The sequence below is a fragment of the Paenibacillus sp. 01T443 genome (assembly GCF_056398325.1).
This window is the reverse complement of the sequence record NZ_JBFTPE010000004.1, coordinates 230,442-288,112: the sequence shown is the minus strand read 5'-3', so window position 1 is coordinate 288,112 and position 57,671 is coordinate 230,442. Positions and strand designations below refer to the sequence as shown.

Sequence of the window (57,671 nt, the reverse complement as noted above, 5' to 3'; positions counted from 1 at the left end):
CGCTTGCTATTGGCTGTTTGCCGATGCTCATCCAAATGCCGATACTGATGGGCTTATACTCGGCCATCAAGCTGACACCGGAGCTGGCGGACCATTCCTTCCTTTGGTTTAAGCTTGGCTCGCCGGATATCGTGCTTCCGATTGTCGCTGCGATCGTTTATTTTGTACAGTTCAAGGTATCGCAAACCACACAGCCGAACGCAAATGCGGCACAACAAAAGCAGCTTGCTTTCATGGGTTATTTGTCCCCGATTCTAATGGGCGTTTTCGCTCTTTCGGCACCTGCCGCTATCTCGTTGTACTGGGTAACAGGCGGTGTATTCATGATTGCGCAATCCTATCTAGCCAAAAAAATGTACGCGCCTAAGGTGGAGGTCGCACTGGAGGGCAGTGTCTAATATGAAGGAGACGATCAGATGTCAGTCGGTGTTCTTGCCCATTTATTCGGAAGCCTGCCTTACCGAGAACTTGCGCCAAAAGTAGCGGGGAGCGGCTTTAGCCATGTGCAGCTCGCTTTGTGGAAGGCCATCAGCGATGTCAATTTCAGCAAGCCGGGCAACCTAAGCCCGGGACTGGCGAATGCGATCGGCGAACAATTCGATAAGCATGGCGTTTCGATTTCAGTGCTCGGCTGCTACGTTCATTTGTTTGAACGGGACGAGGAGCTGCGTCGGGCTAACGTGAACCGCTTTAAAGAGCTTCTGCGCTATGCGAGGTTTTTCGGGGCGCCTATGGTGGCAGCGGAAACCGGCCGTAATGAAGGCGGAGACTACACCGACCGAGACTGGTCCATAATGAAAGCGACGCTTGAGGAACTCACTGAGGAAGCAGAGAAATGGGGCGTCTTTGTCGGGCTGGAGGCAGCAAACGGGCATTTGGTCGGTACGGCTCCCGAGCTTGCGCGAATGCTGGAGGAGGTTCCTTCCTCCAATATCGGGGTTGTCATCGATCCCGGCAACCTGCTGACGGCTGCTAATTTTGCTAAGCAGGATCAGGTGATCGCAGAGGCATTCGAGCTGCTCGGCGACCGGATCATTGCGGCTCACGCGAAGGACCGTTATTTGCTTGAGAATGGCGAGCTGGGGACGACGACAGCAGGCCTCGGCGACATGAATTATGAGCTTTATATGAAGCTGCTCAATCAATACAAGCCGCATGTGCACATTATCATGGAGGAAGCGAAGGAGCATCAAATGGCGCAGTCGAAAGCGTATATTGATGCCATTCGTGGACGTGTGTAAAGCTTGAATTAAAAAAGCGGTTAAATAAGCACGTAAGAGATGATTCCTGTACTGAACAGGAGTCATCTTTTTTTGTACCCTTACGCTATACACTTTTTTCAAAGTGTCCAGTGTAAGGGGACCAGTTTATGTTAACCAATATACTTCGGCTTTTTAATCCTGTATATTTAATAAAAATAAATTTGCCCGGAGAGTGGAAGTCCCATGCGACGCTTCAGACTAGGAAGGCTCTATATCCCGTTTACCTACAAAATGATGATTCCTTACCTTCTGCTTGTTCTGCTGACTGACTTGCTCATTGGCTATATTTCGTACACGATGCTCATTCAGTCCCGAACAGAGATGGCGGAAACGAATATTCGGACAGCTATGAAGCAGACAAGCAATAATATCGAATATCAAATGGATGAAATCAACCGAATGTCGAGCACCTTGTTCACCAGCCTTACCTTTCAGAACGCGCTTCAGAATACGGGAGACCCTCTTGAGGTCATGCTCAAAATGAGAGATGACATCATTCCTCAAATGAAAGCGCCTCTTCAGCTGTACGGCAACAACATCCGTCTCGTCCTCTACACCGTGAATGAAAAAATGTACGAGGTTCAAGGCGACAATATGGAAAAGGAGATTACCAGAAGGGACTATTACGTCCTTCCTGCCAGCAGCATCCAAAACGCGGATTGGTTCAAATCGATTCAAGCCATGAATCAGGATAATCTGTGGCTTCAACTGGATACAGACAAGAAGCTGGATCATATTTCTCATTTCCGCAAGCTGGTTTCCTCCAGCGGCCTAGCGTCTGTGATTGGCTATATCCGCGTTACAGCAAGGTTCGACGAGCTTTTTGGCAACTTCGATACGTTTCCGATTGATCAAGGCATCAGCTTGCGGTTAGTCGATACGACGACAGGCGCAACCCTATACACAAGGGGCCGGGCAGACACGCATTCGAAACAAAGCAGCGAGCTCAGCATAACAGAACAAATTAGCGGCACACCTTTCATTATCGAATCACTGGTACCCCATGCTTATTTGAACAAAGATGCCAGCAGAATGCAAAAGGTGATCGGCACCGTTTGTACGATTAGCTTTTTGGTCATGGCTTTTATCGGCTTTATCGTTGCAAGGCTCTCCGGCAAAAAAATGAAGCGAATCGTCACGCTGGTCCGTTCCTTTCAGGAAGGAAACTTTCATAAACGGATCGTGTTCACAGGCAATGACGAATTTGTCCATATTGCCGATTCGTTTAACCAGATGKCCACCAGCATTCAGGAATTGATCAAAAATGAGTATGTGCAGGGCATTCAGAAGAAACAGGCCGAGCTTGATGTGCTTCAGGCACAGATCAGCCCTCATTTTTTATATAATACCTTGTCTACAATCGGCAGTCTTGCCAATCTCGGTGAGGTTCAGAAGGTCACGCAAATGGTTCAAGGCTTGTCCAAGTTCTACCGGCTCACCTTAAATGGCGGCAATGTCTATATCTCATTAGAGAAGGAGCTTGAACAGATTGAAGCCTACCTCGATATTCAGCGGGTCAAGTATGCAGACACGTTCAAGGTCTATTTCGATATCGAGCCCGACATTCTGCAAACGCCGATCATTAAGCTGATTTTGCAGCCATTTGTCGAGAATATATTCAAGCATTCGTGGTTCGGCAAATCCATTGCCATTCGAATTACCGGGAAACGGCTGGGCGACCATATTGAGCTAAAAGTCATCGATAACGGTATCGGTATGAGACCGGATACCCTTAAGAAAATGCAATCGAATACGCTGCAGCCGGACAACCAATCGGATAAATACGGACTCAAAAACGTAGAGGAGAGGATTAAGCTCCGGTACGGCAACGACTTCGGCATTCGCATCGGAAGCCACTACGGAGCAGGGACGACCGTGCAAATTATTCTTCCAATGGCTAATTCAGAAATAAAAGAAGATGGCGATATTAACGCCTGATCTCAGACAGCGATGAGAGGAGCAGAAGATTATGGAAGTGAGCATCTTACTGGTGGATGATGAATCCATTGATTTGGAATGGCTTCGGCGGCGTGTTGTGAGCAACAAGGCTGTGCAGCATCAGAATGTGAGAACTGCGGTAAGCGGCTTCGAAGCGCTTCAGCTTATGGAGCAGCACCGGGTTGATCTTATTCTCTCCGATATAAGAATGCCGATTATGTCCGGAATGGAATTCGCGCGTAAAGCGAAGGAGATCAACCCGCAGGTTCATATCGTTTTTATAAGCGGTCATCAGGACTTCAGCTATGCGAAAGAAGCGATTCAACTGAACGCTTCCGGCTATCTTCTTAAACCTGTGGAGGATCGTGAACTGCATGATATGCTGGATCTTATGTGCAACAAAATCGAGGAGGATTGGAAGCAGCGCTCTTCCCTTTCTGATACACTGAGCCTCGTGCATCAGGAGCTGCTGCTGCGGTGGTTTAAGGAGCCTACACCAGGACAGGTAGAGGCGCATCTTCACCGTTTTCTCGCTCCCATCCTCCAAAGTGGAGCTGCAGTCGCTATTATCGAAGTAGATGATTTGGCCTGGAAAATCAATCAAGTGGCGGAAGAGGAACGGCGTTTGTTAATCGCAAGCATCACCCACTTCATCCGAGAATTTGTGGCAGCGAAAAGCCTAGGAACATTGATGGCGAGCTATGACGACCATTTTGTGCTGCTGACAACGATTCAGGAAGAACATATAAAGGCAATACTAGAACAATTGATCGAAGCATTCTACAAAGAATTCTCCTACTCCATTACGATTGGCACGGGCATATATACGTCAGAGATCAATAAACTGCATGACTCCTATCGGCAAGCCCAAGCCGCGCTAAGCATCAAATGGGTGTTTGGCAAAAACAGGCTCATACAGGATGCTTCGGCTTGGTCTCCCAAGCAGGCAATGGCTTTGAATTTGGAGGAGACGGTTGACCGGATGCTGCAAGCGATGCTCGAATACGACCTAACTACGATCGACGATTGCTTGCTCAAGCTGTTTAATGGAGATCAGCCCCTAACTCAGAAAAGCGACATCTATGATCTCATCATTCGTATTACTTCCAAGCTTCATGCTGATCTTCAGCAAATGAACGAGCATTTGTATGAAATTTTGAAATGGGAATCGCATCAGCCCTTTATTCTGTTTCAATTTGAAACGGTGCATGATATTTTATCCTGGCTGCGAAGACGATTCTTCGAATTGTCTGAATTGCTGTATTTGAAGAAGCAGCGGCAGAAACGTAAGCTTATTGATGAAATTACAAGATTCGTGGAGCAAAGGCTCGACCAGAAGATCACGCTGAATGAGGTGGCTTCGCATTTCGACTTCACTCCCAACTACTTAGGGCAGCTCTTCAAGGCAGAAACGAATACGTTATTTACCGATTTTCTCATCGATTTGCGCATGAAGCGTGTATGTGAATTGTTGAAGGATCCGACTAGAAAGGTGTATGAGATCGCAGAGCTTGCCGGATACAAAAATATTGTGTATTTCAACCGGCAATTCAAGCTGTCCACGGGCATGTCGCCTGGAGAATATCGTAAGCAGCATAAAATTTAAAATAGGAATAAACAACTGCCCGGTCTGCTCAGGACCGGGCAGTTGCTTTGCTCTTATACAGCCAATCGTTGAATTAGTATTGGTTTTAGTTGATCAACCTAATTATGCAGCTCACTTCTATTTCTTATAATAAACGTAGACAAGAGATGAGAGAGGGAGCGCATATGAAACGACACGGATTTATAAATGATTTGAACAAATACCGCACGATTCTGCTGATGCTAACGCCCGCTGTTTTGTTTTTCCTGCTGTTTGCTTATGTGCCGATGGCAGGAATAATCATTGCGTTCAAGCATTATGATTATGCCGGCGGTATTTTTGGAAGCGCTTGGAATGGACTGGATAATTTTCGGTTTTTCTTTGAATCGGGGGACGCTTGGAGAATTACGAGAAATACGGCTCTCTATAATATTGCATTTATAATCGTAAATAATATCTTGCAAATTTTTACCGCGATTCTATTGTTTGAGGTTGGGGGCAAATGGTTCCGTAAAATTACGCAATCCATTCTGTTTCTCCCCTATTTCATTTCATGGGTCGTTGTAGGCGCAATTGCTTATAATTTATTGAATTTCGATATTGGTACCGTTAATTCCCTGCTTAGAGGAATCGGAATGGAGCCAATCGACATCTATAATACACCCGCTTATTGGCCATACATTTTGACGATTGTGTCCGCTTGGAAGATGCTTGGTTATGGTACGGTCATGTATCTGGCAGCCATTACGAGCATCGATACGGAAATGTATGAAGCAGCTGAGATCGACGGAGCGAATGTGTTCCAGCGTATCCTGAAAGTGACGATTCCAAACTTGTATCCAACCGTTATCATTCTAGTGCTGCTCGCGGTAGGCAATATTTTCAGAGGCGATTTCGGAATGTTCTACAATATGGTCGGCAACAATGGTGTTCTATTCTCATCCACCGACGTAATCGACACATTCGTATTCCGCTCACTGATTACCTCGAATGATATTGGTATGTCGGCCGCAGCGGGAGTTTTCCAATCCGTTCTTGGATTCACAGCCATCATGCTCGTGAACTACTCAGTTCGCAGGTATGACAAAGATCGGGCGTTATTCTAATGGGAGGTAATATGATATGAGTGGAACTGAGCTTGAAGTGAAACCAGTAAGACCACAACAACGGGATCGCCAATTGCTTTCCGTTATCGGCTATATTTCTTTAACTGTCCTGGCTGCTCTATGCATCCTGCCTTTTATTCTAATCTTATCTTCGTCATTGTCCGAAGAAAGTACGATTATTACAGAAGGGTATCAATTTTTCCCGAGTGCATTTTCATTCGAACCCTATAAAATTCTGTTTAAGTACCCTGAGCAAATTTTACGGGCATATTCGGTGACGCTGGCTGTTACCGCGATCGGAACCGTTATCGGATTATTTCTGACAGCGATGACCGCGTATTGCTTGTCCAGAAGAGATTTTAAATGGCGTAATCAATTTTCATTCTTCTTCTTCTTTACCACATTATTCAGCGGCGGCCTTGTGCCTTGGTACCTTTTGATGGTCAATTACCTGCACATGAAGGATACGATTCTGGCATTGATTATTCCGTTGCTGCTCAACGTTTTTTATATGATTGTTATGAAATCGTTTATGAGCAATATCCCAGAAGCGATTGTAGAATCGGCTAAAATAGACGGTGCAGGTGACTTTCTCATTTTCCTTCGTCTGATTCTTCCGCTCTCGAAGCCTGCACTCGCAACCATTGGATTATTTCTTGCTCTCGGTTATTGGAACGACTGGTACAACGCCTTGCTTTTTGTCTCAGATGAGAAGCTGATGCCGCTCCAATACTACCTATACAAAATGCTCGGCAATATGGATGGCATGCGCAAGGCGATGATGGGCTCAGGCGCAGTCGTTACAAACGTGCTGCCTACGGAAGGCTTGAAGATGGCGATGACCGTTGTCGCAAGCGGTCCGATCCTAGTCGCGTATCCGTTTATTCAGAAATACTTTGTTAAAGGCTTGACGATTGGCGCTGTTAAAGGATGATTCCAAGGAAACTTGGTTTATCGATAAATCATAAGGGGGATATTCAAATGGTTAAAAAGAAAAGTATAATTTTGCTCGCTATGATCATGGCAATGGTGATGATAATCAGTGCTTGCGGCAGCAAAAATAACGCACCTGCTGCTACCCAGACACCAGACGGTGGAGAGACAACTACGAACACTGAGAAAGGCGCAGCAGATACATCAGAGGCTGTTAAACTTAAAATGGTGTTTGTAGGACCTAAACCTGTTGATTATGACAGTGTTTTTGCAGCTATTAACGAAAAATTGAAAGCAAAAATCAATGTAACGCTTGAGGGTGAATTTCTGGATTGGTCAGATTGGGCACAGAAATATCCTTTGAAGCTTGCGGCTAACGAAGATTTCGACCTTATCTATACGGCCAACTGGGCTGGATATAATGATCAGGCGCTAAAAGGCGGCTTTCTTGAATTGACTGAAGAGATGCTAAAAACTTATACGCCTGAAACTTTTAAAGCAATGTCCGATGTTAACTGGGATCAAGCTAAAGTAAACGGCAAGCTGTATATGGTTCCTCAGAACCTTGGTGAATCCGTAGAGAAACTTATCCTATATCGTGAAGATTTGCGCAAAAAGTACAACCTGCCTGCAATCGATAGCCCGGAAACATTTGCAAACTATTTGAAAGCCGTAGCAGCTAACGAGAAAGGAATCACTCCATTCACGCCGGAAACTGGCGACTGGAAAATGCACAACCTAGACCGCATTATGTTGAAGCAACAAAATGATTGGAACCTGTTCGATTTAGACATTCCACTCGGCTTTAAAATAACGGATGAAACAGGACAGATCTTTAATGTTTATGAAACACCAGAGTTTAAAGAGCTGCTTCTTTATTACAAAGACCTTGCGGACAATAATGCTTGGTCCAAAAACGTACTGAACAACAAAAATGATCATCAGCAAGATTTCAGAGAAGGTAAAACTGCAGCTATTTCTCATAATATGGGTACGCTCGGCTCTCTCATGGCCTTAATGCGCCAAACCAATCAATACGAAGTTGCACTTGCTGACATTAACCCAAACAATAAGAAATCCCAAGCTGTTGCTACACAGAACGGGGTATCCGTACATGCTACATCGAAACATCCGGAACGTGCTCTTATGTTTATTGATTTGATGCAAAATGACAAAGAGCTGCATGACCTAATTAATATCGGTATTGAAGGCGTTCACTACACAGCTGTTGGTGATGATAAATTCCAATCAACAGACAAAAGCCCGAACTACACTGGCTTCTCCTTCTGGGGCTTTAACTCCCCTCTAAACCGTGATAATGAGTCATTCCCTGAGGAAGCGACTGCTATGCAAAACGGTTGGGATAGCAACGTGTACCACTACCCGCTTGAAACATTTGTTTTCGATAACAGTAAAGTCAAAACAGAAGTTGCCAATGTAAGTAATGTTATGCTTCGTTATGCGATTCCACTGGAGTATGGCGTGATCAAAGACGTAGAAAAAGGCCTTGAAGATTTGAACAAACAAGTCAAAGCAGCAGGTATCGAAAAGATTCAGAACGAACTGCAATCTCAAATCGATGCATTCTTTGCAGCGAAAAAATAAACAACATCTTTTCAAGCTCGATATTTCCTCAAATTAGGCTGTGATCGTCGATTTTCTTTCCGTGGAACAATTGTAAAAAAAGAACCGTGTTCGCATCGTTTGCGACCGGTCCTTTTTTTCATTTTCTTAGGATAGCTTCGAATTTCTCTGTTTTTCTTTTTTAAGGGTAAGGACTACTTCACAAAATGAGGGGTTTTGTACAGATATACTGCTTGGCGTTGAGCTTAATGGGCAGAAGAGCGTAATAACTATTTGTAACTTAATTGTTATTAGGTACGTCTAATTCTGATAAGGGAGGGGATTGACTTGAAAAAGTTTTCTATATTTACACTAACTGCATTACTAGTTATTGTATTAGTAGGATGTTCAAATAAAACAACAGAATATCCGAACGTTATTATTTTTAACAACACCCAATTTTTTTTATCAGTGGAAAAAGTCACTCTAGATAAGATAGGAAATCAAGTCGGTGCAGTGAAACGACAGGTTGATCAAATGCCACAAAAAAATGAAGAATCAAACTTTACACAAGTAGGAAGTAAAATATATGAGATCAAGGGGATAGATCCTAAAGAAGCAATTGCGGTTGAATTAGACGGAGAATACCAAAAAGCATCATCAAAGTAAAAGAGGATTACTATTACGCTAACGGGTAACTATAGCTTAACAAAAGATATGCATACAAAACAGCTGCATTTGTGACTGCATTCATAAACAAAACCTCTCCAGAGGCTAAAAAAGGCCCTATAAGCCATTTTCTTTTTATTGGTCGAAGTTTTTATCTTCGAGTACGAAGGGGAAATGGTAAAATAGGGCCTTTCTGCTTGTTTAATGCGTTTTGATATCTCCGTGGCATCATACTCACAAAATAAATGTCCGATACTTCATCTCGATTTAAACACACAATTTACGGAAATATACGCTAAGCTTATTTTCCGAATACTTTCTCGTTCTGTTGACGTATTTCTTCTTTGGACATTTTAGGTCTCGGATTTTTCTTTAAATCGTCCATGATCCCAGAAATTTCGCCTTTTGCTTCATGAAGGCTCAGCTTATCCCTTTTTTCGGAATCGACTTTGTTCACGAAAATTTTATCGCCAGATACCTCTTTATCTTTTATAAACTTGCCTTGCGACATACCTGTCAGAACGTAATAATTTTCTGCCGGATTGGCCAAGTCGCCGTCATCCTTAGATAAGAAGAGAATGACCTCTTCTTTAAGATCAAATTCAGGATAGCCTTCCGATTTAGAAATATAATTTCCAACCTTTCCTTTATCAATCCGGACCGTTACAGACTTCTCATTAAATAATTCGTTTTTGTAAACTTCCTCTACGTTCACTACGATATCGGTTTGGATGATATTGCGAACATCCTGTCCCTTCTCACCATTCGGATTGCTCCAGAAGCCTGGCTTGATTTCCGAGACGGTGCCGCGCAAAATGACATTTGCTTCGTCAACCAATGCTTTTTTATCTTTTAACGCAATTTCACCCGATGTTACGGTAACCACATTTTTAGGAACTGCATAGTAGATGCCAATTCCCGCCATGAACAAAACCAAAAAAGAAATTGCTATTTTTTTCAAGTGAAATTCACCCCCATTCCTATTATTAGTAAATAACGGATATACCGTCCTTATCATCCTGCTCGATGTCTCGTTTATGGGTCTCCCCTACGGAGGAACCCGAAATCATGGTCGCTCCTGTAACGTTTGAATGGTTTAAACCGAGTAGATGGCCTAATTCATGGGTAAAAACTTGACCGATGTCATATAAGTTCGCACTGCCATTTCCCCAAGGATGGGATATATTTACATCAATGTCCGCTTCCGACATTGCATTCTCAACGAATTTTCCGTTCATGATTGTTGTTGTAGTGGTCGCATACGTCTGCATAAGATATGTTTGCGTTCCCCGGGAGCCTTTGGTCACTTGATTTAGGTTATTATCGTTAGGATACGTAGTATTGCTGGTATTGGAGCCGATCGAAACCATATTACCTATTCCCGCATTATTCCATTGCGCAGACGCATTGATCATCGCCGTTTTGCTTGTCGCATCAAACGTACTGTAAGGATATACCGTTGTAGGGTACGGCGTAAATCCTCCGTAAAACCAAACATCATAAGCAAATGCAGAGCTTGCTCCCAGCATCAAGCCTATAATTCCGAACAAAGTGACAAGCAGGTTTTTCGTACTTCTTTTCTTCAAGCTTACACCTCCATTTTTTGAATCTATGACTTTCAGTCATAGATGGACCACATAATAGATAATACTAATAATTGGTTTATATAGCAATTAATAGTGTATTCTTGTTTTCCGAAATGGGCGTTACGCTTACATAATTGTTAAATATACAATCAGTTTCCGATCATCACGATAAGTCATCATATCAAGCAATCTATCTGTGATGCTAGTAATAATAAGGTCTGGTACATATGTCCTACAAGGTATCGAAGGCATCGAGACCGCCTGAAATTAACTCGGTTTTTTCATAATAATTAACGGTTTTTTGAATGTTCTTCGGTGATCGATAGCTGTACTATCGAGTTAGAAATCTTTTCATTGAAAAATCTGACATAAAGGAATGCTTTGGGAAAGAGGAGGTATGCAAGTTTTTCTGTTACACAGCCCCAACAAAGACGCTTTTACATAAGTGAATTGAAAACGCTTACTACATCTTAGTGCTGCTAAATGAGGCATTTTATTTGAGGAAAGCGGGGGATCCATGTTTTATGCAAAAAAAACCAAAACGTCTTTTTAAGATACTGTTGGCAGCAGCCGTTATATGTTCGACTGTCATGCCGGGCCTGCCGTTTAGTTCACAGCAGGCGAATGCGAGCGCAGAGCAGGTGGTGAAAAGATTCGACTTCGGTACTGCCGCGAGCCCGATTAAGGAAGGTTATACGGCTGTTAATGAGGCTCAGCTTTACACGGTAGAAGCGGGTTATGGCCTCAGTGCGGTGCTCGCGTCTCGGAATCGCTCGGGCGGCGATGAGATGACCAATGATTTTGTGCTCGGCAGTTCGTTTTCCTTTTACGCGGATCTACCTAACGGCGAATATGATGTCACCGTTTATTCAGGCGATCTTCTAACAGGAACAAGCACGACAAAAACGAACGTCGCCTTGGAAGGCATAGCGGCTGGAACGATCTCAACGAGGCAGGCTATTGCGCAAGCTACCTATCGGACCACGGTAAATGACGGGCAATTGACGGTAGGCATTTCCGCATCTACCGGATATGGCTATCTGAATGGACTCGTTATTGAACAGGTCATGCCTGTTCAGCCGGATGCACCTGCGGGCCTTGCCGTTACAGGAGTAACAAAGAATGACGTGTCGCTTTCATGGGACAGCGTTGCGGGTGCGGTTCTCTACAAGATTTATCGGACAGAGGGGGGCGGCCCAAGCCTGGTCGCGGGACAATCGGCGGGCGCTTCCTTTACCGATACGGATGTAACGGAAGGCAGCAGCTATACGTACGCGGTAACGGCATTGAACGCCGCGGGATTGGAATCCGAGCTGAGCGAGCCGACGGCTGCGGTTGAAATTCCTGCTGCCGTAGCGCCGGCAGCACCGGTAGGCTTAACGGTCAGCGAGGTATTGGAATCAGCCGTAAAGCTAAGCTGGACGGTAACGGACGGAGCGACAGGCTATAAAATTTGGCGTTCCGATGCGGAAGCGGGTCCATTCACGGAAGTCGGACAATCGACCGTACCGGCGTTTACCGATGAAGGCGTGGACACTTCCGTACCGCATTACTATCAAATTACGGCATCCAACGATCGCGGCGAGTCGGGTGCGTCGAGCACGGCTGCAAGTGCAGTGTATACAATGCCTGACACGCTGCCGGACGGAGACGTTCAGCGCTTCGACTTTGGTTCAGGGGCACAAGCGGAGGGTTATACGCGGATTACATCTGCAGCGGCGTATTCCGCGGCTCTGAAATACGGCTTTGCCGATATTTCAAAGGTAAGCTTTGGCGACAGAGGGACAGCGGATGCGCTTAGATCCGACTTTGCCATGCCGTTGAATACAACGTTCAGCATTGATCTTCCGAACGGCGATTATACCGTGTCGCTTATCGCAGGCGACGCTTCGGAAGCATCGGAAATTGCGATTAAAGCCGAAACGATTCAGAAGGTACAGCTTACGGGCAAAGCGGCTGGGCAGTTTCTGGAGATGGATTTCCAGATCGCTTTGGTGGACGGCCAGCTGAATCTGGAATTCAGCGGAAGCGCGCCGAAGATCAATGCGCTTGTCATTACGAAGCAGCAGGCACGCCAAGCAGGCGAGCTCCCGACCGTTTATATTGCCGGCGATTCGACGGTTCAAACGTATGACCCGTATTGGGAGCCGGAAGCAGGCTGGGGCCAAATGCTGCCGCGTTTCTTCAGCAATGACGTCATGTTCAAAAACCATGCGATCGGCGGCAGAAGCTCCAAATCCTTCATCTTCGAAGGACGGCTGGATGAGGTATTGCGTGCCATTAAGCCGGGCGATTATTTCCTCGTTCAGTTTGGCCATAACGATGCAACCATAAGCGTTCCTGATCGGTATGCATCGCCGGCCGACTACAAAAATTATTTAAAAACCTATATTAACGGCACGAGACAGCGCGGTGCTACGCCGATTCTCGTAACGCCAATGGGCCGCAGAGACTTTAATGCGGATACGGGCAAGTTCAACATCAGCTTTCCGGAATATGTAGCGGCAATGAAGGATGTCGCCGAAGAGCTGAATGTGGAGCTGGTCGACCTAAGTACGCTTAGCGTGGCGTATTACGATTCCATTGGTGCACAGGCGACCTTGTCTGTATTCCTGCATGTTGAGCCGGGAATTTACGGGGCTTTCCCGAACGGGTCCGCGGACAATACGCACTTCCAGGAGTACGGCGCAATCCAGCTGGCCCGTCTACTCGCGGGAGGCATTGAGCAGCTGAATGCACCGTTAGCAGATTTTGTTCAAGAGATTGAACAGCCTGAAGCCGTGCCGGCTAAGCCTGCCGGATTGGTCGCGGGCAGTGTCAGCAACGCGGGTGCGCAGCTGCAGTGGAATGCCGTGGAAGGAACGGATATTTATAAAATATACCGAAAGCTCGCATCAGAGCCGGATACGGCCTATGCCTTAATCGGAACGGCAACCGTTCCGAAACTGACGATCGGAGGCATGCTGGAGGGCCAGACCTATACGGTTCGCGTAACAGCGGTTAACGGCCGGGGTGAGTCAGAGCCGTCGAATGCCGTATCGATAACGACCAAATCGGCCCTATACCGTTTCGATTTTGGCCCAGTAGGCGCACCTGTAGCGGCGGGATATACGGAAGTAACTCGCAGCGTTCTTTACACGCCTGAGCTTGGATACGGCCTTACTTCTAGCACGGGCATGATCGACCGCGACCGCGGATCGGTAACAGATGATTTGCGCAGAGATTTTGTAGCTTATTTCGGCAACTCTTATGAATTCCAGGTGGATCTCTCGAATGGCTATTATTCGGTGAAGACGTATACGGGAGACTGGATTGGTTCGACGAGGACAAACGTCAGCATTGAAGGTAAAGATTATGGAACGATTGCTTCAGGCAAAGCCAATGTAGCCGAAAAGATGTATAACCAAATAGCGGTCAAGGACGGAAAGATGAACCTTGTCTTCAGCGGCCAGACGGCTCATCTGAACGGTTTGGAAATTACGCCGCTCCTGCTGTCGCCGACGGACCTGACGCTTACCGGCATCGACCTGAATAGCGATCCGGTATCGGCAGCCCTTTCCTGGGGAGCGGTAGACGGCGCATCCGCCTACCGTGTGTATCGTCAAGCAACCGTTGCAAGCAGCCCGGAGCTTCTTATCGAAACATCGGACACCCATTTTACGGATTTGACCGCCGATGTTGGCTTGGATTACGAATTCACAGTTACAGCTGTGGAAAGCACAGGCTTTGAATCGGTAGCCTCGAACGTGCTTACCGTATCCATGATTGATCCAAATGTCGCTAAGGCGGCTGTTCCGACTGGATTAACGGTGCAATCTACGAATAAAAACGACGTTACATTTACCTGGGACGCTGTTGCGGAAGCACGGATGTTTAATATTTACCGTGCGAAAAAAGCGGATGGAGAATATACGCTGATTGGCAAATCGACTGAGGCAAGTTATACAGACACGACGGTATTGACTACGATTCCTTACTACTATAAGGTCGCATCGGTTAACGCAGGAGGCATCTCCGAGCAATCGGCGAGCTTGGAGACACCTGCGGTTACCACGCTTTATCGCAATATGGAATATTTGGACCGTGCACCGGTGGCGGTTAAGCAGGATGCAGGCAACTATATCGGCTGGAGATTGCTGGGCTTGGATCCGGCAGCCATTGGATTTAACCTGTACCGTGACGGCGTAAAGCTAAACACAGCGCCTATAACGGATACGACAAACTATGTCGATACGGCGGGCACAGACAGCTCCTCCTACAAATTGACTTCGGTTATGAATGGTGTAGAGAAATCCGCCTCCGAAACATTCGGCGTATGGCAGAAGCAATATTTGTCGGTTCCCTTGCAGAAGCCGGCGGATGATTATACGAAGGACGGCCAGCCGTACACGTATAACGCGGGAGATGCGAGCGTCGGTGATTTGGATGGTGACGGCCAGTATGAGATTGTTCTGCTGTGGTCGCCTTCGAACAGCAAGGATAACTCGCAGGGAGGTTATACGGGCATCGTATACATGGATGCTTACGAAATGGACGGAACGCGTCTATGGCGCATTAATCTGGGCCCGAACATCCGTGCAGGCGCACACTATACGCAGTTTATGGTGTACGATTTGGACGGTGATGGACGCGCTGAAGTTACGTTTAAGACAGCGGACGGGACGATAGACGGCCAAGGTCATGCCATAGGCGACGCTAGCGCGGATTACCGCAACAGCGGCGGGTATGTATTGCTTGGAAATGAGTATTTGACCGTATTCAATGGATTGACCGGCGGGGAGCTCGACACCGTGGCCTACGATCCTCCGCGTGGAGACGTTGGCGCTTGGGGGGATGCATACGGTAACCGGGTAGACCGCTTCCTGGCAAGCGTTGCTTACCTGGACGGAGAGCATCCTAGCGTTATTTTTAGCCGGGGCTACTATACAAGAACTGTTTTGTCCGCTTACAGCTTCCGTGACGGACAGCTCGAGCAGCAATGGAAATTTGACTCGAACGACGAGGGTTATGGAAGCTATGCCGGCCAGGGCAATCATAACATGTCTATTGCCGACGTAGACGGCGACGGCAAGGATGAAGTTTCTTTTGGCGCAATGGCAATCGATGATGACGGCAAGCCGTTATATAATACTGGGCTTGGTCATGGCGATGCCATGCATCTGGGCGATCTTGATCCGACAAGACCGGGTCTCGAATTATTTGACGTGCATGAGCATACGGATTCCGAATACGGCATGGAGATGCGTGATCCGGCTACAGGAGAAATTTTATGGGGCGTGTATACCGGAATAGATACGGGACGCGGACTCACGGCAGATATTGACCCGAATCATGTGGGCGAAGAGGCATGGTCGGCCACAATCACGAACGAGCAGCATATCCCGATTACCGGCCTATACAATGCGCGCGGTGAATTAATTACGACGAAAATCCCAACGTCCACGAATTTCGGCGTATGGTGGGATGGTGATCTGCTGCGCGAGCTCCAGGATTACAACCGCATTGATAAGTGGGACTACACGAGTGAAACGACTGCCAACTTATTCACAGCAGAAGGAGCGTCGTCTAATAACTCGACCAAAGCTAACCCAAGTCTGCAGGCTGATTTGTTCGGGGACTGGCGCGAGGAAGTCATGTGGCGTTCATCGGACAGCTCGGAGCTGCACATTTACACGACGACGGATGTAACGGAGCATCGCATCCGCACGTTAATGCATGACCCTGTCTACCGCCTGGGCGTTGCTTGGCAGAACGTAGCCTACAACCAGCCTCCGCATACCAGCTTCTATCTTGGGGCTGATATGACGGAGCCGGCTGCACCGCATATTCAGTATATTGGCGCACCGCAGCAGCCAGAGGATACGACTGCACCGGTAGTGGCAGGGTTACCGCCCCAGCAATTAACGGTTTCCGACGTCTACGTCATGCAAGTAACTGCTGAGGATCAAGAATCGGGTATTCGCAGTCTGACATTAACGTTCGATGGAACGGCGTTAGAAAACGGAAGTCAGCTTCCATTGAAGGATAATGCAGGTATTCATACGTTTACGGCTGTGGCCGTGAACAATGAAGGCCTTGAGACGGTTAAGACCTTGACGGTTATCGTGACAGGTATCGAGAAGGCGTCAGCTGTACCTGGCAAGCCGGTTCTGTCCAATAACAATGGCCATGATAACGGTCTTTTGGATGGCAGCTACAAAATTACGATGAATCTCTGGTACGGCAACAACGGCACAGTTTACAAGCTGTATGAGAATGGACTGCTTATTGATACGCAGGTGCTGACAGACCGTTCACCTTTGGCACAAACGGCTTCAACGAACATCACAGGCAAAGTGAACGGCACATACACCTATACCTGTGAGCTGATTAACTCCTATGGGACAACGTCCTGCGGGTCGCATGAGGTCAAGGTAAAGGACGCTGCGCCTGCAAAACCGGTTTTATCCAATGATAACTGGGATGGAAACGGGGATTACAAAATCACGATGAACCTTTGGTGGGGCACGAACGGCACCACATACCGTCTCTTTGAGAACGGTGTGCTCATCGATACCCAAACTCTGACGGCAAATACGCCTTATGCACAAACCGCATTTACAAGCGTGAGCGGCAGAACGTCCGGGACATACGAATACCGGGTGGAACTCGAGAACGCCAGCGGCATGAACGAAAGCAGCGTGATGAAGGTTATAGTCAAGTAACTGTTCCTATTAAAAAAATGCCCGCTGACCGCTTAAGGTTGGCGGGCATTTTTTGAAATATAAGAAAGTATAAATTTTAACCTTATACAATGCTTATATTTCATCGCGAAACGAGCTTCTGCCGCTAAAGACGGCGTCAGCCGTTTACGCTTGTTAGATGCAAAATTTCATTTTGCAAGGCATATCGGATATAGCACGGAAGTCTGTTTCAGAACTGAAATCAATAATTACTGGTTATAATTACTGGTTTTTCTAGATCGAATTATTTTACCGCCAATTAATCCGAGTAGAACAATTAAAGCTGAAGCCAAACGGGGTGGTAGTTTTATCTATGAGGAATGATATACATGCGACAATGGAAAAATTGACGCTATTCAAGTGAATCCTTTATTTTTTATGGAAGGTACGAAGTTTTTAAAGGATAATCAAACAAGTACATAGAAGTAATATATTTCCTTTTTGCATAAAGTTGAGTGATTTTGGAATCTAGCTGGTTAATCTTTTTTGATTATATGGGGGGATATCAAACTGGAATCATGATCGCAACAAAGAAGCATTCACGCGGATGAAGAGATTTTTGATTTGAGGAGTCATGCAATGAACTTAAAAATCATATTTTACTTGGCTGCATTCGGCATGGGACTAGCCCTGCCCTTTCAACAACTGCTATTTAAAATCATACTTACAGCGATTGTATACTTTATGGATGCCGCTTTATCGGATGAGTCTGAAAAAAGAAAGTACAGCATTTATCTCTTGTTTATCATTGGGATTCTGCTTAGTTACCTCTATAAATTGTTTGTTAACTAGATATAGCGGATGAATCTTACAAAATAAAAGGACTGGCACCCCGGCAAAGTAAGCTTTGCGGAGGAGCAGTCCTCTTTGGCATGGAATAAAATTAAAGTACGTTCAAGTGGGGGATAACCAGTCCTCCGTATGCGAATGCGATAACAATGACGATGGCAGGATGAATTTTGCGAAACTGCATCGCCCAGAAAGCGACTGCCGCTATGATGAGTGATTGAAGGATGCCAATTGATTCGACGGAGCTTTGAGCCATTTGCCAAGTCAGCAGAAGCATCATGACGGCAATGACGGGCTGCACGAGCAGGGTCATTCCTTTAACGACGGGCGACTGACGGTGCTTCTGCAGCACTTTAAGCAGCAGGATAAGCGCGACAGCCGAAGGGACGATCGTTGCAGCTAAGGCTAGTAGAATGCCTACCCAACCGCCGACGTCGTAGCCGACGAACGCGGCTATTTTTGTCGCAATCGGGCCTGGTAGCGCGTTGCCCAAAGCAAGAATATTCGAAAACTCAACCGGCGTCGTCCACGCATGGTTGGTCACGATCTCCCGGTACATGAGCGGGATGGAAGCAGGGCCTCCGCCGTAACCGAGCACGTTGGCAATAAAAAAGCCGATAACTAAATTAATCCATTCCACGTGTAACGCCCTCCTTCTGCTGTACGGTGCGCTGCTGCTTTTGCTGCTTTCTGCGCTGCAGGGCTCCTACGGTTCTCAGGTGGAAAGCGCCGTAACCTAGAAATAAAAGAATAACGATAGCGGGATGAATATGAATGCCCTGCAGCAGTCCAAAAGCTAAGGCGAAAAAACCAAAGCCTACGTATTTGCCAAGTCCCTTCACGGCCCTTTCTCCGAATTCATAGGCCATCATGCCAAGCATGACCGCAATAACAGGGGTCACTGCCCCGATCATTCCCTGTATGAATGCCGCGCTGCTGAGAAACTGGACGGTCGTTAACAGCAGGATCATCGCAATGCCGGAGGGGACGATATGGGCGAGTACGGATACAATCGCACCTAGCGTACCTTTTTCCCGATAGCCCAGATAAGCTGCGATTTTTGTGGCAATAGGTCCCGGCAATGCATTCGCGAGGGCCAGGATTTCACCGAATTCCTCGTCTTCTATCCATTTATAATTCGTTACGGCTTCGTAACGAATAAGCGGGATGACGGAGGGGCCGCCGCCGTATCCGATAATTCCGGTCTTCATCATCGCCCACGACAGCTGCATATAGCGGTTGTTCATTATTTTGCTCGCCATGATTTACAGCCTCATTCCCATACGGCTCTTGTATCGGTTAATGAGCACCTGGCAATCCACGCTCATGATGCCGGGCAAAGTGTACAGCTTTTCCTTCAGAAAATGCTCCATCTCCTGATTGTTGCGGAAAAGGCCGTGCATATGCAGCTTGCTGGGTCCGGTCATGTGGTAGAGGCTTGTGACGAACGGCTCGGTCGAGAGCTGGTCGGCGACGGCGTGCAGATGCTTAGGCTCAACCTCTACATTAAAAAAAGCCGACACGTTTATGCCGATTCGCTCCGGATTAATCACGGCGGTAAACCGTTCGATAACGCCTCCATCCATTAAAGCATTGATACGGGATTGAACGGCCACCCGCGACAAGCCTATCTCCTTCGCTAAATCCGTGTAAGATATTCTGCCATTTATATTGAGTTCAGCAATGATTTTGCGATCGATGTCATCAATTTCTATCGTATACGTCTCGTCAACCGGTTTCGTTTGCACTGGTTTATCAGCTCCAATCCTTATTTTCGTTATTTCAAGGTGTCTTGTAATATCACGTTTTAATTACCATATGTTTAAATATATACACATTACCGTTCGTTTTCAATACAATAAATTAAAAGTGATTACATTTTAGTTGCCTATCATTTGTTAAGATGGTATTTTAAATTCATATACAATGTTATATTATCTATCATAAAAAATAAACCGTTTGCGAGTTTTAATTAAATATATAAGAATTTATATGTTTTCACTTATAAATCTGCTTATATATCTCCGCGAAACGAGCTTTTGCCGCTGCAGGATGGCACAGCCGTTACGCTTGTTAGCAAATCATTTTTGGGAGTGGTAGACGTGAATCAGTCCGTGGTTGGAACGAAAGCAATGGTTGTAAGCCCTCATTATTTAGCTACTGCGGCTGGAGCACGCATGCTGGAGAAGGGGGGGAATGCTTATGATGCCGCGGTCGCGGTTAGTGCATGCCTCGCCGTTGTGTACCCGCATATGACAAGTCTTGGGGGAGATTCCTTTTGGCTGGGCTATCATCATGGCGAAGGCAAGGTTCGCGGCTATAATGCGAGCGGGCGATCAGGCTATAAAGCAAATATCGGCGCTTATGCAGGTCTGGCGGCTATACCGAATCGGGGCATCGGCAGCATCGTCACGGTGCCGGGCATGGTTGACGGCTGGGATGCGGTTCATCGCGAGTATGGCCGTTTGCCTTGGGCGGAAGTGCTGGCACCTGCCATAGACTATGCCGAAAATGGTTTTCCGATGTCGAATGATCAATATCAGAACACGGTTCATAATGAATCGGTGCTTGCGAGGTTGCTTGAAACAGCGGATATTTATTTGCCCGGCGGTCAAGCCGTGAAGACCGGCGAGCGCTTTAAACAGCTTGCGCTGGCCAAGACGCTGCGGCGCCTGGCGGAATTTGGGCGCGATGAATTTTATAAGGGAGAGACAGCAAAGGAAATCACAAATTTCCTCGGCAAGCATGACGGACTTCTGACAGCGGATGACTTTGCCGATCATCACGGTGATTGGGTAACGCCGGTCGAAGGCTCCTACCGAGGCTATACGCTTCATCAGATGCCTCCTAACTCCCAAGGTTTTTCCGCCATTATGGCTCTTCATATATTAGAACAGTTTAAGCTGGGTGAAATCACGCATGGCTCACATGATTATTATCAGCTGTGCATTGAGGCTCTAAAGCTGAGCTTCCGTGACCGAAACACCTACTTATCTGATCCCGCGTTTACGAATGTGCCGCTTGAGCGGCTGTTGGATAAAGATTATGCAGCAGCGCTTGCCGCCTCTATTGAACTCGGCCGTGCGTCCTCGGAGAAATCAGAGGTGCTCGGCAGCGATACGGCTTATGCGGCAGTCGTCGATGAGGAAGGGAATTCGGTCTCCTTCATTCAAAGTCTGTACTTTGAGTTCGGATCAGGTGTCGTAGCTGGGAATACGGGGGTCCTGCTGCAAAATCGCGGCTCGTTCTTCTCCCTTGACCCGAATCATGTAAACAGCTTGAAGCCGGCCAAAAGAACATTCCATACACTCATGCCGGCGATGGCATGCCGCGATGGCAAGCCGGCGGTGCTGTATGGCACGCAAGGCGGAGAAGGGCAGCCGCAGACGCAAACCGCGATTTTTACCCGGATGATCGACTATGGAATGAACCCGCAGCAAGCGATTAACGAGCCAAGGTGGGTATGGGGCCGGACATGGGGAGAGCCGACACAAGAGCTGAAGATCGAAGGGCGCGTATCGCAGGATGTTCTGGAATCGTTGGCACAAGCGGGTCATATTGTACGCAAAGTAAAGGATTTTGACGGGATTATGGGGCATGCGCATGCGATTATGCGCGATGAGCAGGGATTCCTGCAGGGCGGATCAGACCCTCGCTGTGATGGCGCCGCAATAGGTTGGTAGTATCCAATAGGAGAGACTTGGAGGCTGAAATAACGATGAAGCAAAGCTGGAACGCGTATGCCAACGAACATTTGGTGCTCGAGCCTCAAGCTGAGGGGAGCTTAAGCGGTAAAAAGTTTTCGGTCAAAGATGTGTTTAATATTGCCGGCCACACATCGGGTGCAGGCAATCCGGATTGGCTGCGGACGCACGGGCCCTCGACGGAGAATGCCGCAGTCATAGACCGCCTGCTCCGAAACGGCGCAAGGCTGGAGGGAACAACGCTTACGGATGAAATTATGTACAGCATCAACGGAGAAAATGCCCATTACGGGACGCCGGTCAATCCGAAAGCGCCCGGGCGCATACCAGGCGGATCCTCCAGTGGATCGGCCGTTGCGGTATCGGCGGGGTTAGCGGACTTTGCGATTGGTACCGATACGGGAGGCTCCATCCGAGTGCCGTCCGCTTATTGCGGCATTTACGGCATTCGGCCAACGCATGGCGCTGTGGATGCGCGCGGCTTGATCCCGCTAGCACCGAGCTTTGATACAGTGGGCTGGATGGCCCGCGATCCTCAGACGCTGCTCGAGGTGGGAAAAGTGCTTCTGGATCCCGAGCCGTCAGCCGGCTCGGGATTTACGCGGATGCTATTCGCTCAGGATGTATGGTCATTAACGGATGACCATACAAAATCGGCGGCTTCCCGCTATTTCCCGGCACTGCGTGAAAGGGTTCGGCAGCATGAGGATGTTGTCGTGGCGCCGGACGGCCTGCGGGAGTGGATGAACGCTTTTCGTACCATTCAGGGCTTGGAAATTTGGCGCGCGCATCAAGAATGGATCACACAGGTACAGCCTGTGTTTGGTCCGGGAATTGCTGAGCGGTTTGCTTGGGCAAGCACGCTTAAAGAAGAGGAAAGCGGCGCGGCATACAAGCTGCGTGAAACCGTATGTATCCGTATGAATGAACTGCTCGGGACAGATGCCGTCCTCGTTGTGCCGACTGTGCCAGCGATAGCTCCACTGCTTCAATTGTCGGGTTCTGAGGTGGAGCAGCGCCGTGTACAAACGCTCGAAATGAGCTGCATTGCCGGACTAGCAGGGCTTCCTCAAGTGACGGTGCCGATCGCGGGAGAGTTAGGTTATCCGGTCGGATTATCTTTTGTTGCGGGTCGAGGGCAAGATTTGCGGCTGCTGGAATGGGTAGCTAATCGCGTATCGTCAATTGTTGAGCCATAAGCTGAAGCAGAGGAGTGCTTATAGATGAAATTATCTACCGTAAAAGTAAATGGTAAAGAGCAAGCCGCGATTTCAATCGCGGAGGGGCTTGTCCTTATAGATACGATTAACGAAGCGGAACGAGCGGGCTGGAGTACGGAGCTGTTCGAGCTGATCCGTCTTGGAGAGCTTGTGCCTCTCACGGAATGGTACAATACCGGCGGCAAGGAAAAGCTGGAACAGCTGACGTTAATTCCTTATGATGAAGCAGATTACGGCCCCCTCTATCGACATCCTCGTAAAATTTGGGGCATCGGCCTAAACTACGTGAAGGATGCCGCAGAGCTTGCCGCAGCAGATCCGAATGATGAGCCGGTCAGCTTTATGAAGCCGGATACGACCATTATCGGTCCGCTTGATGCCATTCGGATTCCTCCTGAGGAGGGAACCATCACTGCAGAGGCCGAGTTAGGCATTATTATTGGAAAGACTTGCAAAAACATAACGGAAGCTGAAGTATACGATGCCATCGCCGGCTATACGACGACTATCGACGTAACGGCATCGGATATTCACGCTAGAAATCAGCGATACTTAACGAGAGCCAAAAGCTTTGATACCTTCTTTAGCTTCGGGCCTCAGTTTATAACGAAGGATGAATTTCCCGATCCACTGGATATTCAAGTGGAAACGGCGCTTAACGGGGCGGCAGCGCATCGGAACAAGGTATTTAATATGAAGTTTCGGCCATGGTATGCGGTTGCGTTTCATTCGAAAGTAATGACGCTGCTTCCTGGGGATATTATTATGACCGGTACCCCGGGCGCTGTCGTTATTCGAGACGGAGATGTAGTGGAATGTCGCATCGACGGCTTTGAGCCGCTGCTTAATTCCGTAAAAAATTGAAGTTCAAAGCCGAAAAATGGCGAACGAAGGTGGTCGATAGTTCTTACACTGCCGATCGCCTTTCTGGTTTGTGCGTAAACGGAGTTTAAGGCTTGATTGATAGAAATAAAACTGCTATAAATAAGTAAGTAAATAAATAGTTGTTTGGAGGAGAGACGATGATCGACGTATTCCCCGCGGCATCGCGGCATTCGGCAGATCTCGGCTGGCTGCGCAGCCAACCCAGCTTTTCATTCGGCGCCTATTATGATCCGAACCGAACGGGCTTTAGTGTTATGCGTGTGTGCAATGATGATTACTTAGCTCCGGGAAAAGGCTTTGGCGCCCATCCCCACAGCGACATGGAAATTGTCTCTATCGTATTAAACGGTCAGATCAGACATGAAGATAATCTCGGCAATTCGGTTGTATCCTCTTTTGGAGAGGTACAGCGTATGTCAGCGGGTACGGGGGTCATCCATACGGAGTTCAATGCCTCCGAGGAAACGGAGATGCGATTGCTGCAGCTGTGGTTTATGCCGAAGGAGCGAGGTTTGGCGCCATCCTATGAAGCGAGCCGCTTCGATACCGACAAGCTGCATAATGCGCTGCTGCCTGTCGTTTCCGATCAAGCGCATGAGCAGGCAGCTTCGATCGGCCAAGATTTGACGATCTATTTGAGCAAGCTGGATCAAGGAAAACAGCTGTCCTACGCCGTTGAGCCTGGCCGCAAGCAGTTTATCTATATCATCGAAGGCGAGCTTCAGGTGCATGGGGTAACGCTGGAGGCTGGCGATACCGCGCAGATCGAAGCAGCGGATGAGCTTTCTTTTGCTGCGTCGTCCCCGGCGTTTTTTATGTTTATTGATATGCCATAAGCTTACGAAGTAAGCTTGTTTAAATATAAGAAAGTATAAATTTTAAACTTATATGATGCTTATATATCACCGCGAAACGAGCTTCTGCCGCTAAGGACGGCGTCAGCCGTTTACGCTTGGTAGGAGGGGGTTGGAGATGAAACAGACGTTTCAAATTAAGCACGCGGTGGGCGGGCGGATGTTTATTGATTCAAATAAGCAGGACGTTCCCTACACGCTCGTTCCGCAGGGACAGGGTTGGAGATTCACGGTCAGCGTGCCTTGGGGCCCGATGATTGAAGAGCTGCTTGTGCATAAGGAAGAGCTGAACGTGTTTGTTTTCCAGGAGTTTGACGATCAACCAACATTGAAAACCTGGTATTACGTCAAGGATGGCCCAGTTGAATTTGATACGGCAGAGAGCAGGCTTACGATTATTGCGGATTCCCGCATCGAATATTATCCGCATGAATATTCCGTTTAAAGCTGTAACCGATGTGGAAACCAGTCGATACTCCTGCAAGCAGGGAGAGACTGGTTTTTTTGACTGTATTACTGAAAAGGCCCTTTAGCTGCATAAGCGCTATAGGGCCTTTTTCAACTGCAGTTTTTTCTACGAATGAATCTCGCTAGACAACCAAACTTTGTTCCAGCTATTTATTGGTGCTGTGCTGTTTAGTGCTGAGCCTATCAGCCGGACTGCCGTTGCCGCCGCGTCTTTTATTCATCGCGGCCTTTTGCTGCGTAGCCTTTACCTTTGCCACAAACTCACTTGTACTTTCCAAAACCATCATCTCCTTCTTTTTAAGCAGTGCATTGCAACTTCATTATTTAGAATAACCAACAATCAAGAAATAAGGCTCTCCATCCATATATTTATGTAACGGCGATTGAAAGCAGAGTTTGTCCTCCTTTATAATACCCATATGTGCGTTATTTACAGAATAGAATCGTACGACAGGCTCGGGGCAAACGATACATAATCACTAACGCGGTGTTACCAAGTATTGCTAGGCATCCAATCAAACAAAGCGAGGTACTTATGTTTAGAGTGACGGCACGGGCACAAATGAGAGCAGGCTTTGAAGCGGAAGCGATGGAAGCCGCGAAGAGGGAGCAAACGGTGCATCGGCTTTTGGAGCAGGGCGAGCTCATGACGGTGGGCTGCTTCAGATGGGAGCGGAATGTGTTCCTTTACTTCGAATGCGTGAATCAACCGCTGGAGCCGGCTGAGCTTTTGCCGTCGATGGCGCCTTATCTTGAAGATTGGCCAGGGCATTCAGAGGTTCGGAAGTGGATCCCGATGATCGACGTGTTTCATTTTAACGAGCCTGCAGGCTACGAGCATTGGCTGCGCAAGGAAAGGGTGGATCGCCGCGTAGGCAGAGTTGCGCATCTGAAGCCAGAGATGGCCGCGAGCTATATTTATTTTCATTACCAGCTCCAGGAGGAGCGTGCCTTCCATGGGCCGAAATACGAAATTATAACGATGCACGAAAATTTGCTGTTCGGCTATCAGGAATTTCCCGCCGTCGTCGAAGAGCCGGTATTGCGGGGAAAACTAAGCACGACGGGTACGCCAGCTGATTGGAATGATTCGAGGATGGATCTTCACTTTCAACCTTGGGAGGACGGTCATCTGTATTTCAAGCCAATAGAGCAGCTATTCGCCTACTACAGCGGTACTTCAAAAAAAGGCGCACAAGCATAGGCTGATATTTGCCTTTTATGGACGAAATATGGTACAATGAAATCAATTGCAAGTTTGTAGCACATATTCACAATACACTGCTGTTTATAAATGATAACTGCCCCTTACGCTTAAGTTTGAGGCAGTTTTTCCTTTTTTTATCGCGAAGGAGGCTGACCATGTACAATCGTAAAAAACCGCTTGAAGAGATTCCGGAAGAAAACACGAAGGTATGGACATGCGAGACGGAAGGGTGCAACAGTTGGATGCGCGATAACTTTGCCTTTGATCACGTTCCTACTTGTTTAATCTGCCATGAACCAATGGTCAGCGGCGAGAAGATGCTGCCCGCGCTCAATAACTCCAATAGTGACATGAAGACGTTAAAAAAGGGTACTCCAATTATGTAGTTCCCTTATTCACTGGCAGAAGCCGAGCTTCGCACGAATGGTTAACACCGTTCGGGCAGAGCTCGGCTTTTTGCAATATAAGGAAGTAAAAATTTTAACCTTATACGATGCTCATATTTCACCGCGAAACGAGCTACTGCTCCTAAGGACGGCGTCAGCCGTTTACGCTTGGGTTTGCAGAGCACCGCAAATCCACTGCTTTTGCCAAAAGAGGCAGCGTCGAGCTTGTCGTTACGAATCGCCGCCAAAATGATGCTTCCGATAATCGTTAGGCGAGCAGTTTGTTCGTTTCTTAAAGACGCGGCTGAAATATTTCTCATCCTGGAAGCCGACCAGCTCAGCGACCTGCGAAATTTTCAGCTGCCCATTGGCTAGCAGCTCCTTCGCCCGTTTAATCCGTACCTCCGCAATGAAATCGGACAAATTCCCATTGGTTTCTTGTTTGAATTTTCGTGATATATATTCCCGGCTGAGGAAAAAGCGCTCTGATATATCCTGCAGCGTAATTTCCTCATGCGGATGCTGTTCAATATATTCGGCTATGTCTTCGATGACGCTGCGTTCCTTGTCACGCTCCGCTATTTGCGCAGAGAGCTCGCAAGCCTCCGTAAATACAGCATGTTTCCATTTCTCAAAATCAAAGAAACCATGGGCATCGACGGGCAATAACGCCTGATCCTCCGCTTTTGGGGCTTGTTCCACGGCACTGCCGCGGTTGTTTTTGGAATCCCATAAGGACTTGGCAAGCTCATATTGCTGCCGCCAAACGATAAGCTGCTCTAATGATATGCAGCCTGCTTGGTCAATTGTGTCAAACCAAGGCTGCAAGGCGCGGCGAATTTGCTCCTTGCTGCCGCTAAGAACCGCAAAACGTATAGGCTCCTCATGTTCGCTAAAGAGCTGCTGCGTGCTTTTGCTGCTGGGGGCAGCGCTGCTGAACGGATGGCAATAGGTATGGTTAACGAGTAAATTTCGGCGTAGAAGCGCTAACTTCGCTTGCTGATAAGCGCTGGCAGCGGCTTCAGGGAAGGCGGCAGCGTGTCCGATCCCAAAGTGGAACCGCGTTTTCAGCGCCAATGACATGGCGTCATTTATTTCTTGGATCAGCTGTGGAGCCTGCTCGCCCTCCCCCCAGAACAGCAGCAGCAGCTCATGGTCTTGCCCCCAGTGGCGAAGCGCGAAGCCAAGCTCCTGCTCCTTCAGAAATTCATTGCAAATATTCGTCAGTGAAAACAATAACAGGTCCAGTCCGGCCGCAAACTTTTCCCTTACAGCAGGCGTAGTCAGGTCAAGCCTAATGATTGCAATGCGGGCTCTTGTAATCGGAGCCGTAATGCCGAGCTCTTGTTTCAGCGTATCAGCAAAGCTCGGATAGGTGCCGGGCTCGTTAATCATCGTCGAGAAATACTGCTCCAAGTACATCGGCTTCAGCTGGTTCAGCTCGATATTCATCTTGCGCTTGCGGGTGCGCTCCTGTTCCTCCGTCGTCCAGCTGTTCACCGCTTTAGTCAGTGCGCTCACGAGCTGCTCGGCGTCGATCGGTTTCAAAATATAATCGACCCCGCCGTATTTCACCGCATGACGAACGAAGCTGAAGTCATCATGGCCGCTGATCACTATGATTTTGCTGGCGGGCGCATGCTCAGCCGTCCACTGCAGCAGCTCCCTGCCGTCCATGTTCGGCATCATCATATCGGTGAAAATAATCTCCGGCCGCTCTGCGCGGATCAGCCCCGTAGCGGCTGCGCCGTCCTGTGCTTCAAGCAGCGTATCGATGCCGAATTGATCCCATGGAACAAGCAGGCGGATCGCTTCCCTCACATGCTTCTCATCGTCAATGATTAATGCCTTCATCCTTCATTCTCCTTCACCAGCGGTATATGAATCGTAACGGAAAAGCCGTGCGGCTGCACATGGCGCAGCTCCATATCGGCGGTGGAGTCAAAATGCAGGCGCAGCCTCGACAGCACGTTATGCAGGCCAATGCCGCCATCCTCCTGGCTATTCTCCCGCGCAGCACCGAGGTTCGGCACCTTTTTCAGCTGATTTAGCACCTCCTGCAGCCGTTCCTCGGACAGACCGCAGCCATTATCCTGAACCTCGATGGACAGCAGCTGCCTCGGCTCATCCAAGAAGCTTGTGATTATCAGCTCGGAAGGCTCCTCTGACGATTGAACGAAGCCGTGCTTGAAGAAGTTTTCGAGCAGCGGCTGCAAAATCATTTTTGGAATCAGAATGCGCTTGGTTTGCTCATCAATATTCAGTTGAATATGCAAGGCGGTATCAAAGCGCTGCTTCTGCAGATCGAGGTAGGCCTGTACATAATCGAGCTCCCGGCTTAGCTCTACGACCGCATCCATCGTATTCATCTGATAGCGCATCATTTTGCCGAGGGAGGTGATAAGCGAATAGGCTTTCATGTCCCCATGCTGGAGCGAGACGGTGCCGATCGACTGCAGTGCGTTATAGAGGAAATGCGGATTAACCTGGGCCTGCAGCGCCTTTAATTCATTCGTCTTGTTCGCGATCTCGAGCCGGTACTCGGTCAAAATCAAATTGTTGATCGTCTGCATCATGGAGCGGAAACGCCGTGCGAGCAGGCCGATTTCATCATCGCTGTGAATGTCGATCGACACGTTCAAATTACCCGTTTCAATTTTGTTAACGTATCCGATAAGACGCAGCAGCGGCTTTGTAAACCGGATGGAAATAAATAAGGTAGCCAAAACCACAATGGCAAGGAAAGCGATTCCGACGGCTGTATTAATGCGGGCAATGCGGTCAGCTGCGCTGAATAGATGCTTGTATGGCGTTTGCTTAACTAAATACCAGTCCATGTAGGGCGTCTTAATCCGGTCATAAAAGACCATGCCGTCGAAGGATTCTGCTTTCCAATCGAAATGCCCGCTGTCCTGCCCCGACTTCAAAACCGTCCCAAGCCAGCTTTGCTTGGAGGCGGTGCCGATCTCGTTTTTATCCGAGGACAAAACGATTTGACCGCTCGAATCCATGATGTAGAAGCTCTCTTCGCCGCTGTCATAAAGTTGGCGGTTCAGATCCTCCAGCACATGCAGCCGCACATCGATGGACAGCTCTGCAAGCAGCTCCTCGCTCGGCGCAAGAAAGATAGGGCGGTGCAGCGAAAATACCATTTCCTCGCTTGCGGCCGACTTGAGATCGACGAGCCCGTAATTATGGCTCTTATGCGAAGGCTCAATGTAGGCTTTTTTCGTCGTTTGCGGGATGGAGCCTACGTTTTGACCCACCTTAATATCGTCGTTCCAGAGCAGGTAAGTCGCGTTTTGCTTCACGACATACAGCCTTACTTTATGAAATTCGCTTACGCTCTGATACATGTTGTAGAGATGGTCCTTCAGCAGGTTGCGGTTGCGGATGACATCGGTAATGTCGTTCGGAAACACCTCGTCCTCCATACTGTGCTCCAATATATAATACAGGGAGCGCGGAACATTCATCGCATTATAGACGGCGAGCGACTTTTGGTTGATGTTGTTCATGTAGTTCAAAATGTTGGTCTTGCCAAGCGACAGCAGCCGATTATTTTTGGCGATGGCTTCTTCGGTAATGGATTTAGTCGTCGCGTTGTACGAAATGATCATGGATGTCGCAATGGGCAAAATAGTTGCTGCAAGCAGCAGCAGCATGAGTTTTTTTCGAATGGTGTTAAAAGGCTTGACCGTATTCATTACCGCAATCGCCCGCTTTCTGAACATGTCGCTCTTGCATACACAGTAACCGATGAGGCTGTGGATGGTCAATATAGTCCACCTACCTTATCATCATCCTCTGTGTTCCGCCTAGGGCAAACGGTTTTATACTAAGAATATCAACAGCTATATTCCGTCATAGGGAAGAGAAGGGGGACGAGAGGATGTCCAAAAAAATCAAATGGACCGAATGGGCCCAGCAAACCGTTTTTGTCGGCCCGGGACTTATTGCATTTATACTGATTGTGCTTGCGCCGTTCGTGATGGGCTTTTACTACACGTTTACGGAATGGAACGGGATGGATCTCGGCAACGCGAAATGGACTGGAATGAAAAATATTATAAAAATTTTCACCGATGATTCTAGGTTTTGGAACGCGTTCTGGTTTACGACTAAATTTACGGCTGCAGCCGTCGTGGTAACCAATGTAACGGCATTTCTGCTGTCACTGCTGCTGACGCGCAACCTGAAGAGCCGCAACTTCCTGCGGACGGTGTTTTTTCTGCCTAACGTCATTGGGGGATTGCTGCTCGGCTACATTTGGTACTTCATCTTTGTACGCGGCTTTCGGGCGATAGGGGAAGCAACGGATATCGGCTTTTTTAATCTACAGTGGCTCGGCACGCCGAATACAGCCTTTTGGGGAATCGTGATTGTATTTGTGTGGCAAACCGCGGGTTACATGATGATCATCTACATAGCGGCGATGATCAGTGTGCCGAAGGATTTAATCGAAGCCGCCAAAATCGACGGGGCTGGCGCGTGGCAGCTGCTGCGTTCCGTAACCGTACCGCTAATCATGCCGGCGATTACGATTTGCTTGTTCTTAACGACTTCCAATTCGTTCAAAATGTTTGATCTTAACCTGTCGCTAACCGCCGGCGGACCCGGCAATGCGACGGAATCGATCGCGCTCAACGTATACCGCGAGGGGCTTGTGAACAATCGTTACGGCCTCGGCACGGCAAAGGCAATGATCTTCTTCTTTGGCGTCGCGTTGATTACGGTCACGCAGGTCTGGATTACGAAGAAAAAGGAGGTGGAGGCATAATGGAAAACAGACAGCGTTACACTCCGCTCATCCTGCTGCTTGAGCTTGTCGCCATTGCGGTCGCGTTAATCTTCCTGGCACCGTTTTATTTTCTGCTCACGAACTCATTTAAAGAGCTCAAATACATTCTGCTCAACGCCGCCTCGCTTCCGGAGAAGCTGGGACTGGGTAATTTTAAGCGGGCTTGGGTGGCCATCGACTTCCCGACGGTATTTCTCAATTCGTTTATGGTTACGTCTATCAGCGTATTGCTGCTTGTCGTCATTAGCTCGATGATGGCTTACCGTTTGGTGCGCCGTCCAACGACCTTTAACAAGCTGCTGCTCACGGTGCTTATCGCCGCGATGATCATTCCATTTCAATCGGTTATGCTTCCGCTCATGCGCATTACTTCGATGTTCGAGCTTCGCGGCCATCTGTATGGTATCGTTATTTGTTACATGGGCTTCGGAATATCGTTATCGATGTTTTTGTATCACGGCTTCATTAAGTCCGTTCCGCTGGAGGTAGAAGAGGCGGCGGTGATGGATGGCTGCTCTCCATACGGCGTGTTCTGGCGAATCGTATTCCCGCTGCTTAAGCCGATTACGGTTACAGTCATTATTCTGAACGTGCTGTGGATCTGGAACGACTATCTGCTTCCGGTATTGGTTATTAATGATAACCTGACAACGATTCCACTGGCGGTGCAAAAGTTTTTTGGCCAGTATTTGCGGAAATGGGATTTGGCAATGGCAGCCCTTACGCTGAGTACAATTCCGATCGTTATCTTTTTCTTATTTTTGCAGAAGCATATTATTGAAGGTATAACGGCTGGTTCTGTCAAAGGTTAGATTTACAACATAAATATATGGAAGTTATCAACATATTACACCTATAAGTGCAATATATTCGGTGTTGTGCTAGCTTGTTGCACAATTATAATGACGATGTAAGCGTTACAAAACAGAATGATATATAAAATTTGCGGGAGGTCATAAGATGAAAAGAATTTCCTTTCTTATGTTAGCGGCTATTATGCTCATCGTTCTGGCAAGCGGCTGCGGCAGCAGCAACAACGGTGGAAACGCAACAAACGCCCCAACTGAAGGAGCCAATGAGGGCAAGACAGAGGAAGCCACAGAAGCTCCGAAGAAGGACGTTACCATTAAAGTGTTCCAATTCAAAGTAGAGATTGCAGAGGCGCTTGGGAAGCTGGCTGCCGAGTATGAGAAGGAAACAGGCGTTAAGGTGGAAATCGAGACGCATGGCGGCGGCGAAGACTACAGCGCATTGCTGAAAGCGGAGCTTGCTGCTGGCGAAGAGCCGGAAATTTTCAACTCAAGCGGCTGGGCGGGCTTTGATCCTTACGTGGATCGGGCGACTGATTTGACTGGCGAGGCTTGGGCCAAAGATTTAGTAGAAGCGTCGAAAGCGCAAATTACACGTGACGGCAAGCTGCTCGGCATGCCGATGAACCTTGAAGCTTACGGCTTCACGTATAACAAGGATCTATTTGCAAAAGCAGGAATCACAGAGCTGCCGCAAACGCTTGAAGAGCTGGAGGCTGCAGCTAAAAAGCTGAAGGACGCAGGTATCATACCATTTGCGCTAACTTCCGAGTGGTGGTCGATGGGTATCCATACGCTGAACATCGCATTCGCGAACCAAGCTGATCCTGCTGCATTCATTGAGGATGTAAAAGCGGGTAAAGTGAAGCTGAAGGACGATCCGATCATGAAGCAATGGATTCGCCTGGTGGACATTATGTTCGCTAACGGCCAAGACAACGCGTTGACAACGGATTACAACACGCAGGTAGCTGAATTCGCTGCTGGCAAATACGCAATGATTCAGCACGGCAACTGGATTCAAGGCATGATCGACGAGATCGATCCAGCGCTTAACCTAGGTATGATGGCAGTGCCGCTTCAAGGCAAACCAAACGTATTTACAGGCGTGCCGAACAACTGGATCGTGAACAGCAAATCCGACCAAGTAGAAGAAGCGAAAGCGTTCCTAAACTGGATGGTTACTTCGGAAACAGGTAAAAAATTCATCTCTACCGACTTTAAATTTGTGCCTGCATTGTCTTCCATTGCACCAAATCCAGAAGCAGTAGGCAAAATCGGCGGCGACTTCGCTACCTTTGCCAATGCAAGTCCTGAGCAAGTAAAAGGCTGGAACTGGGATCGCTTCCCTGACGGTATCACGCAGCAATGGGGTGCGGCTATGCAGGAGTACCTCGGCAAACAAATTACAAGCGACCAGCTGCTTGAGAAATTCGACAAAGCGGTACAGGATATCGTGAGAAAATAAATCAACAAAGCAGAAAGCTTCGCACTCGTGCGGAGCTTTCTTTTTATATATAAGGATTTATCCTTGTTCACTTAAAAATGAGCTTATCTCACTCTGCCAAAGACGGCTTTTTTTCCGCAGCGGACTGCGACAGCCTTTTACGCTGTTATGCGCAGGCGCAAACATAAAAGCTTGCTCCTCTCAATATGATTGTAGATGAAGGCCTTTGCCGGTGCGGAGCACCTGCGGCGAAAACGCTGCAGCACTTCAAGCCGGGATGGCAAGATGGAGACAAGGCGGAGGTGAGCGGATCGTGGATAGATGGAGCAAGGGATTGGCGGTAGTTTGGCTGCTGCTGGCTGCCGTTTATGCGGCGTTAAAGTGGATACCGGCAAAGCAGCTGGAGAAATTATGGACCGGGCAGCAGGCGGATCGGATAAGCTCGGTGCTTGGTTGGTGCGTTATTGGCGCAGCCGTGCTTTTGGCAGCAATCCTTCTATTTAATGTGTTTGTTAGTCGAGGGAATGGTAAGTCTGATAGTGCTGCAGCAGCGGTTCTAGAAACAGGGGAGAAGCTGGTTATCGGGCTGTCGACCGGGCTGTCGACCGGGCTGTCGACCGAGCCCTCGCAGCCTATAGCTGCTGCTGAAACGGCAGGAGCGGGGCAAGGGGAATATGCGGTTACAGCCGCTTTCCATCTCATGGCCGGCTCCGCGCAGCATATCGGCGAACGCGAGGAACAGCAGGACGCTTATTGTTTCTCGTCCTTAGAGGATGCAGAGGCGGTCAAACGCCATGGTGTGTTGGCGGTACTCGCCGACGGAATGGGCGGCTACGAGATGGGCAGGGAAGCGGGCCGGCTAGCTGCGCTGACCATGCTGGATGAATATACGAAGAAAACAGCGGAGGAAGCCGTGCCGCGAGCGCTGGCGGAGGCGCTGCAGCTTGCCAATAAAGCCGTTTATGAGCTTGCGCTGGAGCATGAGCTGGAATGGTGCGTCGGCACGACACTGGCTGCCGCCGTTATTCAGGATAATCGATTGTTTTGGATATCGGCTGGTGACAGCCGCATTTATTGGTACCGCGGCGGCAAGCTGATAGCCTTAACGAAGGACCACATCTATGCGAATCGGCTGCAGGAGCGGGTTGCGGCAGGCGAGCTTACTCAGGAAGAAGCGGATTCACATCCGGAACGCCATCTATTAACAAGCTACCTAGGTATTCCGAGGGTAACGGAAATGAATGCAAATCAAGTGCCGATTCGGCTCATGGCAGGGGATTGGGTTATTTTATGCAGCGATGGGCTGTATGACGATTTATCGGTCGAGCTGTTGGAGGAAGCGATGCGCTTCCCGCCTAATGAGGCGGCAGCGTATATTGTTAAACGTGTGCTTGCACAAGAGAGGCCGTATCAGGATAATGCGACGATCGCGATACTCGCTTGTTATTAACGGTGACAGGGCTGTCTTTCAGGTTAATTACCTTGAAAGACAGCCCTGTTTCTATAATGCTTATTGTATCGTGGTACGGTTTTTCCCTTCGCTCTTCGAGACATAGAGCGCTTGATCGGCTTGCTGGAAGGCATATTCCTTCGTTTCACCCACCTCAACCGCATGCAGGCCGATACTAAGGGTAACATGGCGGCGGTTCATTTCCGCAATGGGACTGCACGCAATCGCTTTCCGCACCTTTTCAATGATAAGCCAAGCTGCTTGGATATCGTTTTCTTGCAGGAGGATGACGAATTCCTCGCCGCCATACCTTGCCGCAAAGCTTTTTCGGCTAATATGGTCCGCTATGCAGGCTGCTGCCTGCTTAAGCGCGATGTCACCTGCCCAGTGTCCGAACGTATCATTGACCATCTTGAAATTATCGATATCCAGAATGGCGATCTGCATAGGAAAGGGATGCAGCTTCTGATTAGCCAGCAGCTTCTCGAATTGTTCATGAAAAGATTTATGATTGTGCAAACCTGTCAACGGATCAATCTTGACCACACGCTCCATCAGCATCGTTTGAATGCGCAGCTCTTGCTCGGATTGCTGGACCATATCCAGCTGAGCCACCAGCTCGCTTCCGCGGCGGATAACCGCAAGTCCGGTAAAGGTGGCTATGATCATAAAACAGGATGTAATAAGCAATTCGACAATATCGGATGAGGAGCGATTCTCCGTATAACAGTGTGTGATAAATAGTCCAATGAAGCTTAGCGCCAGGCAAATAAATAAATACTTTTTTTTGAAATAAATAATGGATATGAGCAGAGGAAACATCATTACAATAGGCGCGACTGCAAAATGATCATTAAGAAAATAGAAATACATAAACGATAATGCTAATGAGGCATATATAATCGCGTCCTCTGAACGTCTTGGATTTAAACGGTGGCAAATCTCAAGAACCATCATAATAAACAAAAAAACGGTGTGAGGTATGAACAATTCCTCAGATAAATAACTCATTGGCGTGAATGTCGGCATGATTAATGTAATAACCTCATAAATAAGCAATTGTGAGGCAAGCACGACAATGGAAACGACCCACAAAATATTGAGGATTAAACGGTTCCAATTTAAGGTTATAAGCAAGCTGTGAAGATGCGGCGTAGACATAATCGCCTCCATTTCTAAAAATACGAGCATCTATAATTTTTCGACATTTGGCGATTTTTATTATTCACTGCGCAACCAGCCTTACCGCCAAAGGCGTCGACGGCTGATAACGCTTGGTTGCAGTTCGTTTAGGGTTCGACGGGTTTGCGGCTGCCTCCTTTATTTTTCGACAGAAACTGCGATACTTTTTGGTTAGAACCACCGTGGTAGTGGGTAATATAGGTTAGAAACGTCTAAGGAGGTCATCAAAATGGATAACGATCACGAGCGCGACAAGGGGCATACGAACAGCTTAGTGACGGAAAAGGATATCGATCCTACATTTGGTTTGTTTACGGAAGAGACGCGGGAAGGCGCGGTATCGGATGCATCTGAGCTGCTGGAGAAGCAGCATCCGCGTGAGAATGCCCATGTGCATGAATCGCATATTCCGGCTGCAATTGAGGCGTATGACGAGCTGGACTCCGAAGTTGATACCGCCGAGGAAATTTCAGAGGAGCTTGCCGCTGTCCCGGATGCGGACGTAATTGCTAAGGACAGCCCTATCGATCCTGCGTCTCCGGGCGAGGAGTTTCACGGCACGGACCTGCTGAACGGCGTTGGCAATCATCCTGAGGATGAAACGGAAGAGCTCTAAATAACCAGCTAACCAGTCTATAAACGCCATAGCCCAAAGAGGAGAAGCACCTTCAATGCCATTTGATCGAATGGCATTGAAGGTGCTTCTTTTAAAATATAAGGATAGATAAGATCTATTATCGTTGGCGCGTCGGCCAGCCGCTCATTAGATACGGCGCTTGTGGTACAATTGAGGAACAAATGTTCTTTATGGGAGCGATAGAGAAGACATTATGCTAAATAATGATACGGTTACGATATCGGTGAGGCATCTGGTCGAATACGTGTTCTTAAGCGGCAGCATCGACGTAAGGCTGAATGCGATAGATACGATGCACGAGGGGACGAAAGCGCATCAGAGAGTACAGCGGACCTATGGGGAACAGGACCAGAAGGAGGTCTACGTCAAAGCGGAGATCATGGTCGATGATCTGCTGTTTGCCGTGGACGGCCGCTGCGACGGTCTGCTCGGAACAGAGCCGCTGCTTACCGTGGATGAGATTAAATCGACCGGCGGCGACTTGGAGCGGATAACGGATGACGGATATCCCGTTCACTGGGCGCAGGCTCTGTTCTATGCCTATATGTACGCGAAGGAGCATGGGCAGGAGGCGATGCGCGTTCAGCTGACCTATGTGCAGACGGAGACGGAGGAGGAGCGGCGCTTCTTGCGAGAGGTCAGCTTCGCCGAGCTGGAGCAGTATGTTTATGAGATCGCTGCGCGTTACGCGCCTTACGCCCAGCAGCGCCGCAGGCATGAGCAGGCAAGAAACGAGAGCATCCGCGAGCTTGCTTTTCCGTTTGAGGCGTACCGGGCAGGACAGCGGAAGCTGGCAGGTGCTGTGTACAAGTCGATCGAAGAGGGCGTTCGTTTGTTTGCGAAGGCGCCAACGGGCATAGGGAAAACGATATCAACAACTTATCCGGCGATCAAAGCGATGGGATCAGGCATGCTTCAACGGTTTTATTATTTGACGGCGCGAACGACGACGAGGGCAGCGGCCGAGGATGCGCTGCTTTTTATGAAAAGCAAAGGACTGCATTTGCAATCCGTGACGATAACGGCAAAGGATAAGATCTGCTTCCAGGAAGAGGTGCGCTGCGAGAAGGAGCATTGTCCTTACGCAGACGGGTATTATGACCGGATTAATGGTGCGGTACTGGATATTTTAGAGCAGGAGACGGTGATGACCAGGTCGGTTATCGAAGCTTATGCTCATAAGCACCGTGTATGCCCGTTTGAATTTTCCCTGGATTTGGCCTATGCGGCTGATGCAGTTATTTGTGATTACAATTATATTTTTGACCCGCGTATCTCGTTCAAGCGTCAATATGCGGAGATGAAGAAGCGGACGGCGCTGCTTGTGGACGAGGCGCATAATCTGGTTGACCGGGCAAGGGAGATGTTCTCGGCAGAGCTGACCAAGGCTCCTTTCTTAGCCCTGCAGCGTGAGCTTAAAGGCGTGCATGGCGAGGGCTACCGTACGGCGAAGGCGATCAATGATTATTTTATTGCGCTGCGCAAAAACAGCGACGGCGCGCCGCACTTGGTCGAGCGGCAGCTTCCGGAGGAGCTGGTCGCACTGGCGGATGCCTTTGCTTCAGCTGCGGAACAGGCGCTTGCGGCGGGCGCAAACGGCGGCGGTTTGCTGCTGGATACGTACTTTACAGCGCAAAATTTTATTCGGACAGCCAAGCTTTATGATGATCGTTATGTCGTGTATACCGAACTCTCGAAGAGCGATGTTCGGTTGAAACTGTTTTGCCTCGACCCCTCGCAATTGCTGAAGCAGATGGGCAAAGGCTACCGCTCGCATATTTATTTCTCTGCTACCCTGTCGCCAGTTTCCTATTATATGGACATGCTTGGAGCAGGGGAAAATGATTATACACTGGCTGTACCCTCTCCCTTCTCGAAGGAGCAGCTTAACGTGGTGGTGAAGCCGCTGTCTACGCGCTATCACGACCGCGATGAGTCGAAGCTGCCGATTGCGAAGCTGATTGTGCAGCTCATGGGCGAGCGCCCGGGCAATTATTTCGTATTTTTCCCCTCCTACGCTTATATGAACGCGGTTTATGAGACTTATATGGAGCTAATGGAGTGGTCGGTTCCTGCGGGCGCGGCAACAAGCGCAGAGGTGCTGCTGCAAAGACCGGATATGACAGAGGAGGAGCGGGATCGCTTCCTTGATACATTCCAAGCAGGTAACGGAAATTCTTTGATTGGCTTCGCCGTTATGGGAGGCGTATTCTCGGAAGGCGTTGATTTGGCAGGAGATCGATTAATCGGAGTGATCGTCGTTGGCGTCGGGCTGCCGCAGTTAGGCGTAGAACGGAATATGCTGAAGGATTATTTTAACGAGCAGGGCAAGAGCGGCTACGATTACGCATATGTGTTTCCCGGCATGAACAAGGTGCTGCAGGCGGGCGGCCGCCTAATACGCTCGGAAACCGATCGCGGGACGCTAGTGCTCATTGACGATCGGTATTTGCAGCCGCAATACCATCGGCTTTTGCCGGAGGAGTGGAAGGGCTGATTACATGGCGGAATCGGATTCCGCTTTGGCGGCTCTTTTTGGAAGCAGCGAAACGCTGCCGAATCGTTTCTCTACGTAGGCGGCGGCTGACAGCGTAAGCAGCAAGCCAAGAAGCGATCCGCAAACGGATAAAGGAATGACCCATAATAACGACGGTTTGGTGAAAAACGGAATGAGCGAAACGGCCAATATCGGAGGCGCGTTCCATTTGAATTTATTAATCAAATACAGGACGATCAAGAGCGTGAGAAGCAGGGACAGCACGCCGGGATTCCAATAAACGAATACAGATCCGACAAGCGAGGAAATGACGGCGCCAAAGGCAATTTTGCTCACTTCTGCTTTCTCGAACGGACGCGAGATGAAGAGCAGGCTGAAAGCGCCCAGGGTAGGGAAAAACAAGGAATGCATATAGGGAATATGTGARGATATCCAGTAAATCATGATGATATAAAGACAGATGGCATAGGTTCTGATACGCATGCTGCTGGCTCGCCTACTTTCCTAGTTGGATCAACCGATAACTTTACTCAGCATGTAACATTTTACTCCGAGCATTCTTGTACAGTCAATTGCTTAAATGTGACATTTTTAATGACGCCGAACGGAAAACAGGAAGATTACACGGCAATAAAGCCCATCCAAAAAATCCGGATGGGCCCTGAAATAAGGAGGAACGGCATGCTTTTGCACAAAGGACAAGTTTTATTTCGCCAAGGGGAAAGCGGACCGCTCTTCCATCTTCGAAGCGGATTGCTGAAGATCGTTCGCGTGCATGAGGACGGCAATCCGTTTCTGGTTAATCTCATCGTACCCGGAGAAACCATTCCGCATCATTCGTTGATTAGCCCGATGCCCTATCACGGCACGGCGGTAGCGCTCATCACCTGCGAGGTTGACAGCGTACCGCCGCAGCAGTGGTACGGCGAGCTCGAGCGAAATCCGGAGAAGAACCGCGAAATCGCGCTGCTCCTCCAAAGCAAGCTGCGTATGATGCAGCAGCGGATTGATCAATTAACGCAGGTTGCTCCAGCAGATAAGCTGATCAGGCTTCAGCAATGGTTTGCCGTTTATATCGGTCCTATGTCCATTACCGATGTGCTGACGCAGGATGAGATCGGCCAGCTTATCGGCCTTAGGCGCGAAACGGTCAATAGGCTGCTTCGCGCCCAAATGAAAGAATCAGAGCCGAACTAGCTTTTTGCAGCGGTTTCGAGGCTTGCGGCAGGGCCAAAAAATTCGAAATGGGTATCGGCTTCAGGAATTCCCCACTCGCTCAACGAACGTTTAACGGCTGCCATAAAAGGAGTCGGCCCGCAGAAGTAATATTGAGCGTCCGCATCCGGAATGACGGATTGCAGCCATGCCAAGTCGATATAGCCTTCCTTGTGGAAGCGCTGCAGCCGGATGTCTTCTTCTGTCGGGTTCTGATAGCAATAAAACACCGATAGCTGCGGATGCTGGTCTGCCAGCGCATTGACATGGTCTCTCATCGCGTGTACTTCGCCATTCTGAGCCGCATGGATAAAGGTGACCGGCCGCGTGTTATAGCGTTCGGTCAGCGTGTTCAGCATGCTGACCATAGGGGTTAAGCCGACGCCTCCGCTAAGCAAAACTACGGGACGCTCATCGGCTGTGTTTAACGTAAAGTCACCAGCTGGAGCCGATAATAATAAGGTTGCGCCTTCCTGGGCGCATTGATGCAAATAAGAGGATACGGCTCCAGCGGAGCGGTCCTGATAAGCATCCTCGCGTTTTACCGATATGCGGTAATAGGGCTTGCCGGGCGAATCGGACAGGCTGTACTGCCGGATTTGCGTATGCTCGGCGCCTTCTATTTGGAGCTTCACGCTCACGTATTGGCCGGGAATAAAGCTGGCGATGTCGCCGCCGTCCTCCGGAACCAAATAAAAAGAAGAAATAACGTCGCTCTCCTTGACGAGCCGCTCCACCCGGAACGGGCGGAAGCCATCCCAGCCGCCAAGCTGTGTACGCGCAGCCTCGTACATTTCCTGCTCAATGCTAATAAATGCATCCGCAATGATGCCGTAAGCTTCTGCCCACGCATTTAAAATTTCATCCGTAGCCGCATCCCCGAGCACTTCCTTGATGGCCTTGAGCAAATAGGTTCCGACAATCGGATAATGCTCCGGCTTAACGCCCAGGCTGCGATGCTTATGTCCAATTTGCTTCACGACCGGGATAATGGCCGCTAGATTATCAATATGCAATGCAGCTGCGTAAACCGCGTTGGCTAAAGCAGTCTGTTGTTTGCCTTGTTTTTGGTTGGCGTGATTGAATATATTCAACAGCTCCGGATGATTCGTGAACAGCAGCTCATAAAAGCGTTTTGTAATCGTAACGCCGTGAACCTCTAATACGGGAACCGTAGATTTAATGATTTCAACCGAATTCGCACTTAACATGATTAATCCCTCCACTGTCTATTGGCGCCATGCAGGATGGAACGGGCTGATCCGTTCTCGCCGCGCCTTATCGAATAACTCAAGTATAGCCGCGTAAGAACCTTCCCTTTGTGATCTAAATCACAGTAAACGGGAACGATTTGTGACACGGATCCGCTTCTCATGAGAGGGAATGAGCTCTTCAGCACTAGCATTAATGGAACCGCAGCTTGGTAATGTTTGATTATAGAAAAAGTATACCCTAACGAAGGGTTGACAGTCATTTCCTAGAATGGTAAAGTGACAATTAGATTTTATCGAGAGGAGGATTACGTTCCATGAATACAAACATTCATTTTAACGCAAATGCAGCAATGAACCATCGTTTGGACATGAATAACGTAATCCATCCGCGCGTCGTTTTACTTTGATTAAGGGTATTCCCTGCATCGAAGGCGCATGGTTACGTCATCGTAATCATGCGCCTTTTCTATGCTTGTAAGGCAGGACTGCTGTGCAGTCGTGTTTTACAAAAAGAAGAAGCGTGTCGTTACGGCGACACGCTTCTTCTTTTTTGTAACGATTGAAGCGGCTGCTGCCATGTACTCATGCTGAGGGAGTAATCAGAAGGTAAACGAGGCTTGGATGGATAACGGAAGGTGTGGTAGAGAAGGATGTTCAGTGTACTCAAAAAATTAAGCTGGTTTTTCAAAATGAATTGGAAGCGTTATTCTGTCGCCATTTCACTTCTTATTTTAACGGGATTTATTGATGTTATACCGCCTTGGCTGATCGGCTATACGATAGATGGCATCCATCAGGACCTGCTGGGGCAGGCTGAGTTTAATCGCGTGCTGTACAGCTGGTTAGGGCTTACGGTTGTGGGTTATATCATTACGTATGTATGGCATTATAAGCTGTTTGGCGGAGCTTTCGTGCTGGAGAAGCTGCTTCGATCGCGTCTGATGGGGCATTTTCTTCGCATGACTCCGACCTTCTATGAGCGCAACCGGACGGGCGATCTTATGGCACGCTCTACGAATGACTTGGGTGCGGTAGCGACGACGGCGGGCTTCGGTATTTTGACGCTTATCGACTCGACGCTGTTCATGATTACGATTCTAATCGTTATGGCAGGCTTAATCAGCGTTAAGCTTACACTCGCCGCCTTATTGCCGCTTCCCCTTATGGCGCTGGCGATGAAGCATTACGGCAAAAAAATTCACGAGCGCTTTATGGATGCGCAGGACGCATTCGGTGAATTGAACGATCAGGTGCTTGAATCGGTATCCGGCGTGCGGGTCATACGGGCCTTCGTGCAGGAGGAAGCAAACGAGGCGCGCTTTGGCGCCAAAACGAATGATGTGCTTAGCAAAAATATCGCCGTAGCGCGTATCGATGCGCTATTCGAGCCGACGATGAAAATTCTCGTCGGAACAAGTTATTTGATCGGCCTTTGTTACGGCGGCTATCTCGTATTCCATAACGAAATTACGCTCGGAGAGCTGGTCTCCTTTAACGTATTTCTCGGCATGCTGATTTGGCCGATGTTCGCCATCGGCGAACTGATTAATATCATGCAGCGAGGCAATGCCTCGCTGGACCGCGTCAATGAAACGCTTGGCTATAAGCCGGACGTTGCCGACGCTGGCGTACCGGTGCATGTAAATGAGCCGTCTTCGCTGCAGTTCCGGGATGTTACGTTCCGTTATCCTTCATCGGCGGTCGATAACCTTGCGAACGTATCCTTTACGCTGCGGCAAGGGCAAACGCTCGGCATCGTAGGCAGAACCGGCAGCGGCAAGACCACGCTGCTAAAACAGCTGCTAAGGGAATATCCTCTTGGCAAAGGCGACATCAGCATATCCGGTGCGGCGCTTGGCAGCTTGAAGATCGACGAGCTACTTGGCTGGATCGGTTATGTGCCGCAGCAGCCGATTCTTTTCTCGAAGACCATTCGCGAAAATATTTTCTTTGGCCTTAAAGAAGGCACGGAAGAAGATTTGCAGCGGGCGCTGGAGCGGGCATCGTTCGCGAAGGATATCAAGTTTCTGCCGGATGGGCTTGCAACGATGGTTGGCGAACGGGGAGTAGCGCTTTCCGGCGGTCAGAAGCAGCGTGTCAGCATTGCGCGCGCGCTCATCGCCGATCCGGAAATATTGCTGATGGACGATGCCTTGTCGGCTGTAGACGGCAAGACGGAGGCTGAAATTATTGAAGGCATCCGTACGGAGAGAGCTGGCAAGACAACGCTCATTACGACGCATCGCTTATCGGCCGTGCAGCATGCCGATTGGATTATCGTCCTCGATGAAGGACGGATCGTGCAGGAAGGCACGCATGAGCAACTGCTGGAGCGCGGCGGCTGGTATCGTGAGCAGTATGATCGCCAGCAGCTGGAGGCCATAATTGAAACGTAATAAATTGGAGGCGTGAAGGGCAATGGGCAATACAGGAAAACGATTGTTTCAATACGCCATGCTTTATAAAAAAACGATCATGCTTGCCCTTTTGCTGCTCGTGCTTGCTGTGTGCGCAGAGCTTGCGGGACCGTTTATAGCAAAGCGGATGATCGACCAAAACATTCTCGGTATTGAGAAAAAGTGGCATGAGGTTGAGGCTAAGCAGGACTTCGCCGTTCTTTATAAAGACAAATGGTATAAGCGCGAGGATCATTTTGCCGCAGATGCTTCCGGGCAGAAGGGCAAAGAGGTACGCGTGCTGCAGGTAGGAAGGCAGTTTTATTGGCTCGACGGTGCGCTTGCGTCGGAAGAGGGCAAACGCGTGGTCGAGGGAAATACCCTTACCGTGACAAACAAGGATACAGCGGAGAGTGTCTCGTATTCCGTAACGAAGCTCACGAGAGAAGAGCTCTATGCGTTCTATCAGCCGGAGTTTCCTTCATTAATGAAGCTGGCCGTTATGTATTTTGGTTTTCTGCTGCTGGTCGCCGTATTTACCTACGGTCAGCGGCTTATGCTGCAAACGTCGGCGAATCGCATCGTCCGCAAGATGCGCACCGATATTTTCGCGCACACGCAGCGGCTGCCTGTGAACTATTATGATAACCTCTCGGCAGGTCAGGTCGTATCTCGTGTCACGAACGATACGGAAGCCATTCGCGAGCTCTATGTCGCGGTGCTGGCGAATTTTTTCACAGGCATTATTTATATGGCAGCCATTTATGGCGCGTTGTTCTTATTGGATGTGCGATTAGCGCTCGTGGCGCTGCCGCTTGTGCCTATTCTCATCATCTGGATTATCGTTTACCGGAAATTCGCGGCACGCTATAACCGCATCATCCGCTCGAAGCTGAGCGAGATTAACGGCATGATCAATGAATCCATCCAAGGGATGACGATTATTCAAGCGTTTCGCCGCCAGAAGGAGACGACAAAGGAATTTGAGGAAATGAACGAGCATTATTATAAGTATCAAAATAAGCTGCTCAGCCTCAATTCCATTACGTCTCATAATTTGGTTAACGTGGTGCGGAATATTTTGTTCATCATCGTCATTTGGATGTTCTGGGGCGATTCGCTCCGCTCAGCGGTATCGGTCGGCGTGCTGTACGCTTTTGTCGACTATATGAACCGGATGTTTGCTCCGATTGTGGGTATCGTAAATCAGCTCTCGAATTTGGAGACGGCGCGCGTATCGGCAGAGCGGGTGTTTAAGCTGATGGACGAGGAGGGGATCGATGTGGCTCTCGGCAGGATGGACCGGTACAAAGGCGATGTTAAGTTCGAGGACGTATCCTTTGCTTACAAACAGGATGAGTATGTGCTGAAGCATATCTCCTTCCACGCGCGTCAAGGTGAAACCGTAGCGCTGGTAGGTCACACCGGGTCTGGCAAAAGCTCGATTCTAAACCTGCTGTTCCGTTTTTATGATTCAAACGAAGGTAAGATCGTCGTAGATGGCATGGATGTACGCGATATTCCGAAGCAGCTGCTTCGCCAGCATATGGGGATCGTCCTTCAAGACCCGTTCTTGTTTACGGGAACGATTGCGTCCAACATCAGTCTGGATAACCCGGCTATCAGCCGCGAGAAAATAGAGCAGTCGCTCCGTGACGTAGGCGCCTATGAGATGTTCAGCCAGCTTAATGGAGGAATTGATGCGCCGGTTATTGAGAAGGGCAGCACGCTCTCAGCCGGACAGCGTCAGCTCGTTTCATTCGCCCGGGCTCTGGCTTATGACCCGGCTATCCTTATCCTCGATGAAGCGACAGCGAGCATTGATACGGAGACGGAAGCCATTATCCAAGAAGCGCTAGATGTGCTGAAGAAAGGCCGTACGACATTCGTAATCGCTCACCGTCTGTCCACGATTCGGAATGCTGACCAAATTCTCGTGCTTGATCGCGGCGTTATTGTGGAGCGCGGCAACCATGACGAGCTAATGGAACAGCGCGGCAAGTATTATGCGATGTACCAGCTGCAATTAGGCGCAGCCTTACCGGCATAGGTCCAATAACAAAAACGGCTAAGCGGAAGTCATTCCCGCTTAGCCGTTTTTTTATTGAAATATAAGCATCATCAAGCTTTCCAACTTACACCGCCTAAGGACGGAGACAGACGATTACGCTTCTTTAGGTTTTAAAGCGGCCAATGGCTTCATTCAAGCTTGCAGCCAAGTTGCGAAGTTGCTCGGAGGAGCTTGCAACCTCTTGCATCGAAGCAAGCTGCTCTTCCGATGCAGCTGCGACCCGCTGTGAGTTGCCGGCGGCGTTAGCAGTTATCCCCTCGAGCTCATCCAGTGATGCAGCAATTTGCTCGCTGCCTGCGACATTTGCTCCGAAGCGGCAGAAACCTCCTGGACCTGGCTGGATACGTCGCGAATGGACGTTACGATGGAGCGGAATGACTCGCCGGCTTGGCTGGTAATGCTTGAGCCGACGCGTGCTGCTTCAATAGAAGCATTGAGCGCAAGCAGATTGGTTTGATTCGCAACATCGCCGATCAACGCTAGAATGCTGCCAATTTTATCGCTTTGTTCCTTCAATTATTAATTTGTCGAATTAAAAATGTCATAGACGGACTCAAATCCATATTCAGCCAACATTCAGCTAGGTTTAAAGGAGGCTTAAGTATTGCTGGCTATGATAGATCTTGTAACAACAAATCGAAAGTGAAAGGTGGAAGTTAAATAATGAATGCAAAAGCAAAAGCAAAGGCAATTACAGCAGGAGCAATCGCGCTAACGCTGGCGCTCGGAGGCGGAGGCCTATGGGCAGGCCAAGCCGTATTTGCGGCAAGCAGCAGCGACAAGCAGCTGGCACAAAGCACACAGACAGAGAATGGCAAAGCGGGTAAGGATCATGCAGGCAAACGCGGCGTATTCGGACGCGGCTTTGAACAAATACAAACACAGCTTCTTGAATACTTAGGAATAGAAGAGAACGCACTGCAGACAAAGCTAGAAACATTAACGCTGTCGGAGATTGCAGTCGAGCAAGGAAAAACAAGAGCGGAACTGAAGACAAAGCTGGTGGAATGGCTGGAAGCAGCTGAAGCAGCAGCAACGACGGATACAGATACTGCTGCAGCTTCCGATGCGGACAAGGCAGTCAAGCCGGATGCGGCGACTACAGCGGAAAAGCTGCTTGATTCCAAAGGTTTTGGCTTCGGGAAGCATGGCGGAGGCGGGAAAGGCGGTGGATTTGGCAAAGATCTAACCGCCGTTGCCGTAGCGCTGGGCGTAACAGAAGAGGCGCTTAAGGCCGAGCTGGAAGCGGGTAAGACCATCGCGGCAGTAGCGGCCGAGAAGGGCGTCGCCGTTCAAACGCTTATCGACCTGCAAGTGAAGGATCAGAAGACGAAGCTGGCTGAGCAATTAGCGGCGGGTACCATCACGCAGGAGCAATATGATACGCGGTTTGCAGAAGCTGTCGAGCGTGCGACTCAGCATGTGAATGGTGTGCTGCCGCAGCGCGGCAAGGGCCAAGGATTTGGAAAAAACCTAGATGAGATCGCATCGGCGCTCGGCTTTACGGCAGAGGAGCTAAAAGTAGAGCTGGAAACGGGTAAGACCATCGCGGCAGTAGCAGCCGAGAAGGGCGTCGCCGTTCAAACGCTTATCGATCTGCAAGTGAAGGATCAGAAGACGAAGCTGGCTGAGCAACTAGCTGCGGGCACGATCACGCAGGAGCAGTATGATACGAAGCTGGCGGCAGCCATCGAGCATTCTACAAAGCATGTAAACGGAGAGCTGCCGTTATCAGGAAAGGGCGGTAAAGGGCCGCGCGGCGAACGCAAAGGCGACGCTGCTGCACAAGAGCAAACGAACGACGATGCTTCCGAAGAGTCAGCGATTTAAGCGGAGCGGGGCATGAAGCAATCACGGCTTAGATGAGCAATACGCGATAAGAAAAGGAGCAGTCTCTTTGGTCATAGACCGAGAGACCGCTCCTTTTATTAAATATAAGAATTTATAAGTTTCACATTTATAAATAAGCTTATATTTCACCGCGAAACGAGCTGTTGCCACCAAAGGACGGCGACAGCCGTTACGCTTGGTGCCCCCGCTGCTTCAAACGGCTCTGCCAAGCAGCTGCTCAAGCTCCCGCGGCGGAAGGGGCTTGCTGAATAAGTAACCCTGCAGCTCATCGCAGTGCAAATCGGTGCAGAATTTTGATTCTTCTGCCGTCTCTACACCTTCTGCAACCACCTTCATATTCATGCTGTGTACGAGCTCGATAATGGCTTTGACAATGGATGATTTTTTCTCGTCATTGGTGATGCCCTGAATAAAGGAACGGTCGAGCTTAACGTCCGAGATGGGCAATCGCTGCAGCTGGTTCAAGGAAGAATAGCCCGTTCCGAAATCATCGATCGATATTTGTATACCGAGACCTCGCAAAAACTGGATGGTTTCGATCACCTGATTCATATTATGCATGAATACGCCCTCGGTAATCTCAAGACTTACATATTGAGGCTCCAGTCCCGTATCCTCTAATGCCTTAACGATCATCTCGCATAAATTCCCCTGGTAGAAATGTTTGGCCGAGATATTTACGGAAACGCAGATTCGCTGCAATCCTGCATCCTGCCAAGCCTTGTTTTGACGGCAGGCTTCGCGGAACACCCAGCTGTCAATGTCCAAGATAAAGCCGGACTCCTCCGCGAGAGGAATGAATTTATCCGGCGGAATCATGCCATGCTCAGGATGACGCCAGCGGATCAGCGCTTCAATTCCGCATAGATCGCCGGTCGCAGCATTTATTTTCGGCTGGTAGTGAAGCGAAAATTGATTTTGTTGTAGCGCGTTATAGAGCCCATTCTCCAGCTGCATTTTCTCAGTCATGGCAGAGACGAGCGTCGGCTTATAAAAGCGGTAGCAACCGTCCCCCTGCTCCTTGGCGCTGTACATCGCGATATCTGCATTACGGATAATCGTGTCCATCTCGTTACTGTCCTGCGGATACATGCTTATTCCTACGCTAACGGTCAAGAAGAGCGGCGTATCGTTTATGGCGAAGGGCTCGTTGAAGGAATCGACGACGGCTTGGGCGTTTGCAGCGGCGATCTCCTCATTTTCATACTGGCCTACAAAAACAAATTCGTCTCCGCCCAGTCGAAAAACAGTGCAATCGCTGAATACGGCAGCTCCGAACCGCTCCGCCGCTTTACGCAGCAAATCGTCGCCGACGGAATGGCCCAGCGTGTCATTAATTTGCTTAAACCGATTCACGTCGGCGAACATGACGGCTATCGGTTTTTTGATATGTTCATACCTAGCGATCATTTCTTGAAAATGAAGCGTAAACTGGAGTCTGTTAGGCAAGCCGGTCAACATATCGTAATAAGCGAGCTGATGGAGCCGTTCTTCCGATTGCTGCAGCATGAAGGCCTGAGCCTCCAGCCTTTCATTATTGCGCTGAGACTCCTGGAACATATGAGTGAGATTGGTCGACATATGCTTGAAGTTTGTAATCAAAGAATGGATTTCGACGATGCGGCTGGCCGGCCATTCCACCGTATTCCTTTGCAATAACTTCAGCGGGAGGTCCGTTGTCGACATCGCCAGCCGCGTTAAGCCGCGGGAGAGCGAGCGATTGATCACGAAGGCGAGGGCCGCAGTAAAGATGGCAAGCCCGATTAAATAAACGAAATGAGTAAAATATTTGGAGAATAAGTAGTTCTGGTAATTTTTAATGGGTACCTCGACGTAAATATGCAAATGTGAGGCGCGGATATTTTCCGTGTACACAAAATTCCCATCATGCCAGGTTTGAAAATGTAATGAGTTTTTTGGCTGATGAGGCACGGTTAAAAACAAATGATGGTTGATGGTCGTTACCTTGCAGTTTATGCCCAAATCAAGCCGCTCTCCCGCAGCCTTCGGTTGATTGGAGGCGAGGATGAGATTCTCGTCATCGGTTACCGAAATCATAAGATCCGTGGATTGATTCTCAAGCAGCGATTGAAAAAAATGGATTTGCTCTTGCAGCTGCAGCTGCTCCGTAAGCGGATTGCTGTGTTTCGCAGCTTGCCATTTATCCCATGAGTCTATGATGCGATCGACCTCGCTTGCGGATAGGCGCTGTGCATAAAGGCTGACTTCCTTAAACGAGCTTAGGCTGTTCATAAAAATATTGAGTAAAAAAGAAACGAACACAATGCCGATGGAAAAATGAAAGAGCACCTTGCTGAAGGAATGGGGCCGTCCTTGTCCGGCAGAAACGCCGCTCCATTTGCGCAGCGGCAAGTACTGGTAGATTACTTCGGCAAACAAGGCGTTAAATAAGCCATTCATGGCGATAATACCAGCAATCAGCAGTAAATCCTTGGAGCCCAGCGGAGAGCTAATCGAAAAAAACCAATAGATGACTGGCATGCCGGCGATTGTCCAGAATACGGCATCCATACCGAACAGCTGATGCTTATATTTGTGAAGCAGCAGGCCAACAAGGGCTGCTTCCAAAAGGATGATGGAATGATAAATAGGCTGGTCGTATAGGAAGGTTCCAATGGAGAGGGCAACGGCAGCAGTCAAAAGACCAGGAAAATAGCCAAACAAGCGAAGGCCTAGAAGGACGAACAGACTGGTTAAAGAAAAGGAAACGCCGTACAAAAACTGAAAATGGTTCGATTCGGCCACTAACGCAAGAAGCATACATAAGGCAAATGCGGAAGCAATCGTCAATTGCTTTTTATGCTGCGAAAACAAAGTGTTGCTCACCTGCGGCCTCCTGGTTGCATAAGTATTTTCCCTATAATTCGACAAATTTATCTAAAATCCTCCTTTTTATTAGGAAGAGGTTTCCAAATTGTGAACAAATATTTATAGAATAAGGAACATCTGCTTCGTTGTTTAATATAGGAATAAATGACAATTTATTCACCGTACGTTCAAAACTAAAGGATTGCTGGGTGCATAGTTGTCTGATATAGTTCTATTATCGAACTATTTCACAATAGAATTAATTTAACAGTTGCAGGAATGCTTCATGAGAGGGAGGACATCAGTGTGGATCGAGCGTTACTAAAAGATATTATCGATCGCTACGAGGCGGCGAATTTTCTTGTTAACCGCCGGTTAAATGCGATGATCCGCGAGCTAATGCCAGATGATCTGACGGTTGATCAATTTTCAACGCTGCGGTATTTACGGTCGAGGGAAAAAAGCACATCATCCGAGCTGGCGGACATTTTTTGCGTGGGCAAAAGCTCGATAACCGCAATCATTACCAGACTGTTTGACAAGAACCTGATTCAAAGGCTGCCTGATGAAAAAGATCGCCGTGTCATCTATTTGGCGCTTACTCAAGAGGGAAAGCAGGTTTGCGACCGCATGGAGGATAAAATCCAAGTGCTGTTGGCCAAATATATTGACCGTTTCGAAGAGCAGGAAGCACTTACTTTTATCGAGACCTTCGAGAGGCTTGCGAAGGAAATGATGCAATCTTAGCTTTATATTACTGGAGGGAGATTAGAGATGAGAACCGTACTGAAATGGAGATGGCTGGTTCTGGTGTTGTGGCTGGCTGCTGCTGTCGGTCTGATGCTAAGCGCACCGAACATGGAGGAGCTTGTAAGAACGAAAGGGCAGGTTAACGTGCCTGACGGCTATTCCTCGACGATTGCAAACGAGCTGGAGGAGGCGATCGGCGGAAATGACGGGGCCGGAGCCAGCAGCGGGATGCCGACTGTACTTGTATTTCATAAGGAAGGCGGCTTATCTGACGCGGATTTAACGGAAGTGAAGGGCGGAATCGATAAGCTGAAGAGCAATGCCGAGAAGATTGGCGTTCTCTCCGTGACCACTCACTTTGATACCAAAGAGTTGGAAGAGCAGATGGTCTCCGAGGATGGAAGCACCATCCTGGCGCTTGTTAATGTCGAAGCTGTCGACCGTGAGCTTGCTGAGCTGAGAGACGGGCTTTATGAGACGATTTCGGATGTGAAGGTAGATCATTATTACACCGGAAACTGGCTGATCTCGGAGGATGTCGTGCAGAGCTCCCAGGAAGGGCTTAAGAAAACGGAGTTCATTACGCTTGGCTTTATTTTGGTCATACTTTTTGTCGTATTTCGTTCGGCTGTCGCGCCGCTCGTACCGCTTGTTGCAGTGGGCTTTACTTACTTAATTTCACAATCGGTTATCGCGTTTTTAGTTGAGTACTTCGATTTTCCGCTCTCAAACTTCACGCAGATATTCCTCGTTGCTGTATTGTTCGGCATCGGTACGGATTATTGCATTTTGCTCATCAGCCGCTTTAAGGAAGAGCTTACGCACAGCGGAGGCGATAAGACGGAAGCGATTATTCAAACCTATCGCACAGCAGGCAGAACGGTATTGTTTTCCGGTTTAGCTGTGCTGGTTGGTTTTTCCGCGATCGGCTTCTCGACCTTTATGCTCTACCGCTCGGCGGTTGCGGTTGCGGTCGGCGTAGCGGTGCTGCTTATCGCATTGTTCACGATCGTACCGTTTTTTATGGCGGTGCTCGGCACGAAGCTGTTTTGGCCGGCTAAAGGCTCATTGGAGCATAAACCGAGCAAGCTGTGGGGAACCGTCGGCAAGTTTTCATTGAAACGCCCCTTATGGGCGCTTATTATTTTGGCGGTCATCATCGTTCCGTTCCTGACCGCGTATAAAGGGACCATTTCCTTTAACTCGCTTGATGAAATTGGCGATAAATATGATTCTGTTAAAGCTTTTAATATTATTTCAGAGAGCTTCGGGCCTGGCGACTCCTTGCCGACGACGGTTATTGTCAAGACGGATAAACCGATGGATACGCCTGAGGGGCTTGCTGCACTCGAGCAGATTAGCCGTGAGCTTGCCAATACGGAGGGCGTCAAGGCCGTTCGCAGCGCGACGCGTCCTACCGGCGATGTCATGGAGCAATTTCTMGTGTCTGATCAAGTGACGACCCTTGAGGACGGACTTGGTCAAAGCGGAGAAGGCTTAGGTAAAATCGGTGATGGCCTATCTGAAGCAAGCAGCGCGTTGAGCGAAAATGCGCCAATGCTAACTGAAGCGGTAGATGGCGCAGGCCGGCTTGTTGACGGGACAAATGAGCTGAAGGCAGGCATCGTAGAGCTTGGCGCAGGTCTGAAGCGGATTCAGCAGGGAATGCTGGATGGATCAGCGGGTGCGGGTGAGCTGAGCGAAGGCTTAAAGCAGGCAGAGGCAAGCACGAAGAGGCTGGCTGATGCCAGCCGTCAATTGCTGAGCAGCTACGAGCAGCTAGGAGGCGGCCTTGGTCAGTTAACTGGCGCATATAGCGCGATTGCTTCCGAGCAAGTGAAGCTGGCTGACGGCTTATCCGGCGTAGAACAAAGCCTGACCGGTTTGCAAGACAGCTATCCGGAGCTGCAAGACGACGAGAATTACAAGGAAATGCTTAGCTCGCTGGGGCAGCTTCAAGAGGGCGCAGCAGGCATAAGCGGTCAATTGACGCAGCTGAATGAGCAGCTTTCAGGCATCTCGGCCGGTATGACGCAAGCGAATGCCGGACTGCTGCAAGCATCAGAAGGTCAATCCGCGTTAGCGACAGGTCTTGGCAAGCTGGCTGCGGGGCTCGCTGAGCTGCAAAGCGGCATCGCGCAAGCGGCGGCAGGCCAAGGTCAAATCGTATCAAAGCTGCCGAGCGTGACGCAAGGTTTTAATGAGCTCTCGGATGGGCAGAAGGAGCTGCAAGCCGGCTTTGCATCCTTAAATGATCAGCTGGGCGAGCTTACGAACGGACTCGATCAAAGCGTTGACGGCTTAACACAGGTAACGGATGGGCTCGCTTCTGCCGGTGGTTACCTAAACGGGCTTGCCGAAGCGCCGAATAAGCAGATGAGCGGCTGGTACATTCCGGAGGAAGCCATTGCGAACGAGGAGTTCCAATCCGCGCTGAACGTTTATATGTCGGAAGACCGCCAAACGGCAAAATTTGATGTTGTCTTTAACGGCAATCCTTACGCGCAGGAGACGATGGCTCAAATCGACGGTCTTGAAGCAGCTGTCAACCGTGGCATCCAAGGTACGGAATACAACGGGGCTGAGGTAGCCGTCGGCGGCGTAACGAGCATGAATAATGATTTAAGCAATATTTCGAATGCGGATTATTCACGTACCGTTATTCTCATGCTGATTGGGATTTCGATCATTCTCATCATCTTGTTCCGCTCCATCGTCATGCCCCTGTATATGGTCGCTTCGCTCCTCGTCACGTTCTACTCGTCAATGGCGATTGCGGAGGTCATATTCGTAAGGGTGCTCGGGCAATCCGGCATTAGCTGGGCGGTGCCGTTCTTCGGCTTCGTGATGCTGGTCGCGCTTGGAATCGACTATAGTATCTTCTTAATGGATCGCTTCAAGGAATATCGCCATCTATCTCCGCAGGAAGCGATTCTGGAAGCGATGAAAAACATGGGTACGGTTATTATGTCGGCAGCCGTTATTCTAGGCGGGACATTCGCCGCGATGCTGCCTTCGGGCGTGATGTCGCTCCTGCAAATCGCGACGATCGTGCTCTGCGGCTTGTTCATGTATGCGCTGCTGATGCTTCCTTTGTTTATACCGGTCATGGTGCGTACGTTCGGAGCCGCCAACTGGTGGCCGTTCATGGGGCGCGCAAAGGATGCCGAGCATTCAGGCAGCGTTCATAGCGGTCAAAAGCTGAAAGGACATCAGGTCTCGCATGATTCCTCGCACTAATGAATAAAAAAGATTACCCTTGGCCACCAACTTGGAGGCCTTGCGGTAATCTTTTTTTTGAAATATAAGAATTTATAAGTTTTCGGGCTTATCGGGATTCTTATATTTCACCGCGAAACGAGCTTTGGCCGCAAAGGACGGCGACAGCCGTTTACGCTTGTTTATACGCTGTTCTGTGGTTGCGCAATCCGTTCTTTACATACGCGCGAGCCGCTCTTCGCCGGCAAGGAAGGCGTTAAGCTGCTGCTGCTGCTCGTTTAGCAGGCGCTGCAGCCGCTCCGTTTGTTCCTTGCTGGCGGAAGCCTCCTGCTCGGCTCGCGTCACTAGGCGGAGCAGATCAAAGGTCTCATGAGACAGACCCAGCTTTTGGCGTATTTTCTCATTGCGAAAGGATGCGTTCTCCGGGGAGCAGCGGCCATCCTCGCCTGTTTCGCATCTTGTTTTATCTGGTAGAAGAAGCAAGGCCGAGCGGCCCTGCTCTGTAATCATATACACCTTTTTGCCGTTATCTTCATCCTTCATTGCAATAAATCCGCGCTCTTCGAGCATTTGGAGTGTCGGATATATAGAGCCTGCGCTCGGTACATAGAGGCCGCCAGATTGCTCCTCTAAAGCCTTCATCATTTGATAGCCATGCATAGGCTCGCTATTAAGCAGCTTTAATAACGCAAATTTCACGCCGCCTCGGCCAAAATATCGCTTGCTTGCGCCGCGGCGCTCATTGGCGCTAGCTTCTTCCGTTTTAAGCTGGCGATGCTCTTCGGAGCCATCGTTTTTTTGATCAATCATGAATCGTCACCTCGGTCTTTATCATACGGCATACGCCGGTCTAGTCAATCCCTTTAGGGTAAAAGCCAGTCAATACTCTGCAGCCTTGCCCGTTTTTCGTCAGTTGGCATCGTCTTGCTATACTTACAGCATTGACAATGATTATTATTATTATTTACAAATTCTAAAATAAATTATGTAAGGCGGATAGTAGCTAAACGGTTAGCTCCGTCAACGGGGCGAGACTGATCGTTTTTTTATATTGATTTAACCTGGGATTCAGAATAGCGCGATATACTCGGCTTAAATTAGCAGAAACGTAGACAAAAAAAAGGAGGGTGAGCGGATCGATGAAACAATCCAAGGCGATGAAATGGCAGCTCGGGGCATGCGGCGCATTTGCTGTATTTCTTGTATTCGGCTCCATACAGAATAGTCAGGCTTTCCAGCAAACGCATGCCCTTAAAGCGGGCGAGGGCTCAGACCAAGCGATCGAGCAGCAGCTTGAGGAGGAAGACAGCGTAGTAGACGGCTGGGTGCAGCAGAGATCTAACAGCCGGTCAGAGCGTTACGGCGAAGCGGAGGAGAACGGGGGCTGGGAGGCCGTTCCTGAGCAGGACAGCGACTCCGGATCGGCCCGCGGCGGCCTGCGGTCTCAGACGGGGCGTTCATAGGATGAATAACCGGATAACAATTCAATTTCGCGCGATGAACACAGACGTTGAGGCACAGCTTATCCACCAGCTAAATCCGCTTTCGGATTTAGCAAAAACAGAAGCAGAGGCTGGCGATTTCGCTGCTTTGGTAAAAGACTGGTTCGAGGATATGGAGACACGGCTTAGTCGGTTTAAAGCGGGCAGCGAGCTGAGCAGGCTAAACCGCGCTGCGGGGAGCTGGATGCTTGTGTCGGATATTTTATTTGAGCTGTTGGCTGAAGCTGAAGCGTATCGGCTTCGTACAGCTGGTTTTTTTAACACTAACGTTTTGGCGGCGCTGCATGCGGCAGGTTATGGTCAGTCCTTTGAGTATGCGGGGCAGTTTAAGCCTGGTGCGCACTTTCAAGGAGAGATCCTAATACCGGATGAGTCATTCCTGGAAATGGATACACGGATGAAAGCGGTCAGGCTGAGCAGCGGTGCGCAGCTTGATCTCGGAGGGATAGCAAAGAGCTGGTCTGTCCGAAAGCTGTCGGAGTGGCTGCGGCGCAAACGGGACATTAAAAGAGGATTGATTAACGCGGGAGGCGATGCGATGGTATGGGACGACTGCACGGATGGCGGCCCCGCAGAGCTGCGTATTCAAAATCCATGGGATACTTCCGGCAGTGACGCCGCTATTTGCCTATATAATGGCGGAGTGGCGACCTCCAGCACGCTTGGACGAAGCTGGAAAACGCCGCAGGGTGTATACCATCACCTGATAGATCCTCGAAAAATGAAGCCGAGCGGCAGCGATGTTGTCCAGTGCACGATAGCGGGACCGGATGTCACGGCATGCGAGGTGTGGGCGAAGGTTGTATGCATTGCTGGGCTGGAGCTGGGAACGGCTATGCTTGCCGAGCATGCTCCTTCCTACGAGGGTTACATCTATAAGTCGGACCGGTCGCTTTACAGGCATCAAGCAGCGGTTCCCCAAAA

46 protein-coding genes (2 of these 46 cut by a window edge) are annotated in these 57,671 nt (G+C 49.1%); 31 read left to right on the top strand and 15 right to left on the bottom strand.

Going from position 1 to position 57,671, the window contains the following annotated elements; all coding sequences use genetic code 11:
• The 8 genes from yidC to AC1DLI_RS07410 all read left to right on the top strand — a co-directional run.
• Positions 1-398, top strand: partial view of a membrane protein insertase YidC gene (yidC, locus tag AC1DLI_RS07445; protein ID WP_477601066.1) — the 3' portion only. Its footprint begins 427 nt before the window's first position; the window shows 398 of its 825 coding nt (coding positions 428-825); its start codon lies off the left edge, out of view; the stop codon is at positions 396-398.
• A gap of 18 nt (positions 399-416) precedes the next feature.
• Positions 417-1,241: a sugar phosphate isomerase/epimerase family protein gene (locus AC1DLI_RS07440; protein ID WP_477601064.1), complete on the top strand. Its 825-nt coding sequence runs from the start codon at positions 417-419 to the stop codon at positions 1,239-1,241.
• Positions 1,242-1,445: 204 nt separating this feature from the next.
• Entirely contained in the window at positions 1,446-3,200 is a 1,755-nt protein-coding gene (locus tag AC1DLI_RS07435; RefSeq protein ID WP_477601062.1) for a sensor histidine kinase, read from the top strand.
• Between the two features lie 31 nt (positions 3,201-3,231).
• Positions 3,232-4,806 (top strand): response regulator, encoded by a 1,575-nt coding sequence (locus AC1DLI_RS07430; protein ID WP_477601060.1) that lies wholly within the window; start codon positions 3,232-3,234, stop codon positions 4,804-4,806.
• Positions 4,807-4,970: 164 nt separating this feature from the next.
• Entirely contained in the window at positions 4,971-5,891 is a 921-nt protein-coding gene (locus AC1DLI_RS07425; RefSeq protein ID WP_364152094.1) for an ABC transporter permease, read from the top strand.
• 16 nt (positions 5,892-5,907) lie between these two features.
• Positions 5,908-6,825: a carbohydrate ABC transporter permease gene (locus tag AC1DLI_RS07420; RefSeq protein ID WP_477601057.1), complete on the top strand. Its 918-nt coding sequence runs from the start codon at positions 5,908-5,910 to the stop codon at positions 6,823-6,825.
• 47 nt (positions 6,826-6,872) lie between these two features.
• Positions 6,873-8,429, top strand: a complete 1,557-nt coding sequence (locus tag AC1DLI_RS07415) for an ABC transporter substrate-binding protein (protein WP_477601055.1) — start codon at positions 6,873-6,875, stop codon at positions 8,427-8,429.
• A gap of 306 nt (positions 8,430-8,735) precedes the next feature.
• The gene (locus AC1DLI_RS07410; protein WP_477601053.1) at positions 8,736-9,056 is read left to right on the top strand and encodes a hypothetical protein; all 321 of its coding nucleotides are present in this window, start codon (positions 8,736-8,738) and stop codon (positions 9,054-9,056) included.
• A gap of 301 nt (positions 9,057-9,357) precedes the next feature.
• On the opposite strand, the gene AC1DLI_RS07405 is transcribed toward AC1DLI_RS07410, so the two are convergent.
• Both AC1DLI_RS07405 and AC1DLI_RS07400 read right to left on the bottom strand, forming a co-directional pair.
• Positions 9,358-10,017: a hypothetical protein gene (locus AC1DLI_RS07405; protein WP_477601051.1), complete on the bottom strand. Its 660-nt coding sequence runs from the start codon at positions 10,015-10,017 to the stop codon at positions 9,358-9,360.
• Positions 10,018-10,042: 25 nt separating this feature from the next.
• A complete protein-coding gene (locus tag AC1DLI_RS07400; RefSeq protein ID WP_477601049.1) occupies positions 10,043-10,642 on the bottom strand; it encodes a matrixin family metalloprotease in 600 nt (199 codons plus the stop codon).
• A gap of 524 nt (positions 10,643-11,166) precedes the next feature.
• Between AC1DLI_RS07400 and AC1DLI_RS07395 the strand changes: the two genes are divergently transcribed.
• Positions 11,167-17,346 (top strand): rhamnogalacturonan lyase family protein, encoded by a 6,180-nt coding sequence (locus AC1DLI_RS07395; protein ID WP_477601047.1) that lies wholly within the window; start codon positions 11,167-11,169, stop codon positions 17,344-17,346.
• Between the two features lie 597 nt (positions 17,347-17,943).
• On the top strand, positions 17,944-18,156 hold the full coding sequence (locus AC1DLI_RS07390) for a hypothetical protein (RefSeq protein ID WP_477601045.1): 213 nt from the start codon (positions 17,944-17,946) through the stop codon (positions 18,154-18,156).
• Between the two features lie 91 nt (positions 18,157-18,247).
• On the opposite strand, the gene AC1DLI_RS07385 is transcribed toward AC1DLI_RS07390, so the two are convergent.
• From AC1DLI_RS07385 to AC1DLI_RS07375, 3 genes are read right to left on the bottom strand one after another with little or no spacing between them, the layout of a single operon-like run.
• Positions 18,248-18,793, bottom strand: a complete 546-nt coding sequence (locus tag AC1DLI_RS07385; protein ID WP_419875718.1) for a chromate transporter — start codon at positions 18,791-18,793, stop codon at positions 18,248-18,250.
• Complete coding sequence (locus tag AC1DLI_RS07380) at positions 18,780-19,415, bottom strand: chromate transporter (protein ID WP_308998012.1); 636 nt, start codon at positions 19,413-19,415, stop codon at positions 18,780-18,782. Before AC1DLI_RS07380 ends, AC1DLI_RS07385 begins: the two co-directional genes overlap by 14 nt.
• A 3-nt stretch (positions 19,416-19,418) precedes the next feature.
• Positions 19,419-19,901 carry an Lrp/AsnC family transcriptional regulator gene (locus AC1DLI_RS07375; protein WP_477601042.1) on the bottom strand — a complete coding sequence of 161 codons (483 nt, stop codon included), beginning with the start codon at positions 19,899-19,901 and terminating at the stop codon, positions 19,419-19,421.
• Positions 19,902-20,285: 384 nt separating this feature from the next.
• Between AC1DLI_RS07375 and ggt the strand changes: the two genes are divergently transcribed.
• From ggt to AC1DLI_RS07350, 5 genes are all read left to right on the top strand, one after another.
• Positions 20,286-21,836, top strand: a complete 1,551-nt coding sequence (gene ggt / locus AC1DLI_RS07370) for a gamma-glutamyltransferase (RefSeq protein ID WP_477601190.1) — start codon at positions 20,286-20,288, stop codon at positions 21,834-21,836.
• A 35-nt stretch (positions 21,837-21,871) separates the two neighbouring features.
• Entirely contained in the window at positions 21,872-23,056 is a 1,185-nt protein-coding gene (locus tag AC1DLI_RS07365) for an amidase (RefSeq protein WP_477601040.1), read from the top strand.
• A 24-nt stretch (positions 23,057-23,080) separates the two neighbouring features.
• Entirely contained in the window at positions 23,081-23,941 is an 861-nt protein-coding gene (locus AC1DLI_RS07360) for a fumarylacetoacetate hydrolase family protein (protein ID WP_477601038.1), read from the top strand.
• Positions 23,942-24,099: 158 nt separating this feature from the next.
• Positions 24,100-24,798, top strand: a complete 699-nt coding sequence (locus AC1DLI_RS07355; RefSeq protein WP_477601036.1) for a pirin family protein — start codon at positions 24,100-24,102, stop codon at positions 24,796-24,798.
• Between the two features lie 136 nt (positions 24,799-24,934).
• Positions 24,935-25,261: a hypothetical protein gene (locus tag AC1DLI_RS07350; RefSeq protein ID WP_477601034.1), complete on the top strand. Its 327-nt coding sequence runs from the start codon at positions 24,935-24,937 to the stop codon at positions 25,259-25,261.
• A 169-nt stretch (positions 25,262-25,430) separates the two neighbouring features.
• Here the strand turns inward: AC1DLI_RS07350 and AC1DLI_RS07345 are convergent, their stop codons facing one another.
• A complete protein-coding gene (locus tag AC1DLI_RS07345) occupies positions 25,431-25,562 on the bottom strand; it encodes a DUF4023 domain-containing protein (protein ID WP_477601032.1) in 132 nt (43 codons plus the stop codon).
• 257 nt (positions 25,563-25,819) lie between these two features.
• Between AC1DLI_RS07345 and AC1DLI_RS07340 the strand changes: the two genes are divergently transcribed.
• Positions 25,820-26,488, top strand: coding sequence for a hypothetical protein (locus AC1DLI_RS07340; RefSeq protein ID WP_477601030.1), 669 nt, complete (start codon positions 25,820-25,822; stop codon positions 26,486-26,488).
• A gap of 158 nt (positions 26,489-26,646) precedes the next feature.
• Positions 26,647-26,877 carry a cold-shock protein gene (locus AC1DLI_RS07335; RefSeq protein WP_053373644.1) on the top strand — a complete coding sequence of 77 codons (231 nt, stop codon included), beginning with the start codon at positions 26,647-26,649 and terminating at the stop codon, positions 26,875-26,877.
• 41 nt (positions 26,878-26,918) lie between these two features.
• Here AC1DLI_RS07335 and AC1DLI_RS07330 read toward each other — a convergent pair whose 3' ends face one another.
• From AC1DLI_RS07330 to AC1DLI_RS07320, 3 genes are read right to left on the bottom strand one after another with little or no spacing between them, the layout of a single operon-like run.
• Complete coding sequence (locus AC1DLI_RS07330) at positions 26,919-27,125, bottom strand: hypothetical protein (RefSeq protein ID WP_477601028.1); 207 nt, start codon at positions 27,123-27,125, stop codon at positions 26,919-26,921.
• Positions 27,109-28,731, bottom strand: coding sequence for a response regulator transcription factor (locus AC1DLI_RS07325; RefSeq protein WP_477601026.1), 1,623 nt, complete (start codon positions 28,729-28,731; stop codon positions 27,109-27,111). Before AC1DLI_RS07325 ends, AC1DLI_RS07330 begins: the two co-directional genes overlap by 17 nt.
• Positions 28,728-30,656, bottom strand: coding sequence for a cache domain-containing sensor histidine kinase (locus tag AC1DLI_RS07320; RefSeq protein ID WP_477601024.1), 1,929 nt, complete (start codon positions 30,654-30,656; stop codon positions 28,728-28,730). The genes AC1DLI_RS07325 and AC1DLI_RS07320 overlap by 4 nt, the downstream gene beginning before the upstream one ends.
• A gap of 113 nt (positions 30,657-30,769) precedes the next feature.
• Here AC1DLI_RS07320 and AC1DLI_RS07315 point away from each other — a divergent pair, with 113 nt between their 5' ends.
• The 4 genes from AC1DLI_RS07315 to AC1DLI_RS07300 all read left to right on the top strand — a co-directional run bounded on the left by AC1DLI_RS07315 (position 30,770) and on the right by AC1DLI_RS07300 (position 35,384).
• Positions 30,770-31,657 carry a carbohydrate ABC transporter permease gene (locus AC1DLI_RS07315; RefSeq protein ID WP_308995353.1) on the top strand — a complete coding sequence of 296 codons (888 nt, stop codon included), beginning with the start codon at positions 30,770-30,772 and terminating at the stop codon, positions 31,655-31,657.
• Positions 31,657-32,490, top strand: a complete 834-nt coding sequence (locus AC1DLI_RS07310) for a carbohydrate ABC transporter permease (RefSeq protein ID WP_477601021.1) — start codon at positions 31,657-31,659, stop codon at positions 32,488-32,490. The genes AC1DLI_RS07315 and AC1DLI_RS07310 overlap by 1 nt, the downstream gene beginning before the upstream one ends.
• Before the next feature lie 148 nt (positions 32,491-32,638).
• Positions 32,639-33,955, top strand: a complete 1,317-nt coding sequence (locus AC1DLI_RS07305; protein WP_477601019.1) for an ABC transporter substrate-binding protein — start codon at positions 32,639-32,641, stop codon at positions 33,953-33,955.
• A gap of 211 nt (positions 33,956-34,166) precedes the next feature.
• Positions 34,167-35,384 (top strand): PP2C family protein-serine/threonine phosphatase, encoded by a 1,218-nt coding sequence (locus AC1DLI_RS07300; RefSeq protein ID WP_477601017.1) that lies wholly within the window; start codon positions 34,167-34,169, stop codon positions 35,382-35,384.
• A 60-nt stretch (positions 35,385-35,444) separates the two neighbouring features.
• Here AC1DLI_RS07300 and AC1DLI_RS07295 read toward each other — a convergent pair whose 3' ends face one another.
• Positions 35,445-36,545, bottom strand: coding sequence for a GGDEF domain-containing protein (locus AC1DLI_RS07295; RefSeq protein ID WP_477601015.1), 1,101 nt, complete (start codon positions 36,543-36,545; stop codon positions 35,445-35,447).
• A 250-nt stretch (positions 36,546-36,795) separates the two neighbouring features.
• Here AC1DLI_RS07295 and AC1DLI_RS07290 point away from each other — a divergent pair, with 250 nt between their 5' ends.
• Together AC1DLI_RS07290 and AC1DLI_RS07285 are read left to right on the top strand one after the other, a co-directional pair.
• On the top strand, positions 36,796-37,182 hold the full coding sequence (locus tag AC1DLI_RS07290; RefSeq protein WP_477601013.1) for a hypothetical protein: 387 nt from the start codon (positions 36,796-36,798) through the stop codon (positions 37,180-37,182).
• A gap of 214 nt (positions 37,183-37,396) precedes the next feature.
• Positions 37,397-39,700, top strand: coding sequence for a helicase C-terminal domain-containing protein (locus tag AC1DLI_RS07285; protein ID WP_477601011.1), 2,304 nt, complete (start codon positions 37,397-37,399; stop codon positions 39,698-39,700).
• Here AC1DLI_RS07285 and AC1DLI_RS07280 read toward each other — a convergent pair whose 3' ends face one another.
• Positions 39,701-40,183, bottom strand: coding sequence for a hypothetical protein (locus AC1DLI_RS07280; RefSeq protein ID WP_477601009.1), 483 nt, complete (start codon positions 40,181-40,183; stop codon positions 39,701-39,703).
• Between the two features lie 198 nt (positions 40,184-40,381).
• Between AC1DLI_RS07280 and AC1DLI_RS07275 the strand changes: the two genes are divergently transcribed.
• On the top strand, positions 40,382-40,897 hold the full coding sequence (locus AC1DLI_RS07275; protein WP_477601007.1) for a Crp/Fnr family transcriptional regulator: 516 nt from the start codon (positions 40,382-40,384) through the stop codon (positions 40,895-40,897).
• Here AC1DLI_RS07275 and hmpA read toward each other — a convergent pair.
• Entirely contained in the window at positions 40,894-42,126 is a 1,233-nt protein-coding gene (hmpA, locus tag AC1DLI_RS07270) for an NO-inducible flavohemoprotein (RefSeq protein ID WP_477601005.1), read from the bottom strand. The two genes, AC1DLI_RS07275 and hmpA, sit on opposite strands and share 4 nt — an antisense overlap.
• Positions 42,127-42,779: 653 nt before the next feature.
• Here hmpA and AC1DLI_RS07265 point away from each other — a divergent pair.
• Complete coding sequence (locus tag AC1DLI_RS07265; RefSeq protein ID WP_477601003.1) at positions 42,780-44,525, top strand: ABC transporter ATP-binding protein; 1,746 nt, start codon at positions 42,780-42,782, stop codon at positions 44,523-44,525.
• A 22-nt stretch (positions 44,526-44,547) separates the two neighbouring features.
• Positions 44,548-46,575, top strand: coding sequence for an ABC transporter ATP-binding protein (locus AC1DLI_RS07260; protein WP_477601001.1), 2,028 nt, complete (start codon positions 44,548-44,550; stop codon positions 46,573-46,575).
• 270 nt (positions 46,576-46,845) lie between these two features.
• On the opposite strand, the gene AC1DLI_RS07255 is transcribed toward AC1DLI_RS07260, so the two are convergent.
• Positions 46,846-47,112 (bottom strand): methyl-accepting chemotaxis protein, encoded by a 267-nt coding sequence (locus AC1DLI_RS07255; protein ID WP_477600999.1) that lies wholly within the window; start codon positions 47,110-47,112, stop codon positions 46,846-46,848.
• Between the two features lie 147 nt (positions 47,113-47,259).
• On the opposite strand from AC1DLI_RS07255, the gene AC1DLI_RS07250 reads away from it, so the two are divergent.
• Entirely contained in the window at positions 47,260-48,426 is a 1,167-nt protein-coding gene (locus AC1DLI_RS07250) for an SHOCT domain-containing protein (RefSeq protein WP_477600997.1), read from the top strand.
• A 213-nt stretch (positions 48,427-48,639) separates the two neighbouring features.
• On the opposite strand, the gene AC1DLI_RS07245 is transcribed toward AC1DLI_RS07250, so the two are convergent.
• Positions 48,640-51,294 (bottom strand): putative bifunctional diguanylate cyclase/phosphodiesterase, encoded by a 2,655-nt coding sequence (locus tag AC1DLI_RS07245; RefSeq protein ID WP_477600995.1) that lies wholly within the window; start codon positions 51,292-51,294, stop codon positions 48,640-48,642.
• 288 nt (positions 51,295-51,582) lie between these two features.
• Between AC1DLI_RS07245 and AC1DLI_RS07240 the strand changes: the two genes are divergently transcribed.
• A complete protein-coding gene (locus AC1DLI_RS07240) occupies positions 51,583-52,023 on the top strand; it encodes a MarR family winged helix-turn-helix transcriptional regulator (RefSeq protein WP_477600993.1) in 441 nt (146 codons plus the stop codon).
• Between the two features lie 27 nt (positions 52,024-52,050).
• Entirely contained in the window at positions 52,051-55,266 is a 3,216-nt protein-coding gene (locus tag AC1DLI_RS07235) for an MMPL family transporter (protein WP_477600991.1), read from the top strand.
• A gap of 195 nt (positions 55,267-55,461) precedes the next feature.
• On the opposite strand, the gene AC1DLI_RS07230 is transcribed toward AC1DLI_RS07235, so the two are convergent.
• A complete protein-coding gene (locus tag AC1DLI_RS07230; RefSeq protein ID WP_477600989.1) occupies positions 55,462-56,055 on the bottom strand; it encodes a PadR family transcriptional regulator in 594 nt (197 codons plus the stop codon).
• Between the two features lie 329 nt (positions 56,056-56,384).
• On the opposite strand from AC1DLI_RS07230, the gene AC1DLI_RS07225 reads away from it, so the two are divergent.
• Both AC1DLI_RS07225 and AC1DLI_RS07220 read left to right on the top strand, forming a co-directional pair.
• Positions 56,385-56,708: a hypothetical protein gene (locus AC1DLI_RS07225; RefSeq protein ID WP_477600987.1), complete on the top strand. Its 324-nt coding sequence runs from the start codon at positions 56,385-56,387 to the stop codon at positions 56,706-56,708.
• A 1-nt stretch (position 56,709) separates the two neighbouring features.
• Positions 56,710-57,671, top strand: the 5' portion of a protein-coding gene (locus AC1DLI_RS07220; RefSeq protein ID WP_477600985.1) for an FAD:protein FMN transferase. The gene runs 25 nt beyond the window's last position; 962 of the gene's 987 nt are visible here — the first part of the coding sequence; its start codon is at positions 56,710-56,712; the stop codon falls past the right edge of the window.

What these genes read in the sequence shown, in the direction of transcription:
- AC1DLI_RS07350 (WP_477601034.1), top strand. Translation starts at nt 24,935, where the DNA reads ATGAAACAGACGTTTCAAATTAAGCACGCGGTGGGCGGGCGGATGTTT.
- AC1DLI_RS07310 (WP_477601021.1), top strand. Translation starts at nt 31,657, where the DNA reads ATGGAAAACAGACAGCGTTACACTCCGCTCATCCTGCTGCTTGAGCTT.
- AC1DLI_RS07295 (WP_477601015.1), bottom strand. Translation starts at nt 36,545, where the DNA reads ATGTCTACGCCGCATCTTCACAGCTTGCTTATAACCTTAAATTGGAAC.
- AC1DLI_RS07440 (WP_477601064.1), top strand. Translation starts at nt 417, where the DNA reads ATGTCAGTCGGTGTTCTTGCCCATTTATTCGGAAGCCTGCCTTACCGA.
- AC1DLI_RS07365 (WP_477601040.1), top strand. Translation starts at nt 21,872, where the DNA reads ATGAAGCAAAGCTGGAACGCGTATGCCAACGAACATTTGGTGCTCGAG.
- AC1DLI_RS07325 (WP_477601026.1), bottom strand. Translation starts at nt 28,731, where the DNA reads ATGAAGGCATTAATCATTGACGATGAGAAGCATGTGAGGGAAGCGATC.
- AC1DLI_RS07285 (WP_477601011.1), top strand. Translation starts at nt 37,397, where the DNA reads ATGCTAAATAATGATACGGTTACGATATCGGTGAGGCATCTGGTCGAA.
- AC1DLI_RS07275 (WP_477601007.1), top strand. Translation starts at nt 40,382, where the DNA reads ATGCTTTTGCACAAAGGACAAGTTTTATTTCGCCAAGGGGAAAGCGGA.
- AC1DLI_RS07430 (WP_477601060.1), top strand. Translation starts at nt 3,232, where the DNA reads ATGGAAGTGAGCATCTTACTGGTGGATGATGAATCCATTGATTTGGAA.
- AC1DLI_RS07425 (WP_364152094.1), top strand. Translation starts at nt 4,971, where the DNA reads ATGAAACGACACGGATTTATAAATGATTTGAACAAATACCGCACGATT.
- AC1DLI_RS07355 (WP_477601036.1), top strand. Translation starts at nt 24,100, where the DNA reads ATGATCGACGTATTCCCCGCGGCATCGCGGCATTCGGCAGATCTCGGC.
- AC1DLI_RS07380 (WP_308998012.1), bottom strand. Translation starts at nt 19,415, where the DNA reads ATGGCGAGCAAAATAATGAACAACCGCTATATGCAGCTGTCGTGGGCG.
- AC1DLI_RS07260 (WP_477601001.1), top strand. Translation starts at nt 44,548, where the DNA reads ATGGGCAATACAGGAAAACGATTGTTTCAATACGCCATGCTTTATAAA.
- AC1DLI_RS07225 (WP_477600987.1), top strand. Translation starts at nt 56,385, where the DNA reads ATGAAACAATCCAAGGCGATGAAATGGCAGCTCGGGGCATGCGGCGCA.
- AC1DLI_RS07250 (WP_477600997.1), top strand. Translation starts at nt 47,260, where the DNA reads ATGAATGCAAAAGCAAAAGCAAAGGCAATTACAGCAGGAGCAATCGCG.
- AC1DLI_RS07395 (WP_477601047.1), top strand. Translation starts at nt 11,167, where the DNA reads ATGCAAAAAAAACCAAAACGTCTTTTTAAGATACTGTTGGCAGCAGCC.
- AC1DLI_RS07290 (WP_477601013.1), top strand. Translation starts at nt 36,796, where the DNA reads ATGGATAACGATCACGAGCGCGACAAGGGGCATACGAACAGCTTAGTG.
- AC1DLI_RS07415 (WP_477601055.1), top strand. Translation starts at nt 6,873, where the DNA reads ATGGTTAAAAAGAAAAGTATAATTTTGCTCGCTATGATCATGGCAATG.
- AC1DLI_RS07335 (WP_053373644.1), top strand. Translation starts at nt 26,647, where the DNA reads ATGTACAATCGTAAAAAACCGCTTGAAGAGATTCCGGAAGAAAACACG.
- ggt (WP_477601190.1), top strand. Translation starts at nt 20,286, where the DNA reads ATGGTTGTAAGCCCTCATTATTTAGCTACTGCGGCTGGAGCACGCATG.
- AC1DLI_RS07390 (WP_477601045.1), top strand. Translation starts at nt 17,944, where the DNA reads ATGAACTTAAAAATCATATTTTACTTGGCTGCATTCGGCATGGGACTA.
- AC1DLI_RS07265 (WP_477601003.1), top strand. Translation starts at nt 42,780, where the DNA reads ATGTTCAGTGTACTCAAAAAATTAAGCTGGTTTTTCAAAATGAATTGG.
- AC1DLI_RS07420 (WP_477601057.1), top strand. Translation starts at nt 5,908, where the DNA reads ATGAGTGGAACTGAGCTTGAAGTGAAACCAGTAAGACCACAACAACGG.
- AC1DLI_RS07340 (WP_477601030.1), top strand. Translation starts at nt 25,820, where the DNA reads ATGTTTAGAGTGACGGCACGGGCACAAATGAGAGCAGGCTTTGAAGCG.
- AC1DLI_RS07315 (WP_308995353.1), top strand. Translation starts at nt 30,770, where the DNA reads ATGTCCAAAAAAATCAAATGGACCGAATGGGCCCAGCAAACCGTTTTT.
- AC1DLI_RS07305 (WP_477601019.1), top strand. Translation starts at nt 32,639, where the DNA reads ATGAAAAGAATTTCCTTTCTTATGTTAGCGGCTATTATGCTCATCGTT.
- hmpA (WP_477601005.1), bottom strand. Translation starts at nt 42,126, where the DNA reads ATGTTAAGTGCGAATTCGGTTGAAATCATTAAATCTACGGTTCCCGTA.
- AC1DLI_RS07360 (WP_477601038.1), top strand. Translation starts at nt 23,081, where the DNA reads ATGAAATTATCTACCGTAAAAGTAAATGGTAAAGAGCAAGCCGCGATT.
- AC1DLI_RS07230 (WP_477600989.1), bottom strand. Translation starts at nt 56,055, where the DNA reads ATGATTGATCAAAAAAACGATGGCTCCGAAGAGCATCGCCAGCTTAAA.